The organism is Candidatus Poribacteria bacterium (assembly GCA_009839745.1).
Taxonomy (GTDB): Bacteria; Poribacteria; WGA-4E; order WGA-4E; family WGA-3G; genus WGA-3G.
On sequence record VXPE01000006.1, the window covers coordinates 1 to 51080 of the forward strand.

Below are 51080 nucleotides of genomic sequence, written 5' to 3' on the forward strand. Positions count from 1 at the left end.
CAAAAGGGTTCTCTTTATTCAAAAAATTGGGAAATTAATTATCAAACTCACGTTACTCTATCTATTTTGAGCTTTAGGATAGGTTCGTAGTAGTGCGATTTATCGCACGTTAACAACGGGCATTGTCCCGCAAGTCCACACGCGACTTGCGCAGGGTTTCCCTACTACAAACAGGATCACTTGTAATATGAAACTTGGCAAAGTAGTGGTTGACGCTCTTTGTGTGCCTACCACTTTAAGGAGACAAGCATGCCAAAAGAATTAATCGCGGTTGCCCCGCGGCAACCCGTTTTGAGAGAATATGAGGAGGGTCCCGTCCCCGCGGATAGTGTTCGGGTTCAAGTCGAATTCGGGGCACCCAAGCGCGGTACCGAGCTGACAGCCTACTACGGATACAACAACCCAAGTTTTCCTCTGAGACTTGGGAATATGTGTGTCGGAAAAATTGTTGAAATTGGCGACGACGTTGAGGGTTTCGAGATTGGAGAGCGCGTCGCGAACCATGGGCATCTCAAGGAGACACACACATGGCCTGCAGACAGGGTCCTCAAGATGCCCGAGCGAATGACGTGGAAAGAGGCGGTCTGCTACGATCCAGCGCATTTCGCTATGTCCGCGATTCGTGATGGAAAAGTGCGTGTTGGTGAACGGGTCGCTGTCTTTGGGCTGGGTGCGATTGGGTTGATGACGGTGCAAATGGCGCGGATCGCGGGGGCTGATTTCGTCGCTGCCGTGGACCCGATTGAAAGACGGCGGAAAGTCGCTGAAAAGACGGGGGCGGAACTTGTCATTGACCCGACTGCCTCTAATGTTGCGGAGGTACTCAAAGAAGCGACCGGTGGACTTGGTGTTGATGTGGCTGTAGAAACCAGCGCAATCTACGAGGCACTCGATGATGCCCTTCGCAGCGTCACTTTTGAGGGAACAATCGTCTATGCGGGACGCGCGAAAGCGTGTACGGGTGGGCTTGACCTCGGTGCTGTCGCACACGTCAATATTCCGAACATCATCTTCGCACGCGCCAACAGCGATCCGAATCGCGATCATCCGCGTTGGAATTTCAAGCGGATTATTGATACCTGTTGGAAGTGGCTTGCTGCAGGACGATTTGACTGTGAAGCTGTCGTTGATCCAGTGGTGCCGTTTGAAGATTCAGTTGAAGCCTACATAGAGATGGACAATCACCCCGAACGGAGCGTCAAATTGGGGGTCTCCTTCGGTTGAAGTTTTTTAATTCTGTAAGCTTGGGCTGCTGTGTCCGTTGTCCTTGCAGGTTTCTGGTTATGTCTCGGATGGATTTGAGGATTTTGGTGTTAAAAATTAACCAGCATTGTAGCCTGCAACACCGGCGCAGGCGGATTTGAGAAACGACGGTAAAGTTTTAACGCACGTCGTTTAACCGCAAGGAAAAATTAAAAATTGGCAATCAAGAAGATGCCGAGTACCATCATCACGGCTGCGATCAAGCGGCGTTTTGTATAGGTTTCTTTCAAGGCGTATCCACCGAGCAGAACAACGAAAATGACAGAGCACTGCCGAACCGCAGTCACGTAGCTGACCTTCTCTGTCATTAAGACGTAGAGGATGAGCGAATAAGAGATCAGCGAAAGACTCACAACAGCAAGGCTCCGCTTCCATTCCGTGCGTCCAATCTCGAGAATCTGCTGGCGCGGAAACCGAACGAGGCAGGACAACCCGTAGAAAACTTGCGAGATACTGTTCTCCATTAAATAGTAGGTCACGGCTCGCCACAAAGGAGCCTCTGTTGAGTAGCGATGAAATTCAAGCATCCCCTGTTTGTCTATGAGTGAGTACCCAATGACGCTGGCGAGGGTGGCGTAAGCCCAGAGGGCATCATGTTGGCGTAGGAAGCGAAAGAACGCTTTGAATTGTATACGTGCTTCGCGTTGTTGGTAGAGCAGTATGGAAGCCATCACACAGAGAATGCCTATCAAACCTGGCACGGAAATGCGTTCCTTCAAAAAAAGAAAGGCGAAGAGCGGTAGGAAAGCTGGGGCAGCACGCGCAATCGGATAGATGAATGAGATCTCACCAACGGTATACGCGTGCGTCAAAAACAGCTTATATAACAGATGAACAAAGGCGGAGGCAACAATATAGCCCCATACCGGTTTCGGGACTACCGGTTGCTTAATGCCAAAGGCAATAAAGGCTATGACTATGGTGTAAAATCCACACCAGAAAAAGAGGATGCGTGTATCTCTGCTGGATTTACCGTAGAAATTCCATAAAGCATGGCAAAATGCTGACAGTAGAATTAAGGCAATTGAAGTGAAAGCCATAGGAGGTAATTATGTTCAAAAAACCGAAAAAATACAAGATTTTTATTTTGTTTCGGTTTATCTTCGGTATACTTGCCCTCACGGCAACCGCACGGGTTGGGGGAAGTTCTGGATGACGGATAACGATCGCTACGGTGCCACAGAGCCCGGTATCAGATTGGAGGCGGGACAATACCTCGTCGATCAGAAGATTGTGATGTTATGTGCCGATAACTGGGGAATCGAAGTTGTCCCGAATCCCGATGAAACCCTTGCCTTTCCAGTGCATCAGCTGTTTCTCGTTAAACACGGAATTTACAACCTTGAGAACATAATCACAGAGGAGTTAGCGGCGGCGAAGGTTTACGAATTCGCCTTCTGTTTCGCACCGCTACGTCTCAAAGGGGCGACGGGTTCCCCCGGCAATCCGATCGCCATTTTTTAATTATACCTTGCGGTTCGTTCAGGCGGGTCTATGTGATGATGGGCTTTTCCGTAGACCCGCCTTCCACTTCGTTTCAGGCTACATGCGCGAACCATTTTCGCACAACACGCCCGCGCCCTGGTCAACCCTTCCTATCCCCGTATCTGCACAAATCCGTGCAAGTATCTTCTTGTTTGCCCCGTTTCGTGCAGTCAGCATACGTTTCAAACTCACTAAATCCGTAATATCTCCTGTTTTTTCACTGTTTCAAATTGGCATAGAAATTGCTATTTACTTGACAATATTAAGGCAGAGGTGTTCATTGTGGGATCCAAATTTTCCAGCAGACTTTTTTAAAAATGAACAGATTTGCGCTCCCTTTATACTTAGTGTTTATCGCAGGTATTTTAGTGGCAGGATGTACAGCACCAGCACATTTAAGGGATAGGCCACATGTCTCTACCTTAGAACTCTCGTCAGAGGAAAAAATGCAGCAAACTATAGGCAGATGGAGAGGCATACACATCTCAAAGGCTATTCAGAAATGGGGATCGCCGGGCGAAGTCAACGATGACGGAACAGGTTGGCAAACCTATATCTGGCAAATTCCTGTCCACGGTTTCTTACCCAAGCAAGAAAGCCGTATATTGGGATCCCAACGCCAACAAGGGCATCCGATCCACTCCCGCGGTATGCGGAAAGTAAGTGGAACATACATATCCACCGGTTATACCTACCAACTTACGTTTTATACACGTCCAAACGGTATAATCTCCAAAACCGACATAAAAAAGAATCATGACCTCGCAAGTGAATTTAAGTGGAAGTAGAAACGCGTCTCTCAAGAAAAATAAGGCTTCAGAAAATAAACAATGAAAATACCGACAATTTCTATCGCATCACATCGTATCACACGACTCATCATTGGTGGTAACCCCTATAGCGGCATTTCGCACCATTCTCCAGCGGCATCGAAAGCCATGGAGGATTACTATACGACGCACCAAATTATGGCAGACCTCCGGCAAGCAGAGGAGAACGGCATTAACACCGTCCTCGCTCGCGCCGATAGGCACATCATGCGGACACTCAACGAATACTGGAACGCAGGCGGCACCATTCAGTGGATCGCTCAGACACCGAAAGATACAGAATACGCCAACCTCGACGACTACCTACAGATTATTGCACGCTATAGACCGATTGCTATCTACCATCACGGCGGCACAACCGATAAATTATATTCAGAAGGACGACTCGGTTCCTTACGCGACGGACTCAAACGTATCCGCGACCTCGGTTATGCAGCCGGACTCGGCACGCACGATCCACAGGTCCTCAAGTACTGCTACACTGAAGGGTATGATGTTGACTTTTATGTTTGTGCATTGTATAATCATACGAAACACAGGGAGCTCTATCTGCCAGACGATCGCTATGCCGCGTTCGCCGCGATACAGGCAATACCGATACCGATAATCGCCATAAAGGTATTAGCCGCCGGTCGCAACGAGCCGCGTGATGCCTTTCAACTCGCGCTTGAGAATATCAAGCCCACGGACGCGATGGCGGTCGGCATGTACACGCAATTTCAACCCGATCAAATTCGCGAAAATGCATGGACTGTTGCAAAATTAGTGTCTGAACCAAAATTGTCAGGGTTCGAGGATTTACAGGATTCGAGGGAATATTCTTAGTGCTTGGTCAATTTTGCGATTGGAGAGAATTGGGTTCGTAGTAGGGCAATTCATTGCCCGTCGCGAAGCAGAATAAATTGTGCTGCTACCAGCACATCCGAGAAAGACCCAACGTAATGAGACGAATTGTAGAACCAGAAGTCATGGATACAGCGGAAGCCGCCGAAGCCTACGATGCGATGGAGCACGGTGAGGTTGACCAGGCTTTTGTAGATCGCGTTGTCGCGCTCGGTGCGAGCACTGGACATTTTCTGGATGTCGGCACCGGTCCCGCGCAGATTCCCATCCTCCTCGCCCAACATTGTCCCGATATCCACATCACCGCCATCGATCTGTCCGAAGAGATGCTAAAGATAGCGAAGCGTCACGTCGCAGATGCCGGTCTCACCGATCGGATAACCCTTGAATGCGTCGATGCCAAAACCCTACCTTACCCCGACAACACCTTTGACGGACTCATCTCCAACAGCATTGTGCATCACATCCACGACGCGATGAGCGCACTCAAAGAGATGGGGCGAGTTGCCCGCCCGCAAGGAACAGTTCTCATCCGCGATCTCATCCGTCCTGAAACACCCGCAGATGCGCAAGCCTTTGTAGACTTGTATGCCGCTGACGATACCCCTTACCAACAGAAACTCTACTACGACTCCTTCCTCGCCGCGTTCACCATCGCCGAAGTCAATGAGATGTTAGCACAGATGGGCCTGCCGAGTGCTGCTGTCGTCCAAAGCACGGATCGCCACTGGTCCATTGAGCGCAGCGTTTAGTATATCATTACCTTGCTATTTTCACTATCCTCCCTCGCGCGACCGAACTTACAGAGGCATTCAACTTTTAGTTGTCTGAATCGCTGATGACCCGGGCGACGCGGGTAACGCGGATTTGTAAATATCTGTTATCCAAAACTGATTCGGAATTAGAGTATTTTCCAAAGGGTCGAATGGCTCTGACTGAAATTCCTAAAAGGCTTGATTTAGAGTAGATTTTTTGATATGCTTATATGTGTTGAAAGTCTTTTTAGATTAATTGACAAAGGTTAACTTAACAATCAAATTACGAAGTGGATGAGATGGATTCTATAGAAAAAAAATTAAACGAGGCGCGATCTGAACTCCTTGACTTGGGTTTGCGTAATCCGCTGATTAACTACAAACTTCTCAAAGCACGAGGGATTGAAGTTATTGATGAATCTCCGCCGGATATTTATCAAATTCTTGTACAAGATAGGAAGGCGATGTCTTTCCTACCAAAGCGTGAATCTGACGAAGATGCCCTTTTTTTCTTTGAAGATGATGAGGTGGAAAATGATCCGACGCGGTATACCGATAGCAAGCTTCAAACAAACCATTTATCAACAGAGCTTCAGAGGCGTTTGTTGAATACCTATTATACGGCGCGAACGGCTATTGAAGAGCAAGGGATGACTACACTCTATCTTGCGTTGGGTATACTTGAATGGTATGAATCTGAATCAAGTGAGATACTGCACCGTGCTCCACTAATTTTGGTCCCTGTGGAGATCCATCGGACCAGTGTACGCGCCAGTTTCCGTGTTCAATACACAGAGGAAGATATTGGAACGAATCTTTCCCTTCAGGAGAAACTCAAAACCGAGTTTAGTATCCAATTACCGGATCTTCCCGAAGCGGATGGCCTTGACCAGTCCAACATTCAGAATTATTTTCAAGCCGTAAGTGAGTCGATTAATGGTTTTGATCGGTGGTCGGTTGATGCCTCTGCGATTGCACTGGGCTTTTTCTCGTTTGCTAAGTTTCTGATGTACTGCGATTTAGATGCTAAAAATTGGTCTGATAATGTCTTAACTGAACATCCTATACTGCGATCAGTCTTAGTAAATGGATTTCGAGAACCAAAACCATCCATTGACGATAGCGTCCCCAATGTTGACAAACACCTGATACCTGCTAATACATATCATGTAGTTGATGCGGACAGTTCGCAAGCATTGGCTATTCACGATGTGAGTCAAGGACGAAATCTTATTATCCAAGGTCCGCCGGGGACTGGAAAATCCCAAACCATTACCAACCTGATTGCAGAAGCTGTCGCAAAGAAAAAACACGTACTGTTTGTGGCAGAAAAGATGGCAGCTTTGGAGGTAGTCAAGCGCAACCTTGACAAGGTAGGACTTGGAGATGCTTGTCTGGAACTACATAGCCATAAGATGAGCAAAAAAGCAGTGGTTGATGAGCTAAGGCGAGTTCTTGATCTTGTTGAACCAACAAATTCTGAACAGGATGTAAAGGCCCTACTCAGTAACCGCGACGAGTTAAACAGGTACTGTGAGGCAATTAACACGCCAATTGGCGAAAGCGGGATTACTCCTTATCAGGGATATGGAGAAATTTTAGCCGTGGAACGTCGCCTTTTAGATGTGAAAACTCCAGATTTGGATTCTCATAAATTTCAACATTCGGTATCTGAATTTAAAGAAGGGTTGGAACGGACAGAAAGCTTACAGGTGCATCTTAAGCAGATGGGAGTACCAACAAAGCATCCGTTTTGGGGCAGCCTTTGCAAGCACTTTCTTCCGGCTGACAGAGAATCGCTAGAAAGGTCGGCGGTAGAAGCGAAAGAAGCAGTTATAGCACTCAAAAATTCATCTGCTCAACTTGCAGAACACCTTAAACTCAAGCCACCGGATACGTGTGAGACTGTTGAAAGTCTCATTCGTGCGGCACACCGTGCCTTAGCCGCTCCGAACTTGGCAGGGACTTCTGTGAAATCAACAGAATGGAGAACACATAGTAGCGATTTAGAAATAGGATTAAATGCAGGAGAACGGTTGAGTGAACTCCATAGCACACACGACCATATTCTTATCCCTGAAGCCTGGAAACAAAATGTTCTGGAGATTCGGCAGATATTGGCGGTTTATGGAAGTAAGAGGTGGCGCGTATTTTCGGGGAAATATCGACGTGCTCACAATGAACTTGCAGGCTTATGCTCACAACAACTGCCCAAAATTCAAGATGCGCAACTCCGTATGGTTGATGCGATTCTTGAAGGGCAACGCGAACTGCCGTATTTTGAAAAGATAGAAGGACTCGGACAAGAACTATTTGGGACGCTTTGGAAGGGGAAGGCATCAAGCTGGCCTCAACTGCGAAGGATCGTCCAATATCTTTCAGCACTCTATAAGTCGGTAGAGGATAATGAGTTGCCGGAAGCGTTGATTGTGTATCTTGCATCAAACCCAGATTTGGGGACACTTAAGTCACTGGTGACAACGGTTGAGGAACATCAGAGCAACTATCCACATCTTCTTCAGACTGTGATTAATAAGATTCAATTGGACGAAACAGTGTTTGCCAGAGGCGATAATGGGTTGAGATCACTTCCTCTCACAAAGCAAGCGCAAGTTCTGGAGCGTTGGGAACACGAATCAGAAAAACTTCAAGAGATCGTCACCTACAACCACTTGGTAGAAGTTTTAAAAGATAGCGACTTCGCTGAAATTGTAGAGGTCGCAAACGATTGGGCGGAAGCCAGTGAGTTTTTATCAGATGTACTCAAGCGGACTTGGTACAGTGCCTGCGTTGAAACAGCAATTCGGGAACGCCCAATTCTTGCAAAATTTAGTAGCGATGTCCATCAAAATATCGTCGAAAATTCAAGAAATTAGACCGTAGTTCACTTGAATATAATAAAGCCAAAGTGGCATATAAACATTGGGAACACTTGCCTCGCTCCGAAACCTCCAGTGGACAGTTGGGGCTGCTCAGGCGTGAATTTGAAAAAAAGCGGAGGCATCTGCCAATTCGCGGATTGATAAGCAAGGCAGGCAATGCGGTACAAGCAATTAAGCCCGTATTCATGATGAGTCCGCTCTCAGTAGCGAAGTTCCTACCCCCTAACAGTATTGACTTTGATTGGGTGATTTTTGACGAGGCCAGCCAAGTTAAACCTGTTGACGCTTTCGGAGCGATTATTCGGGGCGAACAAACAATTGTCGTTGGGGATAGTTGTCAACTTCCGCCAACCGATTTCTTTGATAAACACATAGGAGATAATGCCGAAAACACGGAGGAAAACCTAATTGGTGATACGGAGAGCATTTTGGGACTGTTTAGAGCCCAGAATGCGCCGGAACGCATGTTACGATGGCACTATCGCAGTCGACATGAATCACTAATTACCGTCTCTAACATCGAATTCTACGAAAATAGACTCCAACTCTTTCCAAGCCCTGATGTCGCGAAGGAAGAAGTCGGTTTGGTTTATCACCTTCTAACTGATACTGCTTATGACCGTGGTGGCAGTAGGAGCAACCCTGAAGAAGCCCGAATAGTGGCAGATAAAATTATGGAACACGCACGTTCACGTCCCAATTTGACACTCGGCGTGGCGACGTTTAGTACATCCCAAATGCAAGCAGTTCAAGATCAACTTGAACTCCTACGACGAGAAAATCCATTATACGAAAAAACATTCTTTAATGATCATCCTGAAGAACCGTTTTTTGTCAAAAATTTGGAAAACGTTCAAGGAGATGAGCGTGATGTCATTTTCATTAGCATTGGCTATGGGCACACTGCTGATGGCAAACTCACAATGAACTTCGGTCCCCTTAATCAAGATGGCGGAGAGCGACGGTTGAACGTATTGATTACGCGAGCTCGCAGACGTTGTGAAGTGTTCACCAATTTGACTGCTGATGATATTGACCTTGGTCGTACCAACGCCCGCGGCATCGTAGCACTCAAACGTTACCTCAAATATGCACAGACAGGCAAAACTGATATCGCGGTACCAACTGGCCGGGAGGCGGATTCGCCATTTGAAGTGGAGGTGGCAGATGCTCTATGTGGATGCGGCTATGAAATTGATCATCAAATCGGTTCTGCCGGTTATTTCATTGACCTTGGTATCAAAGATTCAGAACGCCCAGGACGTTATCTGTTGGGTATTGAGTGCGACGGAGCAACTTATCATAGTGCGCAATCAGCCCGAGACAGAGATCGACTAAGGCAGCAAGTACTTGAAGGACTCGGTTGGTGTATTCATCGTATCTGGAGCACCGATTGGTTTAGAGCCCCAAACAAGGAGCTCAGAAAGGTAGTTGAAGCGATCGAAGCAGCTAAGACACACATTACTTCTCCACATGTTCCTACTTCTGAAAACAGCATTCCTTATTCCAATGAAGGCGGGGAAGAACCAAAGTCAGAAGTTGAAACAACTGTCGATCCGACCCCGAAGTTAAACTCTCGGTCCGAAAAGTACAAAGTCGCTGAACCTATCATTTCAACTCATGGGCGTGATTTACATACTGTTCCATTATATACAATGGCAAAATGGGTTCAGCGAGTTGTTGAAATTGAAAGTCCGGTGCATATTGACGAAGTTACGAGGCGTATCACAAATGCTGTTGGGATAAGTCGGATCGGCAATCGCATTCGAAACACGGTTGGAATCGCTGCGCATCAGGCTGCGCGTTCTAAAAGTATTCAGATCCAGGGAAAGTTTCTCTATTGGATAGAGCAAGATCAAGTCCTCGTGCGAGACCGGAGCGGACTCCCGAATGCCTCACGAAAATTGGAACTCATCGCACCTGAAGAGTTACAGATAGCCATCAAACAAGTTGTATCGGACGCTTTGGGGATAGAGCGGGACGATTTAACCCGCGAGGCTTGCAAGTTGTTCGGCTTTAAAACCGCCAGCGGAAATATGCGACAAAAAGTTGAGAAAGTTATAGGTGAGATGATTGAACATGGGGTCTTGAAGGCAAAGGGTAATTCGCTACTACTGGATTAAGCTGTCTGGCAAAGTGGTTTGATATTTGCCCTGGAATGTGTTAATATGTGATTATTGAATTTGGAGCGAAGGATGTGAAGAAGAATGAACGATGGGTTTAGCGAAGATCGGGACTTGTCGCGAATCCCAAGTGAAGTTACGACCCGTGTGCTGAAATTAGACGTACGGCAACATGATATTCATCGGAACCTGGGAAGTATTGGAGCGGAAATAGCAGCTTTCTATCTGGATGGACTCAAAATCCTGCATGATGGAAACTTGCAAACTGCGGCAAGTCTCTTAGGACATCTCGCTAAAGAAATTGATAGTGGCTTAAAAGATCTTCTGCCAACAAAAAAGGATACTAAGAAAATATTTAAGCTACTTGATGGAAAAGGTTTTGCCCAACCAAAACAAATTGCATTAATCTTAGCGGCTCCAAACTTTAGTACTAGTAGTCGTTCAACTTTGAGTTTGAGAGTGGGGTTTCCTGAAGATGTCGGGTTTCGATGACGCTCTACCCGACCTACTTATCATAAACTCAATCTTGATGCACTACTAGGGTGGGTGAAAGCATCTATAAGGTATATTGACAAACTTCCAGGGTATGCTCTTACTTTATCAAACGTTATTAAAGCCTTGGGGAGGCATGTCTTGATAACACCCGAGGAAGTCGGGAGAATTTATTTGGAAATTCCTGAGGGTGAAATGTGGTTCTTGGGACAGACGCAAAAGAACGAGGTTGAAGAAACCATCCGGATCTTATACAAAAAGGGGCATAAGGATATTGCCAATAAAATTTGTGATCGATTCGGAAAGGCGGGTGCTGACTTCTTAAGACCTGTTTATGAGGAACATCAACATTGACAAATGTCCTGATTCAATCCATAAATTCCATCCCTAATCCGTTCAGTAGAACAACTTGAAAGAGCGATAGAAGATATGCGTCTTGAGAACACTTAGTGCCATAAGCACGAAATGTTATAGTAGATTTTGAAAATAAGTTTACACTTCTGCCCCCGGTAGGCGAGGTTTCCTAACCTCGCCGATGCAAAAAAGTGTAAAGGTAATTACGGGTTTTACTATAAATGCGAAGCATATTTTTTCGCCGAAATCGCAAGTTAAGCAGATTGTGCAGCTGATATGAATTTTAAGACGAAACACTTTCTCTTATCCGCGAAATCCACGTCATCCGTGATAATCCGAGATTTGCGGCGTACTCGCCCAAATGCGACGTGCATTCAGACAATTAACGCGTTTCGTTCGCCCATCGAATTTTCCTATCAAATCTTAATTTTTTTTACACTTCCTTTGCAAAAATGTGTTACAATGGTAACAAATCTCCAAGATACAAATCCAAAATTTTGCGCTTGCATAGGAGAAGTTGTAATGCCAAAAGTTATCTTTGTATTGTCACTGCTATTCTCACTCCTCATTATTACCAACCTCAGTATCGCCAACGTCGCAGAAGACGGACTCGTCGCTTACTGGCCCTTTGATGAAGGCAAAGGCAAAGAAGCCATAGACGTGACAGGCAACGGGCATGATGGGGAATTTCACGGTAAGCCGAAATGGGTTGAAGGAAAATTTGGCACCGGACTCGAATTTAACGGTGTAGACGATCATGTCATCGTCGCAGACGATCCCGCCTTCGCAATCGAGGAAAATATCACCCTCATGACATGGTTCAGTCCAGACGATGACCTCACCGGGCACCGCTTAATGAGTAAAAATAACTCCATCTTCGTCATCTTCGACTTCGGCGACAAAAATAGTATCGACTTTCTCGTCAAACCGAACAATACCTTCGCACAATCCACAACAACCGATTGGAAAGTGGGCGAGTGGTATCACTTCGCAGGGACGTTCGATGGAAAGACGATGAAGGTTTACATAAACGGCGAACTCGAAGGCGAAGCTGCTAACAATGTTCCAATTGCTCCGTCCGGTTTAGAACTCTGGATTGGGGGCGATGATCTCGGCAACGCCACCGACCACTTCCCGGGTAAAATTGATGAAGTCCGACTCTATGAGAAAACCTTGAGCGAAGCCGACATCCAAAAGGTCATGGAAACCCCACAGGATGTGGAAGCGCGTGGTAAACTCGCCACAACATGGGGCAAACTAAAGACAGGAATCAGATAACTCCAAAGTGAATTTACGGAGGCGCGCATGTCAACCCGTCTGGCACCGACATATTTGACCCCCGAGGAATATCTCACTTGGGAACGCAAGCAGCCCTTTAAAAACGAATACCACAATGGACAGATAGTCGCTATGTCTGGCGCGAGTCTTGCCCATAATAGCATTACGGTAGACATAACAGTCCAACTTAGCAACCAATTAATGGAAGGTGGGTGTCAACTCTTTGCCGGTGATATGCGCGTGCGGACTGCCCCAACAGTCTCCTATTACTATCCAGATGTTATCGTTGTTTGTGGTGAACCTCGTTTTGAGGATGCCACCTTTGATACGCTCCTCAATCCGATTCTTGTCGTAGAAGTGCTGTCTCCTTCAACCGCAGCGTTTGACCGCGGTGAAAAATTTGAACATTATAAGCAGATCGCATCTTTGAAAGAATATATCCTCGTCTCACAGAGCAACGTGCGTGTTGAACACTACCGGCGCCAAGGTTCCCAATGGATCCACAATACCTTTGAACATCTTGAAGATATGCTACCACTCGCTTCAATTAAATGCACGCTGCCCTTGCGTGCCATCTACAGACGCGTCATGTTCAACGCCTGATAAAATAGTATAGCATGCTTAAGACAGAATTTCACATACATCGGCACTTAAGAAGGAATCTACATGACATCCCAGCAGAAACGCCCCGTCGTTCTCATCATTCGAGACGGCTGGGGCAATAATCCGTATCCCGAATTTCAGCACGTGAACGCCGTTCATCTCGCAAAAACACCCGTAGATGACTGGCTGCGACAGAACTATCCGAACGTCCAAATCCATACCTCCGGCGAAGATGTCGGTTTACCCCCGGGTGTCATTGGCAACAGTGAAGTCGGACATCAGAACATCGGGGCAGGACGCATCGTGAATCAAGAACTCCTCCGTATCAGCACTATGATCCGTTCCGGCGAGTTTGCTCAGAATAAAGTGCTTTTGGACGCAATCGCTCATGCCAAAAAGCACGGAACACATCTCCATCTCATGGGGTTGGCAAGCGACGCTGGTGTTCACAGCTCACTTGAACATCTCTATGGTCTCCTCACACTCGCCAAGGCGAACGGACTCGAAGCTGACCAGGTTTTAATTCACAATTTCAGCGATGGACGCGACTGCCAACCAGACCTCGGTATCCAATTCTGTGAGCAGATTGAAGCGAAATTGAAGGAGATAGGCATTGGACAGATAGCTTCCGTTGTCGGGCGTTATTACGCAATGGATCGGGATGACCGGTGGGAACGGGTTGAGGTAGCATATCGTCTCCTAACCGAGGGAACTGACAACCGTGTTGCTGCCGCTGCAGATGCCTATCGGGACTATTATGACAACCCTGATGACACCAATCGTAGAGGCGATGAATTCGTCCGTCCGTCCGTAGTCCTTGGGAGCGATGGTAAACCACTTCCGCGTATCACTAATGGAGATGCTGTCATTTTCTATAACTTTCGTGGGGATCGACCCAGAGAACTCACGAAAGCCTTTTGTCTTGATGAATTCCCGTTTCAAGCAGAAGGGAAAGACGGTATCACGCGACAGATGGGATTTAAACGGAATTGCAAACCTGACGTTAAATTTGTCACAATGACCGAGTACGAACGCGGGATGCCTGTTGAAGCGGCTGTCAAAAAACCACCCAAGATGCCGAATACGCTGGGTGCTTATGTTAGCGAGATGGGACTCACGCAGTTCCGATGCGCGGAAACTGAGAAATTTCCACACGTTACCTTCTTTTTCAACGACTACCGAGATGAACCCTACAAAGGCGAAGATCGGCAGATTATCGCCTCGCCACGTGACGTAACGACCTACGATCAGAAACCGGAGATGTCCGCACCGGGTGTGACAGAAGAGATGTTGCGTCGCATCGATTCTGATACATACGATTTGATGATCCTCAACTACGCCAACGGCGACATGGTGGGGCATACCGGTTCGCTCTCAGCCGCTATCAAAGCAGTTGAGGCAGTTGATGTCGGGGTCGGAAAAATCGTTGATGCCGTGCTTAAAAAGGATGGTGCGCTCATTGTCACCGCCGACCATGGGAACTGTGAGCAGATGGTTGATCCAGAGACCGGTGGTATTCATACTGCACATACTACATACGATGTAGACCTCATCGTTGTTGATAATCAACGCAAAGGACAGCAACTCCGTGAGGGCGGACGGCTTGCCGACATTGCACCCACAACGCTCCATCTTCTCGGTTTAGATCAGCCCGCTGAGATGACAGGTGAATCACTTTTCTAATTTTCCTTGCGGTTCGGTCGCGTAATGAAATTATCTCTTAGATGGCATAATGTATCTTTGCTTTACATTTGGAGCGCAGTCCAGAGGACGATAAATTAAAAAAAGGAGATTTTGGCATGTCCCCACTGATTGACCAGCAAGTGAACGAAGATTTCAGGCTATTCGCCGGCAGCGCGAACCCGGCGTTGGCGAAAGATATCGCTGCGATTTTGGGTGTTGAACTCGGAAAAATTACAATTGAACCGTTTCCCAACCTGGAGACTCGCGTTCAGATTGAGGAAAGTATCCGAGGCACGGATATTTATGTCGTGCAGCCAACGAGTCAACCTGCCAACGAAAATCTGATGGAACTGCTCATCACGATTGACGCCATGAAACGCGCATCAGCCCGGCAGATTACCGCCATTATTCCATACTTTGGATACTCACGCCAAGATCACAAAACGACCGGGCGCGAACCGATCAGTGCGAAACTCGTCGCGAATCTCTTGACGACTGCTGGTGCCAGTCGCGTCATGGCGATTGATCTGCACGTGCCGCAGATACAAGGCTTCTTTGATATTCCTATGGATCACTTAACCGCTTTAACGACCTTGACGAATTACTTTCGCGAGAAGCAGGTTGAAAATGGTGTCATTGTTGCCCCTGATGCAGGGCGCGCTAAATTAGCAGAAAAATACGCAGATATTCTTGGACTTCCGTTAGCCATCATGCACAAGCGGCGAACCGGCGTTGATGGACAGGGCGTTAAGTTCGTCGAGCTTGTTGGAGACGTTGAAGGCAAAACCCCAATTATTACCGACGATGAAATACAAACAGGCGGGACGATTCGCCAACAAGCCATCGCCTTGGCAGAGGCGGGGGCAGAACCCGCTTATGTGTGTATCGCACACCCTATATTGGTCGGTCCGGCATTGGAACGGCTCAGTCATCCAGCGATTCGCGAAGTCGTCACCACCAATACGATCCCCGTTCCTGCTGAAAAGCAACTCGATGGGAAAGTTAAGGTGCTTTCTATCGCACCACTCCTCTCTCAAGCCATATTGAGAGTCCATCAACACCGATCGGTGAGCCAAGTTTTCCGGGATCAGCATCTCGATTTCCCTGTCTAAGGTTTATGGAGGCACGCATGTCATCTGTTTTGACGGGTGAATCCTTGGAAAGATGATTCCGATACTTTACCTCAGCCATTGCGGTTCAAGCATCGGGGGCGGTGAGAAGCAACTCGCGTATCTCGCTGAGAATATCGATCGAACGCGCTATCGTCCGCTCGTTGTTTGTCCTGATGACGGTGTTTTTGTGGAACACTTGAGGCGTGCCAATGTGCCCACAGTGATTCTTGATCTACCTCCGTGGCGTAAGGTGAAATCGTTAATAGCGAGATACGGAGCCGCAAAAAAATTGGTGCGTCTTGCCGAGACACACGGCGCACACTTAGTCCATACCTCGGATTCGTGGTTTAATCCGTATCTATGGTCGGTTAGAAAACAGTTGAAAATCCCTGTCGTTTCGCACGTCCGGAATCTCCTTACGTCTACACAGGTCCGAAAATACAGATTCGACCGGATGGACAGTATCATCGCTATCTCCGAGCAGAGTAGTGTCCCGCTGATTCAAGCAGGGATTGATGCCAAAAAGATTGATGTCGTCCATAATTGTGTCAATTTATCGGCTTTTCAACCGGCTTCTGAACCCATTCACTCGGCGAAATATGTCGTTGGTATTGTCGGTAGGATTGAACCCTTCAAACGTCAGAAAACGTTTGTTGAGATCGCCGCTCGGGTTGTTGCACACTGCAAGGAGATTAGATTTCACGTCGTCGGCGCCGCACTGGATACCGCAGAACACCGCACCTACGAGCATGAAGTCCGCCAGTTGGTAGCCAAATATGGGATACAGGCGTTCGTTCACTTCACAGGGCACCGCACCGATATGCCCAAGGCGATGCAGGAACTCGATCTACTCGTCACCCTTTCAGCGGGAAGTGTCATCGCGGAGGCGATGGCGGTAGGCAAACCTGTCATTGGCACCCCAGTTGGCAGCACGACTGAAATGATTGTTCATGGTGAAACGGGATACATTGTGCCATTAGATCCCATAGAGGAAATTGCGGACAAGATTATCGAGCTGGCTAAAGATTCAGATCGAAGCGGACGTATGGGACAGCGGGCAAGAAAATACGCTGAAGAAGCGTTCAGTGTTGAAAGGCATGTCCAAATGGTGGAGGACATTTATAAGAAATTGTTAATTACTGATTTTACGGGCAAATGATAGGTAGCAGCAGCCCGTAATGAAATGGAGGGGTTTTTGCTTGGGCGTTTCCCCTAGATCTACACAGAGGATCGTCGTTGGTTCAATTCACCTGACTGAACCGCAAGGTATAATTAAAAAACGTTTTGATGTATAATAACAGCATTACTTCCTTAGGAGGAACGGAAAAATGCTCACACATGAACAGCGTGATTTTTACGACGAGAAGGGTTACCTGGGTGTTGAAGCAGTGTTAACAGCAGAAGAGGTCGCGGATCTCCAACGCGTCACCGATGAATTCGTCGAAAAATCGAGAGAGGTTACCGAACATACCGACATCTTCGACCTGGAACCCGGACATACACAGGCGAACCCGCGTGTGCGGCGTATCAAAAATCCGGGGGTACACCACGTCGTTTACGATTACGCCTTACGGCACCCCAAGATTTTGGATATCGTAGAGCAACTCATCGGACCGGGGGTGCGGTATAATGGACATAAATTGAACATGAAGTATCCGGAGTTTGGAAGTCCGGTTGAATGGCATCAGGATTGGGCGTTCTACCCACACACCAACGACGATCTGCTCGCAGTCGGGGTCGTGATTGACGATATGACTGTAGAGAACGGCGCATTGATGATACTTCCCGGCTCCCACAAGGGACCGACGTTAGACCATCACCAGGACGGTGCCTTTATTGGTGCGGTTACTGACCCCGATTTCACACCGGAAGGTGCTGAACCTGTTGAGTTGAAGGCGGGTGGCATCACGATCCATCACGTTCGGGCACTGCACGGCTCTGCCCCGAATACTTCAGACAAACCGCGTCGCTTGATGCTTGCCCAATACTGTGCTGTAGATGCGTGGCCCCTGAAGGGCATTCCGGATTGGGAGACTTTCAATGACACGATTATCCGTGGCGAGCCGACGAATCAGCCACGTATGGTCGCTGCACCTGTGCGTATGCCGGAACCCTACGCAGAATTGAAAGGCTCCATCTACGAGGTGCAGTCCCTGCTTGATGATCCGCTTTATGCTAACAAGGGACAGTAGTTGAGACATCGGATAATTTCTGGACAAAATAGAAAATGCGAGGTTTTTACACCTCGCATTGGAATATAATAGGACTTACGCACTTCCTCGGTAGGTGCGGTTTCCCAACCGCACAGATTGCATTATTATTGATCGAATTCTCTGGTTTCGCGTAAGTCCTGTATAATTTACTTTTTGCTGACGAGGTAAAGGGTGTGTCAACTAAAGTTTAGTTAGCAACTTGCGCGCTGAAACCTACATCTGTAACCGCTTTCACGAGCGCGTCTTTCTCAACCTTGTCCTTCTCAATTTTCACCACAGCTTTATTTTCTTCCATAGAAACACTGACGACCTCAGTCACACCGGTAAGTTTTGTGAGTGCATCCTGCACTTTGCTGGTACACGCGCCTCATGTCATACCGGTCACAGCCAGCGTTACTTCTTCAATGGCTGGTGCTGCTGTTTGGGTTGGTGCCTCTTCTGCTTCTTTCTTTGCTGTGTCTGCACACGCAACCACAAATAACAGTGCTGCGAAACAGACAAATAGCATACTCACATTTAACTGACGCATACGTTTAATCCCCTTATGTGTAGGGACGATCTCTCGATCGCGCCTCTTCAACTTCAATGCTGATGGTTGAAACTTTATCCAATTAAGGCTGCAAGAGAAATAGGGTTTGCAACCTGCTTATATAGAGAAAGGGTGGGGAACCCCACCCTCCTCCGATTTAGCCTTATTGAGCGACTTCGGCACTGAAGCCGGCGCCTTGAACTGCAGAAGTGAGATCGGCAGCCTGCACTTTACCTTTCTCAACCTTCACAACAGCCGTGTTATCCGTTGAAGAAACGCTTACGACTTCAGAAACACCGGTGACTTTACTGAGTGCATCCTGCACCTTACTGGTACACGCGCCTCACGTCATCCCTGTAACGTTCAGTGTAACTTCTTCAACGGCGGCTTCCATCATGTCGCCATCCGTCTTCATGTCGTCGGATTCCATTTCAGTGCTTTCCATAGCAGCTGTAGTGGTTTCAGGCATCTCTGCTTCCTTGCTAATCAGACCACAGCCTACCATGAATACGAAAGCAATAAGACAAATAAGCGATAATCTTACGATATGCATGGTTAACCTCCTTGAATTACTTAAGTGTTATTCTAACACATATTAATTTTTTAGACAAGATTTTTTTCAAATTAATACAAATCTGTCCAAATTGCACACCAAATGCCCCAATATTTATCGTCGACGATAACCCATTTTTTGGGTTTTTCCTTTCGCCATTGGGTTACCTCCGGTGGACGTCTAAAAACGTAAAGACCTTCTGAATCCGTTGTAATTGCTTCTGAAACGCAGCAGCCCGCTCAAAGTGGAGAGTCTCCGATGCGCTATCCCGTTTTGCAACCAGACGTGTTTGCACTTTTTCATACTCCCCATCCAGCAAATCAACGATGTCTGTAATCATTTCTCCGTAGCGTTCGCGCGTAATGAGTGCCGCACAAGGGGCGTCGCACCGTTTCAGATCGTACTGAAAACAGGCACGAAATCCCAGTATCGGTGTAATTTCACCTTCGCATGTCCGAACCGGAAAGATCCGCTGTAAAACGTCAATCGCTTCATCTGTCCATCGCCGACTCGACAACGGACCGAAATATCGCGCACCATCCGGTTGGGTCTCGGACACTCTTTCAAGGCGCGGAAATGCCTCGCCGACATCTATCCGAATATACCAAGAGGCACGTCCGAATTTCATAGCCGTATTATAGGAGGGTTGATATTCTTGGATGAGTCGCGATTCTAAGAAGAGTGCTTCCTGCTCCGAACGACAAATCTGATATCGAACGTCTGTCGTCCATCGGATAAGCCGTTTAATTTTGTTTGGACGTTTTTTGACCTTATGGAGATAGGAACGGACACGCTTCCGTAGACATTTCGCCTTGCCGATATAGAGGATTTTCCCGGAAGCCCCGCGAAAAAAATAAACGCCGGGGTCCAAAGGGGCATCGGCTACCATTTCTTGCGTTAGCATCATTCAATTCACAGTGTAATACTTGCTGTTACACTCTACCATATTTTCCAAAATTATTCAAGCGGCAGGTGTATGTAGATCCTTGACACATTTTTCCCTTTCTGTTAAACTCGTGTATCAGGGGAAAAAAAATGAAACAAATATATTGGCTTGTTATCATTGGGATCTTGTGTGTAGGAGTAAATCCGCTTTCAGCAGAGTTGTTGGACGATGCAGTCGGTATCTGGCTTTTTGACGAAGGCAAAGGTGGTGTCGCAGCGGATACATCAGGCAACGGGAACGACGGCGCAATTACCGGTGCGAAGTGGGCAGAGGGTAAATTTGGTGACGCGTTAGAATTTGAACCACCGCAGGTTGTAACCGTTGAAGCCTCTGATAGTCTCAATTTCAAGAACCAGATGACGATCGCAACGTGGGTCTATATGAATAAAGGGGTCTCGGATACCGCTATCCGGAGGAACGGTTCCTATCTATTGGAAGTTCAGTCCGGAGGTGAAAGGGTACCAGGTGGTTATGTCTTCGGCATTTGGTCGGGCGGTGGGTTTACTGGGGGTGTTTGGGGAAAAACCGTCGTTGAACCCGAAAAATGGTATCACATTGTTGGGCTCTACGACGGCAGTGAAATGAAGCTTTATGTAAATGGCACGCTTGAATCTGCCGTTAAACAGGGCGGTGATGTAGACCAGGCAGGTGAACTGTTGTTCGGCACCTTTGGCGGTGAAAAGTTTATCGGCAGATTGGACGAGGTCGTCTTCTTTAACCGCGGTATCACGGAAGCTGAGATTACCGAGTTGATGAAGGGTGTGGAAGCCGTCCTGCCTGTCTCTCCAAACGGTCTGTTGACAACCACTTGGGGACGGCTCAAGGATCGCTGAAATCGTTGACAGACGTGCCTGCAAGTGTTATCGTATATGAAATGGCAAATTATAGGCGGGCATCTCGAACACATCCGTCCCTTACAACTGGAGAAAAATATTGCAATGACACGATGGCAACCAAACGCTGACCAAAAAACGCAATATGAGAACGAAGGCTACTTTATCCTTCGTAATGTTATCTCGGAAGACTTGGCAGCACAACTCCGCGGTGTCATTCGTAACGTTCTTATGCTACCCAACGCCGGCGAGTTCGCCGATTACGATCCGATGGATCCGATGGAGGACTCACCGCAAGGACGTATCGCACGCTTTCGGAAACTCGCTAACTTCTGTATCGAATCTCCGCTGATATGGCACAACATCCACGCCGGTTCGGCAGTGCTCAACATCGCACGCTATTTTCTCGGTGACGATATCATCATGAAGTATAATAGTTGCTTCCTCAAACCCGCGCGGACCGGTGCCGCAACGCCGTGGCACCAAGACAACGGACTCTGGCGCGACGGTGAAACGAAGCCTTTCAACTTCTGGATACCCCTTGAGCCCGCAACTCGGGAAAATGGATGCATGCAGTTTATCCCCGGTAGCCACAAAACCGAGATCGTCGAACACGTCTTGTATCCCGATAGCATACACGGTGAACTCCCACGCGAAACCGTTCAGGAGATGATCGAAAAGCGCGGTATACATCATATTGAATTGGATACCGGAGATGCCGTCATTTGGCACAGTAGTATGTGGCACTATAGTCCGCCGAACAAGAGCGAAAAGAGCCGTATTGCTGTCGCAGGGGTCTATACAAATCCAGAAATCGCCAAGGCGCGCAAACGCTCTTGGCATAATTACCGATGGGTGATGAAGAACGGTGGAGTCTGCACCCAATTCCCGCCGGAAATTGTCCCGGCGGAAAATGAACCCTTTGAACAACCGAAACCGTTCCCACCTGCTAAGGACGACTAACATAATGGCATCAAAGAAACCGAATATTGTCGGCTACCTATCCGATTTAGTGCCTTTCTCAGTGCTGTGTGCTGTCATTATTTTTTTATCCTTTGCTTGTGGCGATGCAGAACGAACGACCCACATTACAACAGCACCGGAAGATGCCGCTGAAAAACTCCCTATGGGTGAAGGATTAGATCTCGGAGCACTTGCCCCCGAATTCTCACTGCCAGATGGTGATGGCGAATTCCATAGTCTTTCGGAATATCGCGGACAGAAACTGGTTATTCTTTTCTACCGCACGGGGACATGAGGCGATTGTCGAACGCAACTCGGTGAGTTGCAGAAGGGTTATGAAGACATTCAAGCCGAAGGGGCCGAGCTCATCGCTATCAGTGCCGATCCGATAACGACTGTTAATTCAACGCAGCAGACGCTTCAAATCACCTATCTATTGCTTTCGGATGAAAAAACGAAGACAATAGAGGCTTATAATGTCGTTGACCCGACTGAAATCGAGGTAGCACGTCCAGCGGTCTATATTGTTAATCAAGATGGGAACATCGCGTGGAAATATCTTGATGCGAAGAGTGGTAAACGCATCGGGACTGAACCCATACTTGCACAACTAAAGAAATTTTAGGAGGCGTTTTTTGAAATGATTGATGTTTGCTATTTTGCTGATGAAGTCTCTAAAACCGATTTTGAGGAAGCCATTAAACTCGGTGTCGAAGCCGGTGCAAATACCGTCGAAATCCGAGGCGGTGTTTGGGGAAAACACGTGACCGAGATTGACGAGGACGATGTCAAACGTGTTCAGGATGTACTCAGCAATTATAATGTCCGTGTTGCGAGTGTCGGGTCGCCCTTCGGTAAATGCTCGATTGACGATCCACAGGAGTACGAACAGCATCGACAACACTTTGATCGGATGGTGACGTTGGCACACGCATTTGATACCCAAGTCATTCGAGGATTTACATTTTGGAATCCCAATCGTGGGACCAAAGGCGCGCCGCGCCCGGATATTAACGACTATATGGAACGTATCGTCGAGAAACTTTCGCGCGTTGTTCCGGTTGCAGAGAGCGCGGACGTTACGCTCTGTTTTGAGAACGAAAGTGCGTGTCTCGCCGGAACTTGCGAAGAGACGCGTGCCGTCATCAATGCCCTCGGAAATAGTCCCGCCCTCACCTCGTGCTGGGATGTCAACAACGGACTGCACTGCGGAGAGAATCCCTTGCCGGATGGGTACGCCCATATTAAAGGATTGGTGCGGCATCTCCATGTGAAACCGAACAGTGAGAAAAACCTTGATCCGATTGGCGACACAGGATTGCGCTATGAACAGGTGTTGGAGACGCTCATCGCTGACGGATTCACTGGTGCAGCAAGCATTGAACATTGGGGACAACCGGAAGATATGTTGAAGGGCGTGCGGCAACTGCGTGCCTTGGTTGATACTATGTAACTGTTTATCGCAAAGGGGAACACGATGCAATTGAAGCCGGATACGCCGCAGTTAACTTGGCAGGGAGCTGTCTCTCTACAAAAAACCGAAAATTGGGTGATGCCGTGGCGCACGCCGCACCCGATGCATGTCCTATTTCCAGAGCCGTTATTGGAACGCTCGGCAATGCCTGCAGGCGTTCGTGTCAGTTTTCGGAGCAATACGACGCGGGTTTCAGGCAATATCGTGCCACAGAATGAAAGCGGGATACTCGATCTCTGCTGTGATGGTGAAGTCGTCGCCTCGCTTGACTTGACCGAAAAAGATAACTTCGCTTTTGAGGGGTTGTCCGGTGAGGAAAAATTGATTGAATTGTGGCTGCCGCAATTCGGACAGTTTCAACTCCGCAACTTGGGGATAGATGATGGGGCAACGCTGCGTCCCTTTGCCGATGCTCGACCCCGATGGGTGACGTATGGGAGTTCTATCACGCAATGCCGGACAGCGGCATCGGCGACTCAGACATGGCCCGCGATTGTCGCACGTCAGCATGGACTAAATTTAACCTGTCTCGGTTACGGTGGACAGTGTCATCTTGATGCCATGGTGGCACGGATGATCCGAGATATGCCTGCCGATTATATCTCAATGTGTCTCGGTATTAACATCCAAGGCGCATCCAGTTTGGGACCGCGGACGTTTCGTCCCGCAATTATCGGGGCAGTCCAGATTGTCCGTGAAAAACATCCAGATATCCCACTCGTGCTGATGTCCCCTATCTATTCCCCGCCGAGGGAGGAGACGCCAAACACCGTAGGGTTTCATCTCAAGGGGATGCGTGAAGAAGTGCAAGCCGCTGCTGAGGCTCTGCAATCACAGGGCGATCGGAATATCTATTACGTTGATGGATTGCGTGTGTTTGGAGCAGATTACGAACATCTGCTCCCTGATGCCCTACATCCAGATGCCGAGGGCTACCGAGTTATGGGCAAGAATTTCAGAACTGAAGTTGCCGAGAAATTTTTCGTATAAATAAAGAAGGGCGGGAAATTGTTCCCGCCACATTCTCAAGGTGTTCATCGACAACGCAATTCACAGACTTTTGCGCTATTCCTATCTTTATTGTTAAAAAGGGATTGCCATCTATCGGGCTTTCAGATTCGCCCAAGTCGTCGCTAACTTACCTTTTGCAGAGACAGCCAACGCAGTCTCCCAGCCTTCCTCCGCAAGGAGTTGAATGTCCTCCTCTTCTAACGCCACGCCTTTTTTGGTAATAAAAACCTCATCCAATCCACCAATGAGATTTTCGCTGCCCCAGCCGCCGAACTTCAGAATAGCCGGATTATCCATGTTCGCCCCAACGTTCCGTTCTGTCTCCTTTTTGCCGTTCACATACAAAGAGATAACCCCTTTTTTGCGAACAGCCACGGTGTGATGCCAACCGTTTCCGACAATGTCGGTTTTACCATCGTCGATGTGGTTTCCGCCACCTTCAAAGATGAAGAAACCGGTATCTCTATCGATACTTGAACTCATCGCCCAGAATCCGGCACCACCGTTCCGCTTGATGACGACGTATGCATCTTTATTTTCCGAGTTCATCCAACATCCGACAGTAAAATCGTCATCTTCAAAGTTGAAGAGGTCGTTATGCTCAATAACGACATATTTCGGGCTACCATCAAATTCCAATGCTTTACCGAACTTCCCATTTATCCATTTAGGTCCGTCAAATTCCCCATCGTTTCCGTTCTCGGTGAAATCTTTAGTAACGGCTCCTTTACCTTCATCAAAGAGCCAGATACCCGCAAAGTCGTTGATGTTAATTTCGGCATAACCAAATGAGATAGCGATGAGACTGACACAGATGCTCCACAATATTGTGAATCCACAAAATTTCATGTTATCCTCCTATCTCCACAGCATTTCCTGTTGCTGCGGAAGCGTAAATTGCGTCAGTAATTTGCTGAACAACAAGGGCTTTTTCCAAACTCGTTGAGGGCTGCCGGTTCTCTCGGATAGCAGCAGCGAAATCAGACAAGGGTGTACTGTGTTCTGTTTCAGGTGTTTCATCTGTTTCTACGAGGGATGTAGACACCACACCCCCTTCTGTTGTCGTTCGATTGTGGATGACACTATCCGGTTTTTCATCCTGCATATTCAGTTTAAGGGAGCCTTCTGTGCCGATAATTTCCCAATCTGCGTGCGAATGCATCGTCATAAATTCACCACGCTCCACGCTCAGCACGATGTCGTCTTCACAACGGATAATTGCGGTATAGTGCGTTTCAGCATCGGAACCGGGAGCGATATGCGATGTGAACACCTGCGGCACCGTCCATGTTTGCGCAAATACAGTTTGGGGTTTGAGCTGCCACCCTGTAAGACCGAGTAGGTAATCGAGATCGTAGCATCCCCAGTTAACAAGGATACCGCCACCGTTGAGTGCCTTAATCAACCGCCAGGCAGGACGGGGTGTGTCAGGCTTTTTTCCTGCTCCGATAATAGCGCGACAGTAGACGGTCCGAAGTTCTCCCAGGCCGCCGCTTGTGATAAGTTGCGTCGCAAGCCGAGCGGATGCAGTGAAACGCTTTCGTGAGGAACAGCACCCTGAGATTAAGTCACCCCGTGCAGCGATGAGTTGTTCAACCTCAGCGGCGTTCATCGCGATCGGTTTCTCAATCAGGACGTGCTTCCCTCTTTCATAAGCGCGCAGGGCTACGGCGGTCCGATATTGCGTCGGAAATGCAAGAACAACCGCTTCAATTTCATCGTCGTCGAGCAAGTCAACGTCATTGCTATACATTTTGGGTGGGTTAAAACGTTCAACTGCATGTGTTCTGTTGGTTTCGATGAGGTCCGCTGCAGCAACTAACTCGATATGGGGTGCCTCTGATGCGATACTGAGGTGTCTGCTTCCGATCACACCGCACCCAATTACACCTACTTTTACGGGTTTCATAATTTTGGTGGCAAATTTTCGGCTTGCAAACTACGCCGAAAGGTTCCTTTCTGAAGGTAAAGTCTAAACGACAGGAGCGACTCCTGATCGCTGTTCACGGTTGGAATTAAGCTCGAACTTATTCGTTTATTATGGCATAGAAGCGAATTGATGTCAAGGCCTTCATTCTACCAGAGCCATTCAATTCTCCTGTAGAAGCGAACTCCGATTCCTGAACGCTCTTCTGTAGGAGCGAGCTGTGCTCGCGATGTTCTCCAAAAATCAACCCAAATTCCGAAAACTGAATGACTCTGAATCCCCGATACTTTTCAATTGACATGAATTACTGTGTCGTGATATTATAATAGACATAGAATAAAGCGTGTAGGCTTTAGTTCACGGCTCTTGAATAGTATAATACCATTTCTGATTGAAAATGCTTCAATAAACGAACTCTTTGTAGCATAGGCTGTTAGCCTGTGCAGTCTGGTGGGGTCTTTGAAGCGATCTGTCAATGCAATATAATCTTTTAGAAATGGTATAAGGTATTACCTAAAACGAAGGGCGTTGTTTACAAGCCCATCTTGAGAAGTAAGGAGGTTGGCGTTCACTCCACACCGAAAGGGCGTGGGTTCCGACGCTATGAAATCTGATGAAATCGAGAAAGCAAATATTTTCTATGTTGGTAGTCCTGCTCTTGCTTTGCACCCTGCAGTTCGCATTTGCGCAACGATCATGGGTGAAAGTAAGCGAATCCGAGTGGCAGGCGGGATTTTCGGATGTCTTTTTTGTAGACGCACAGCATGGCTGGATCGTTGGTAGCAATTCAACAATTCTCCATACTACCGATGGGGGTATGACGTGGAACAGACAACCCAGTCAACCCCTGCCATTTGACATCATGCTGAAGAAAGTCCGATTTATCGACCCACAAACCGGTTGGGTTGTTGGAGACAATGGCACAGTCTTGAAAACCACGGATGGTGGCACAACGTGGATGAAAAAGAATACAGGCACCCGCACCGCGCTCTTGGCGGTCTCCTTCGCTGATGCCAAACATGGATGGGCAAGTGGAGATGGGGGACTCATCATTAGTACGAAAAATGGGGGCACAACGTGGGCGAAGCAGGAAATCGGCACGAATAATACCATCGAGGGTATCGACTTTGTAAGCACGACAGTCGGTTGGGCAGCCGGCGGCGGTGGTACTCTTCTCCACACCAAAGATGGGGGGCAGACTTGGGAATTCCAGACCAGTGCCACAGTCAACACGCTCGATGCTATTTCCATGTTGAGTGACAAAGCAGGTTGGGCAGTCGGTGCCGGAGGTGCTGTCGTCGCAACAGTTGACGGTGCCGAGTGGGTCGTGCAAGAGAGTAAAGTCCCGCATTCTAACGGGATGCCTGAACCCGTTTGGGATGTCCATTTCGCTGATAAAAACGTCGGTATTGCTGCCGCCGAATTCGGCGTAATTCTTCGGACAACGGATGGTGGTATCACCTGGGAACCGCTTGAGCCGCGACCCGTTGCTGCTCGCCTTGAAGGTATCCACATGCTGAGTCCAACCGAAGCATGGATAGTGGGCAAAGATGCGACGATCCTGCATACAACCGATGGTGGAGACACTTGGGATGTCGTTTCCAGCACGAGCGAACTGCGTGCAGCCTATTTCCACGACGATAAACTCGGTTGGGCGGTCGGCTTGTCGGGGAGCGTTTTGCACACCAACGATGGTGGCGAAACATGGAAACCTCAAAGTAGTGGGGATGTCTTTGAACTCTTCGGAGTCGGATTTGTGGATGAGAACAAGGGGTATATCGTCGGTAGCAACGCCGCTTTAGTTGAAACACTTGATGGCGGGAAAACGTGGCATGGCGTTAGTGATCCAGGCGATGAAGGCCACGGCACTGCTCAGCGTATCCAGTTTGAAGGCATAATGAGTTGGCGGAGTGCTATGGGATCTTACGGGCTGAGTTTTGGTGCCTCAACACACGCGTGGGCAGTCGGGGAAACCGGAAGGGTTATGCACACTCCCGATGCCGGGCAAACATGGATCGGTCAAGATATGGACCCCATGATGACAGGCGCAGGCTTTAACAACCTCTATGGCGTCCACTTCATAAATGAAAGTATCGGTTGGATCGTCGGGGATGCCGGAACCATCGCAAAGACGATGGATGGTGGACTCACTTGGGCATCTATCTTGCAAGGACCGAAATTGAACGATGTCTATGCCGTCAACGAACAAACCGCTTGGATCGCCGGCGAACAAGGGGCAATCATGGCAACCACGGACGGTGGCGCAACATGGGTCGATCAGACAGTCCCAACGGATGCTAACTTGAATGCGATTCTATTCCGGGATGCCAATGAGGGATGGGCAGCCGGGGACGGTGGAACAATTCTTCACACAACTGACGGCGGTGTCACTTGGTTGATGCAGGAATCACCGACGGCAAGCCATCTGTGGGATCTCGTCCAAACACCAAGTGGTCAGGTCTGGGCAGTTGGCGATTCGACAACGATTGTCCGTTATTAAAGGCTGTTTGTGTAACATGTGGGTGGGTTCCCGTTGCCCACCCACTTTTATTAATCGTAGGGGCTGGGTTACCCAGCCCTACAGAGATGTGTTTTCGTAAATGTTCGTTGGAGGATGCAACCGCGATGAATACATTACGGTTCTGCCACTTCGTGTGTGTTGGAACCTTTCTCTTCCTTCTAATAAATCTCTCCGTTGTAGCGCAAGAACCACAGGTTTTGACATTAGAAAAAAGTATTGAGCTTGCCAAACAGAGCAATCTGACCCTTCAGACTGCTGAGCAAAATCTTAAGGCTGCCGAAGCAGAAGTTCGCGCCGCACGCGCAGGACTCTTGCCAAGAATCACAGTTAGTGGGAATTACACCTATTTTAAAGATATACAAAAATCCGTAATTCAAGCCGAGGGTGGGTTTGGATTCCCGATGCCGGGTAGGGAAATGGACGGTCCAGAACCTCCCAGTGCCGACAGCGAATCCGACTTGATTGAGTTGGAGTTCGGTGCCCATCACAACGCTCAAGGCACTGTCAGTTTGACGCAACCCATCTTCGCATGGGGACGCTATTATTACGGGTATCAAGCCGCAAAGCTCAACTATCAGGCAGTCCAACGCGACGTTGATGCCGCTTCTAATCAACTCCGCTTAGATGTCTCTGAGGCATTCTATGGCGCATTGGTCGCCCAGGAGTTTGTAAGGGTCGCCCAACAAAGTGTTTCTCTGGTTGAAGAGCAACTTACAATCGCAGAGGCCTCGCTGAATGTGGGTGCTGCGACCAATTTCGATGTCCTGCGTGCCAAGGTCCAACTCGCAAATGCCAAATCACAACTCATCCGCGCCCAGAACGGTGTTCAAACGGCTAAAAATGCCTATAAAACCGTCCTTAATATACCTCTCTCTGGGAATGTATCGGTGAAAGGCAGCCTTGAAATCCCAGAAAGCCATAAAATACCAGCGTTAAACCTTGAGACACTCATCCGAGATGCGCTTGAAAATCGTCCCGAAGTGCATCGGACACAATTTGCTGAGGATGCTGTCCGTAAACAGATTGCCGTTGCGAAAACCCGAAGTCGTCCGGATCTCGGATTCTTCACGAACTATCAAATTTCACAGAATGAAAGACTTACCGAAATGAATAGGATTTGGAGTCTCGGCTTTCAAATCAATATTCCAATTTTTGACGGCTTTGCGGCGCGCGCAGCGGTGCAACAAACCGAGAGTGCTCTAAAACAGGTTGAGTTAGGTGGAACGCAAATGAAAGTTGGTGTTGAGTTTGAAGTGCGGACTGCGTATCTGAATCTTCGTGGGGCGTCAACGATTATTGATGTTCAGCGTGAGTCTGTTGCGCAAGCGCAGGAGAGTGTTCGCATTGCGAATCTGCAATTTCAGAACGGTATTATTACCACAGTCGCCCTGACGGATACGCAGCTTGCTTTGACCCAGGCAGAAGTTAACCGCCTGCAGGCGCATCACGATTACATTGTCGGTTTAGCGAGACTCGAAAAAGCGATAGGACAAAAACTACAATAAACACAAAACTCTTAACGGTGTCGGAATGTAAATCAAGGGCATCTTGCTGATTTTTCACCTAACGCTACAGATCCCCAGTTACGTCCGGATCCACCGAAAACCATCGTAAAGCGCTTAGGGGCTGGCTAACCCAGCCCCTACAGAGCGATGCCCAGGGGACCAGAGTCTAAAAATGAAGAAAGTACTGATTGGTATACTCATAGTATTCGCGATAGCCGTGGTAATTAGCCTACCACGGTTTCTAAAACCAGAAAAACCTGAAATTCAACAGGCACAAGCTATAGTCCTGAAGCCGGTGGAAGTTACAAAAGCAGCACGTGGAGAGATTCGTTCGGAACTCGAATTGTCCGGCACTATTCAAGCCGAATCACAAATCAGCGTTTTTCCGAAAGTCGCAGGGCGGCTTGTTGCCCTAAACGTAGATGAGGGCGACAGTGTAAAAAAAGGCACATCTCTTGCGGTGGTAGAGCATGAGGAACTGCAACTCGCCGTGCAGCAAGCCGAAGCCACGCTGAAAGCCGCAGAAACGGCTCATGAACAAACAAAGCAGCTCGCCGAAGTGCGTGTAAACTCGCAGATTGCGCAGGCGAAAGCGCAGTTTCGCGCCGCAGAGATTGCGCTACAACAGGTGGTCGACCTCTCTGAAATCCGAACCGTCACGCAAATAGAGCAGGCAGAAGCCGCATTGGAATCTCTTGTTGCGAACCTTCAGAAAATCAAAAGCGGTGCGCGTGATGAAGACCGGCGACAAGCCGAGGCAGGATTGAGTCGAGCCGAGGCGAACCTTGAGAACGCTAAAAGCACTCACGAACGCATGACGCAACTCTTTGAAAATGGCGCAATTAGTCAGCAATCCGTTGAAAGTGCGAAGACACAGTTAGACGTTGCCGTCGCTCAACATAAAATCGCTTCTGAACAACTGCAACTGATCGATAACGGTGCGCGGACTGAGGATATTCAAGCCATGGCGGCACAAGTTGAGCAGGCAGAAGCCTCCTTACGACTCGCAGAGACCCAGGCAGCCACGAAGACATGGGAGAAAGACATTGAACTTGCGCGTTCCCAAGTCGAAACCGCCCGGGCTGGACTCATCTCTGCGGAGGCTTTAAAGACTGCGAAAAGTTGGGAAGCCGAGATAACATCAGCGAAAACCGCACGCACGCAAGCCGAGGTTGCGCTGAAGCTTGCTCAAAAACGTCTGAATGACGCTACGATTCGCGCCCCGATTTCCGGTGTGATCTCCAGACGCTCCTTGGATTTAGGCGGTATGGCACTTCCTGCGACACCCCTTTTTGACATCGTTAATATTGATACCGTCAAAGCAACTATTGAGGTGATTGAAGTCCAGTTAAGCCAATTGGCACTCAATCAACAAGCCTCCATAGAGATTGATGGTATAGATGCCCAGATGTCCGGTAGTATTACTTTTATTAGTCCAACGCTAACACCGGCGCGTCGGACGGCTACGGTTGAAGTCGATATTGACAATCTGGACGGCACTCTTAAACCGGGAATGTTTGCCAAGGTGACCGTCCCGATCAAAGTGCATCCTGATACGATTCTCATCTCGCGTGCTGCGCTGATTGAGGATGTGAATGCCACCACGCAGAGCGTCTTCGTCATTGAGAATGGGGTCAGTCAGCGGCGTGTTGTAGAGATAGGTCTTTTGCGTGCCGGTGAAGCTGAAGTCCTGAGTGGGCTTATCGAAGGCGAAGCGGTTGTCACTGCTGGACAACATTCTCTAAAACAGGGGGAAAGTGTTAGAGTCGTTAATCCGTAGAGGCTGCAAAAAAGGACTTGATAAATTAACGAGATAGGTGTAGCATGGTTGGATAAATAGAGTTATTTAGGGTGAAACTTACAATTATCTTTGCATCTACCCTTAACGAGGAAACGTTTATAGTGGGGAAAACCCCTCATTGCCCGTCGTAGGAAAAAAGTGTCAAAGTATTTTCTGATTCACCATAGTTTGCCGTTCTGAGTTCGAGAAAGGGGTTGCCAACGACATTCCGACAATGAAGTGTGGTTGGCGAGAAAAATGAAAGTTGAACAACTCCACGGTCCCAGAGGGACTTCCTTTCAGGTCCTTGAGTTGGAGTATCTTTTACAGGAAGATTCCCCTGAACTCTTCTTTTCGCTTGGTTTGCAAAGGGGTGGACATGTGGTTCTCACCTGTGCCCCCGCAAGGCTTGACATTATGGGAGGTATCGCTGATTACTGCGGCGCGAATGTTTTTGAGATGACGCTCAACCGCACAGCAATCGCCGCCTGCCAAGCCAGAGAAGATAGAAACCTCTGTGCTATCACACTCCGAGCAGGAGATCAATTCAAACCTAACTTTCATCTCTCGCTGGATAGTTTCTATACGAATGGGACTCTCAAAACGTATTCACAGATTCAGGAACATTTCAGTGAGGAACCCGGAGCAGAATGGACGGGATATATACTCGGGGCATTTTATGTCTTACTCAAAGAGGGTAGGATTGGGCAATTCCCGCACGGTGCCACGATAGTTATCAAAAGCGATATTCCGATCGGTGGAGGTGTCGCCTCCTCCGCAGCTATTGAAGTCGCTACATTGATGGCGATCAACCAGCTGTATGGCTTAGAATTAGATGCCATGGAAATAGCGCGCCTCGCACAAATCGTTGAAAATAGAATTGTTGGCGCGCCTTGTGGGATTATGGATCAGGTGACGGCTGCCGCTGGCACGTCAACAAAGATTCTCTCAATTCTTTGTCAACCGGACAAAATTCTCGAATTCGTTTCATGTCCATTAAACGTGAGTTTTGTCGGTATCTATACAAGAGTGCGCAGAAGCACGACCAGCACTGCTTATGTTGACACACGCACCGGGACTTTTATGGGGTTGACTATCCTCAAAGCAGCGTTTTCATCAGAGGCCGCGGAAGGTAGCATCGCTCGAAAGCTATCCGAGGCGTTAGCAGATAACTACCTATGCAACCTTTCTGTCCAGGATTTTCGTGAGCAGTGTGAGCACCTGTTGCCTGAACAGATGCAGGGCGCGGAGTTTCTTGACAAATACGGTGAAACCGTTGATACCGCTACACAGGTGAATCCAGAGACATCGTATGCGGTTAGGAGTCGAGTCCAACACGCAATTTACGAGAACGCACGTGTGAGGCAATTTATTGCTGCTATAAAAAACGCGGATACAGATTCCGATCGTATCCAAGACTACCTCAGCGAAGCAGGGAATCTCATGTACGAATCCAATGCCAGTTACCGTGATCTGGCAGGATTGGGTTCCCGTGAAGTTGATGGACTTGTGAACATCGCTCGGAAGATTGGAGAACAGGGCGGTATCTACGGTGCCAAGATTACCGGTGGCGGTGGCGGCGGGACTGTTGCCTTGCTATGCCACGGTAACGTGGAAAATTCGCTCACCCAAATTCTCGCTGCTTACAAATTAGCGTGGGGAATTGATGGCGAGCTTATCCGAGGAAACGCCGCTGGCGCGTTTGAATTTGGCCATATTCTCTGGGAGTTGAAGGAACTCGAACCGCCTACACATTTTTAACTATGGAAAACTTAGATAAACAGGACCAACGCCGTGCGTCCGGTGTTACATGGCGCGCTATCCTCATCGCTATCTTCTTAATTCCCCCGAACGTCTTTTGGGTCATTGAAGTTGAGTGTGTCTGGCATTCTGGGCATCCAACGACCATTTCGCTCTTCTGGAATGTTGTCCTCAACATCTTTTTCCTAATCTTGATAAATCTTTTCCTGAAGCGTGTCGCCCCGCGATCCGCGCTAACGCAGGGCGAGATGATTACCATTTACGCCATGCTCTCTATCGCCTCCGGTTTGGCAGGGCATGATACCCTAGCACTGACAATTCCCGCACTCCCCCACGCATTCTGGTTCGCAACCATTGAGAATGATTGGGCGGATATGTTTCATACTTACATTCCACAACATCTCGTTGTCGCCGACAGAGAGCTTATCCGGGGATTTTACGAAGGCAACACGCCCTTCTATAATGCTAAAATCGGTGGGGCATGGATAATGCCGACTCTGTGGTGGACCTCGCTTATTGTCGCACTCGGCACCATCATGATTTGTGTAAATGTGCTGATTCGCAAACAGTGGACAGAACATGAAAAATTGGCGTATCCAATTATCCAACTCCCGATGGCAATTACAGAAAGAGGTGGAGCCGCGCAGCTTTTCCGAAGTCGTATCCTATGGTATGGGTTTATCATCGCCGCAGTAATAAATGTCTGGCACGGTTTGGCTCACTTTTTTCCCGTCTTACCCGACTTCAGTGTGCGTCATAACGCCCGGAATTGGGGCAGAGTCTTCACTGAAAAACCGTGGAACGCTGTCGGTAATATCCCCGTGCCGCTCTACCCGTTTGTAATCGGATTAGGGTTCCTTTTGCCACTGGATCTTTCGTTTTCTATGTGGTTCTTCTACCTGTTTGAGAAAGCACAGCGGGTTTTCGGCAGCGCACTCGCAATCCCAGCCCCTTTCCCGTATGGGAGTGAACAATCCATTGGCGGTTGGATGGCGATCTTTGTTATCGCGATGCTCGTAACGCGGAGGCACATTGTGAACGTCGTGCGAACCATCTTCGGTATGCCCGGCGGGATTGACGACTCACAAGAGCCGATCCGTTATCGGACGGCACTCCTGCTCATTATCATCTCAAGCCTCTTTATCATCTGGTTCTGTCTGAAAGCGGGAATGACCCTCCCAATTATTCTCCCGTTCTTTGCCTTCTTTTCTGCCATTTCGATTGCTATTACGCGCGTCCGTGCGGAGCTCGGTCCTCCCGCACATGAGATGGCGGGGATGTGTAATGCACAACAGTTTTTAGTCAATATTCTCGGAACACGCCGCATCGGACCCAATAACCTGACGGTTTTTCCCTACTTTTGGTTTTTTAGTGGACGTGGATACCGCGAACACATTATGCCCCATCAGCTTGAAGCGTTTAAAATGGCGGAACGGGCGAATATGAACACGAAACGCTTGGTCCTTGCCATGGTTATTGCTGTTGTTCTTGGATCCCTCGCATCATTTTGGGCGACACTCAGTGAACTCTATCGTCTCGGGGGTGCCGTCACAGGCGCGGGCGGTGGCATTGGACCGTCAGTGGGGCATATCGGTCAATTCGGCTGGCTTGCCGGGCTATTCGCTTTCCCGCGCGAACCCGACATCCCCGCAATGTCCTTCATGGCAGGTGGAATGGGACTCACCTTCTTCCTCATGGTGATGCGGATGCGGTTCATCTGGTGGCCCCTTCATCCCGCAGGTTATCCTATCTCTATGACCGGGGGAGTCGGCTATTTTTGGAGTTGTCTCGTTATCAGCAGTTTTCTCAAATGGATGGCACTCCGGTTTGGTGGACCCGGCACTTATCGAACGATGGTCTTCTTCTTTTTCGGAGTCATTCTCGGTGAGTACTGTGTTGGCGCATTCTGGAGCGTCTTGAGTGTTATTATTCGTGAACCTATCTACGACTTCGCACCGGGTTAACGTATTGTAGCATAAACTTTTAGTTTGTGCCTCTGAACGTATCCCTGTGTATGGAAACCTCTCATTAATTTAAGTTATGACAACAAGCCGATCTATTTATCTTCTTATACTCATACTGAGCCTCGGCCCCCCCGCAGTTGCGAGAGCAGCAGACGAAGGCGCGCATGCCGCCGAATTTCTCAGCCACGGCGTAGGTGCGCGTGCCTTGGGAATGGGTGGCGCATTCGTTGCCGTCGCCGATGACGCAACCGCGACTTACTGGAATCCCGCCGGGTTGACCAAAGTGAAGAAACACAGTTTCTCGGCGATGTATTCCGATACCTTTAGCACTGGAGATGGGGGGTGGCTCACCAGAGGCTTAGTCACCTACAACTTCGTCAACTACGTCTACCAAATCGAGGATATCGGCAGCATCGGATTGAGTTGGATCCGGCTCGGCGTTGACGATATACCGCGCACGACTTTCATTGATGTTAACAATAACGGGTTCCTCGGCGATTTTCAGGATAAAAATGGCAACGGCATCAAAGAGGACGGCGAACCTTATATCGACAAACCCGAAGTTGCCGAGTATTTCAGCAATACCGATAACGCCCTGCTTATCTCTTATGCCCGTCAAGTCCACCCCATGGCGGCTGTCGGTGGCAACCTCAAACTCCTCAACCAATCCATTTTTCAGAACAGTGGAACCGGTTTCGGTATTGACATCGGTCTGATTGCGGAACCTTACAAGGGGTTACGGGTCGGGGCAATGTTGTTAGATGCAACGGGTACCCAAGTCCGTTGGGATACTGCCGACACACCGACATTCACTCGCACGCGCCGACTCCGATTCGGCACGGCTTACCACTTTGCCGTTCCACGTCTCGGTAAAGGGGCAATTGGCGCGGATTTTGAAACCGACCAAGCCGATCTGGAGGTAGGGGGTGCTGGCGGCGGGATGCTTCTACGCGTCGGTGCGGAATACTGGCTCTTCAATACCCTCGCACTCCGGGGCGGCTGGAATGGACATGGACTCTCTGCAGGGGCTGGCCTCCGATTGGGGATAAATGCCATGTCGTTTTTCGTCAACTACGCCTTCAATACCCACACCCTCGGCGGCTCACAGCGCATCTCCGTCTCCGGGGAATTCTAACTAAACTCTCATTCCTTTTTCGTCTTTGCCCATATTGTCGTAAGTAACTGCGGTTGCGGCGAAACCGGCAACGCATACGCCGGATCGAACCAATCTCCCAGACTATTCCAGACCGTCTGATCCGTCAGCTGCGTAGCAAGTCCCTCCATTACTGAAATTTTGAAAATATGCACCTGTTTGAACTCTCTATCTGGACGCTCGTACAGGAGTTCATCACCTGCTGGAGACCATATTGGGTGGGTCACGGGCGATCCTGCTTCGCCAATTAGTTGATGAAGTCCCGTTCCATCTCGATTTACAATGTAGGCAGTTTCCCTACCAACATTCTCGGGGTTGGGTTCAACGCGCGTCCACGCAAATGCGAGTTTATTACCATCAGGAGACCATGCCGGATGACGCAGCCAGGCTGGCGCATCGGGCGGAAAAAAGAATTTTGAGCGACTCGTCCGAACATTGAGAATTGTAATGTATCGAGGATGCTTCAACCTGCGGTTAATAAAGGCGATTTCCTTTCCATCAGGAGACCAAACGGGCATGATACCAATTACAACACGATCCTCCTTTTTTCCATCTATTGGTGCAATATAAAGGGAGGGCACATCGAGTTTTGAGCGGACGTAGGCAATCTGTTTTCCGTCAGGCGACCATGTCGGTGCTATTCTCTCTTGGGATTTTGCAAAAACACGTCTTACATCTGAACCATCGACATTCATCAGATATAGATCGAAACTGAAAGACCCTCTATCTCGGTCTGAACAAAAAAGAATATGTTCGCCGGTAGGTGAGAAGACGGGCTGCACATCATCTGCGGGATGATTGGTGAGATTGACGACCCCTTGCCCATCAGTATTCATGAGGTAGATGTCTCGATTCTCAAGCAACTCCCGGTTTCCCGAGAAGACGATTTTAGCAGTGGCAGGTATCGCTTTTCCCAATACTGGGGCCCCGATTAAGCAGAATATGAGTGCACTCAGCAGATAACAGAAAAAGGTGGTTTGAACTCTCATCTGACATCGCTCCAAACGTTGTATATCAAGGATCTATGAGTGTAAGTACTTTAGCACCCACTCATAGATCCTCCTAAGAGTACCTTAGTGTTTTACGCAGCTACCAACCATATGGCAGTGGTAACCTGGAGGACATGGTTGCCCTTTATCACAAGGGAACGCCTCAACATCTGGTGTTACCATGATCGCTTGCGCGAGCAGGGCACCACCTGTTGCCACACCGAGCGTCAATGGTGACTTAACGCCGACACGGCCCTCTTCGGATTTGAGGAAGTCACTAATTTTACTGCGAATGTTGTTTTTCATCTATGGGTTTTCTCCTTTCTGCTGGTGCTTCTCTTCCGGCAAGATTGATTTCCCAACACTTATTGGGAGACCCATTTCCAGGGCGAATACTATCACTACGGGAGTGAAGCCTTCTCCCTGGATATGCTTTCTAATGGCTTTTCAAAAGGTTCATCATCCTTGTTGGTTATTTGAAAGGTGCCTATTCAATTTGTGAACTGTAATTACTGGCATGGCGTTCCACTCGCCCGCAAGAGTTGATTCGCTTGGAATTTGTGATTATCGACGAAATAGGCAATATTCTCCTTCGTCGCAAACCAAAGTGCAACCAATGCTTGCACTAACGGGAGGAGTAAACATTATTTGAGTCAGAAAGAAACTCCCAATTCCTACAGTTAACACCAGCGGGGCCTTGATACCAGTTTTGCCTTCCTCAGATTGCAAAAATGTATGAATTCTACGACGTAGATTTTTCTTCATTGGGTTCACCTCCTTTCTCTCATCGGTAATTCTTATCAGCACTTTCATTTCCAGAATGAACAACATCCATAAGGGAACAGATCTTCTAAAAATGCTTAAAAACAAATACAATCTCAGCATCTCTAACATTTTGACTAATATCACTGCTAATGTGTTTTCAAGGTGATTAAATCTAAAACATTATTTTCTTTTCACTTCCGACCACGTTGTAGTTAGCAATCGGGATTGGGGTGAAACAGGCAAGGCAAACGCTGGATCAAACCAACTTCCGAGGTGATGTCCTGTTCCAATGTGGGTCAGTTGTATCGTTTCATTACTCTCTAAATCTATTTTGAATATTTGCGTATCATCACCATCATCAGCGTGAATGTAGAGAAGCGCATTTCCCACTGGAGACCAGGCGGGTTCACCGGCTGACGAGCCTTGTGGAGCAACAATTTGTTGAACTTCTGTTCCATCACGGTTCATAATATAGATTGTTTCCACCTCAAACCCTTCGGGCCGCCAGGCAAACGCGATCTTTTCACCATTTGGAGACCACACAGGACTTCGAACCCACATCGGAACTTTAGGGAAGGGGAGGAATGTTTGTTTTCTCGATCGGACCTTGAGCAAACTAATACGTCTGGGTTCGTCAAATGCTCCACTGAGAAAGGTTATCTCTGCGCCATCAGGCGACCAGTCGGACAAACTGCCAATAGCCACTTCTTTCTCTTCTCTTCCATCCATTGTTGCGATATACACAAACCATTCACCCCGTTCAATCTTGGTATAAGCAATGTGTCTTCCATCAAATGACCAAACTGGATGTCTTCTATCCGCTGATTTTTCAAACACGCTTCGGACGTTTTTACCATCTGGATCCATCAAATACAAATCCCAACTCCCCAGAAAGCGGTCTCGATCTGATGCAAAAAGAATCTGTTCACCTGTCGGTGACCATATCGGTGCGACATCATCCGCCTTATTGCGACTTATATTCACCTGTTGTGTTCCATCCGGATTCATCAAGTAGATTTCTCGGTTGCCATCCCTACCCGAAGCAAACACAATTTTCGCGGTGATCGGTGCTTTTGCCAGTGCTGGGTAAAAGTCGGGGCATAATAATACAACACTTAATATACAATAGATATAGAGAGGCTTATGTCTCATAAGATGTCCCTCCGAAAGTGGAGGTAAAAGTAGTCCGGTTCTGAACCCAGTTTTCTATTCCTATAGCTTATATCTTCTTCTCCTCAACTACAGAAGTAAATAATTGGGCATTGAAATGCTGAGGGCATCTCGGAAAAAGAACCGGCATGCCCTCAACAAATGCTAACGCCTTACGGACTTACACAACTACCGCTTGGATGACACTTCCAAGGCCGATTTGGACAATCTCCGTGTTCGCGGCAAGGTATTGCATCAGCTTCTGGTGTTCCTACGATAGCCTGTGCGAGTAGCACGCTACCAACCGCTGCACCAAGCGTCAGAGAGGATTTTATCCCAACCTTGCCTTCCTCGGATTGGACAAACTCGCGGATTTTACCGCGGAGATTCTTTTTCATATCGGTTTTTCTCCTTTCTGCCGGTGCTTCCACGCCGGCGAGATTGACTTCCCAACTCCGGTCAGGAACCCAAAATTAGGACTTATGCCCATTCCTAAAGTATTTTCAAGGTGATTCAATCTAAAACCTATTCCCGTTTCAGTTCTCCCCATATTGTGGTTAGCAACTGTGGTTGCGGTGAAACTGGCAACGCAAACGCCGGGTCAAACCAGTCTCCACCAAAATTCCTTGGACCAATATGCGTCAACTGCGTCCGAATACCGTTATTCACATCAACTTTGAAGATCTGCCTAAAACCCTTAATTTCCTGCGTATAAAGGACTTGTTCTCCATTTGGTGATAACGCAGGATCCGATGCCTCCTGACCGGCTTCATCAACGAGTTGTTTGAGCCCAGTGCCGTCGCGATTGACGATGAAGATCGCCTGCTTGTCCTTCCATGCATTGTGCAGATCCCTATCCAAAATGGCGGGCAACGGTTGCTTGTTCCCAGCAAGAGAGAGTTTATCACCAGTAGCCGACCAAGACGGCCCGGTTTGCCAAGGTAGTGCTTTCTTGGGTAGAAGGCGTTCGTGCTTTCGTATCCGGATGTTGAATAATATGATCCAGGTTCCCGCTGGGTCCGATGCCTTGCATGCAATTTCTGTTCCATCCGGCGACCATGCTGGATAGGAAAACTTCCCGATGAATTCGGGTTCTTGTTCGCCTAAGGGCACAATGTATATACCACTTGTGCCACCTCCACTCTGATCCCATTGCCTGTAAGCAATCTGTTTCCCATCGGGTGACCACGTCGGCGATGTCCTCCAACCTACTATTTTTCTTTTAAAGACGCGTTGGACGTTGGATCCATCCGGATCCATCAGATACAGATCTCGAGTACCCCTGGGACGTAAATCCCCGCGATTCGAGACGAAGAGAATCTGTTTACCTGTTGGAGACCAGACCGCGTGCAGATCGTTTGCAGGATGGTCTGTAAGTCTGACTTGTTCAGAGCCATCCGGGTTCATGATATAGATTTCACCGTTGCCATCCCGTGCGGAGGTAAACAAGATTTTAGGGGTTGCCGGTACTTTCGCGAGAACCGAGAAAACGTTTACATTCAGAATCAGTAAATTGAATGCGAAAAGGGTTAACAATTTTATCATTCTCATATGATTTCCCTTCTGTAGTATCACAGTAAAAAGCATAGGAAACAACAGAACGCTCTATCTTTGAGATAACTCGTTGCGATATTCTTCCCCAAGCGGTCTGTGAAAGATCCCGTGTTGTTGCGTCGCAATATAAAGCCTATCATTGCTGATAACGAGAGAGAGCACTTTATCAGGCACACTCGGAGAGATTTGCTTCCAGTGTCCACGGGTATCCAAGCGATAAAGCCCCGTATCACCTGCACCATAAACCGTGGTGCCGTCCACAGCGAACCTATCGATGGTGATACGCATTCCCGTTCCATCGGTGAGCACGCGCCAGGATTCTCCGTTCTCTGAACTTAAAACACCGGTGTCAGTGGCGACGTAAACCGTTGAACCCACAAAGAATATCTCGTTGAAATGCGAAAAGCGGAGTGGAAGATTCGACGTAATGTCTCTCCAACTGTTTCCTGCATCCTGTGATTGAAACAGATGACCCGCTCGCTTCCCTACGTAGACGGTTTTCCCCGAAACCGCTAACTTGAATCCTGTATCAAGTTTATCACCAAGATTCTCACTTGTGTCTAATAATCCAGTATTTATCCATTCTGAATCACCGAGTCTCCATCTGAACAGTTCTCGTTTGTATTCAACGTAGAATGTTCCGTTACCGACTGCAAACCCACCGGCTCTCGCCAAGGTTTCCGGGGCAGATAACATAGACTCGACGGATTGGGTTTTGTTATCAAAAACAGGTATTTCAGGCACTGGACTGAGTAGACTGTTAATAGTAGATAAAGTGAGAATACGTAAATTATCTGTCTCAGGGACAATTACATAAAAACTCCTGTCTGCGACCGTTAACTTTGAATCAAAAGGAAAGTTGATGCAAGCGTCTTCCTTTCCTATGAGTTCAAATGTGTGTTCATGGATGTCAACAGGGACGTTTTCCCACGATTCACCGCTGTTGGTTGATTGAACAACATCCTTGCCAGTATGCACATATAATTTGTTGTCAAACGCTACTAAATCTCGTATTCCAGTCCCTACTATCCCATTCATAAATGGGTGCCACGATTCACCACTATCAGTTGTCCGATGAATACCAAATGCATCAACTTTGTAATATATATTCTCGTTTACCGCTACAGCTTGAAAGTTGTTCAATATAAACGGACTTGCGTCAAACCCAAGGTTTATCCAAGTTTGCCCACCATCTCTTGATCGAAATAGTTCAAAGTCTTGTATCAAAAGGGATTGCCCTACAGCCAAAATCTTCATGCCTGTTGATGGCTTCAAAAAAGATGATTTACTTATAGGTGTTATCTCTGTCCATGACTTTCCTAAGTCGTTTGATCGGAAAGCCATACTTCTTAAATTTAAGTCGTTGACATCTACTGTTCGCTCAACATCTTTTAACAGGGCGGAAAGATCAGGACCCGTTCCGACATAGAGGTTGTTTTCCATGGCTGCCAAAGAATGAACAGCACCTGATACATCCATCGGCAATTGCCTCCACCCACCTGAATCGAGATGATAGAGGCCCTCATTGGTGCCAACAAATACCGTGTCCTTGATCGCAGCCACCGCGGAAATGTGTTTGTTTGCCAGTCCATTGTTAAAAGGGTGCCACTGTGCCCCGGCATTTGTAGATCGGAAAACACCCTTATCTTGAAGTGCGAGATACATCACAATGTCTACGTGTGGGTTACTGCTCTGTGTCGCATCGGTTATTATCAGACCAATAGCATCTCCTTTTGGACGGTGTCCAAGCCCTTTCCACGTTTCACCGCTGTCAACCGAAGCAAACAATTCATCACTGGAAACAATATAGAGCGTACTATCATACTCTGCCATAGGCATCCGGAACGCTCCAGTCGGCACACTTGTATTAATAAGTGTCCACATAGTTGCGTCCGGTGATAATCTGTAGATACCTGTTGATGTGGCAGCATAGAGTATCTTTTCGGATGCAGCAAAGATACCAGAAACATGACCCCCTTGTGGTCCCCCTGCCTGCGTCCATTGGGAGGTAGAGGATCTGAACGAGTTGTTCTGTGTATTCGGTGCTGAGACATTCTCATCAGTCCGCAAACCAGCTCCCATATTCTCGTTTGTGTTAACATTCCTACCAGCCTGCGTTCGCACCGCCGGTTTTGAATCCATAGCAAGGGTAATCGGCGTATCAATAATTTCAATCGTAGGTTCGGATAGTGCTTCAAAACTATACGGCTTTTGAAAACGGAGAAGATATTGATTGCTGATACCCAGCATCAACAGGAATACCAATACTGTCGCTGTTCCAAAAGCCATCCACGGGAGCAAAGGTTTCCCAGTCGGAGCCGGTGTCGGTGTCATCTCAGCGACTTGCCGCATGATGTTTTGGGTTAAACCCGTGGGTATATAAACACCACCGAGAATTTCCTGAACCAGGAGATCTTCTTCCTGTTCTAAACGCTTTCTCGCACGCTGAAGTCGACTCGTAACTGTGTGCACGGACACACCCAAAAATTTGCCTATTTCTTTGGACTTCATTCCACCGAGATAGTAGAGCGTTATCACCGTGCGTTCACTCTCTGGCAGCTTCTCCAGGAGTGTTTTTACAAGATCATGGCGACGCTCCGTCGCGTCTGCCTCTCGCTGCGCTAATACGTGGTGGTTGTAAGAGGCGTGTTCGATTTCTTCCATTGGGATGGATGCCAATGATTGTATTTTAGATTTGCTCCGTTGAATCCAATTAAGGCAGAGGTGGTTTGCGATAACATACAGCCATCCGGCAAACTGACTTGGCTCCTTTAGGGTCGAAAGGTTTTTATACGCGCTTAGAAAGGTGTCTTGTGTAAGTTCTTCAGCGTAGTGAAAATCGCCAATCTTTCGCCACACGAGGGCGTGAATCCCCTTCTGATACTTTTCAACTAAAGTGTTGAACGCCGTATCATCACCTTCTAAAATTCTGCTGATTAATTGAACATCATTTTCTTCTTTCATAAAATTATCCTAACAAAACGTGCGTTTGATAAAATATCTTGAATCTTGTAGGGAATCAACGATTCAGGGAAGGGTAAAATTTACCTTATAAATAGAGCTGTCTAGGGATTCACGACTCTACCTGGGGAATACTCAAACAAAAATACCAACGAAAACTATAGTCATTATATACATTTTATCAGTTTTGTCATATTAAAGACACAATTTTAATCTAATACCATCAGACTCCCATCGGCACCTCGTTTCCCGTTTTCCGCCGATACTTTCAAGTTCCTCACTAATTTTCATCGTTAATTCCCGATTTTCCGGTCTCAATGGATCGGGACGTTTTGCCGGAATTTGGGAGAACGTTCCATCGGGTTCAGTGAATAACCGCTCACAGATCTGAATCGGTGTCCCCGCTAATAGGCGTTCGACGATCTGACCGGCAAGTCCACTATTCGCATTGATGACAATCCGTTTTCTGGACAACCGCTGCAAATCTACAAAAGAACGAAGGTGCGTGAGGTATGCCTCCAGAAACTGTGCGGACTGGAGGGACCCACGATAGGGCATCTTTCGCTTCTCAAATAGAATTTCACTCTCAATGGCATCGCGGAGATCGTAGAGACCAGTGTCTGATGAAATTGGGGTCGCATGCTGACCGACCAGTTTCATACCGTTATATACAGCAGGATTGTGAGATGCCGAAATGATAATCCCTCCGTTTGTCTGGTAGTGTGCCACTGCGAAATAAAGCATATCGGTCGAAATTCGACCCAGATTGAGGATATCAACGCCTGAATCTATGAGTCCTTCTACCACCTTCTGCCACAGTTGCGGGGAACTCTCGCGAACATCGTAACCTACAGCGACGGTTTCCGGTCGAAAATGAACCGCAAAGGCGCGTGCAATTCGATAAAAGTCGTTCGGCGCAAAGTCCACGCCGAAAATGCCCCGGATATCATACGCCCGGAAAATATCACGGTTCATTGGAAAACTCCGTTCTGAAAATGCTGTCGTGCATAGGCGAGCCGCTCCGGAGCCCCAAGGTCAATCCAATTTACATGTTCCATATGCTATGAGTAAGTAATCTGTCCCATTCTTTTCCAGAATAGGACAGACAAAATCAACAAATACCTTTTCTAATTAGCCACAAGTAGAATGCCATACCAAGGTGCCTCCACCGGCATCTTTCAAAAAGAAATGGCAAAGTTCACCCTCGGCCTGGTTGCAATCCGCATGACTCCAGCATTCAAAACCAGCATCGGCGTGCGGAGTGAGAATCATTTGTGCTAATAACAAGCTGCTACTTACTATGCTCAAGGTCAGTGGCGACTTGATACCCACTTTACCATTCTCAGATTGTAGAAAAGTGTGAATTTTATCACGTAGGTTTTTCTTCATTCGAGTTCACCTCCTTTCTCTTATCGATAATACTTATCAGGATTTTCATTTCCAGAATAAACAACTTCCATAACGGTGAATGACCATCCAAACTATAGCACCCAACCGGAAAGTTTTTCTAAAATGTGATATGCCCTCTCTTTGTCCCCATCGCATATTTCGGTTAGAAGCGTCTCAGCCTGCAGGCGTGAATGAGAGTTGAGTAGCTCTTTAGCAAGTCCGACCTCAATACTTTCTGCGGAATGGTGTGGATGCTGAAGTGCTTGAGATCGCACACTTCCATGGTTGCTATCATAATGATAGCAGAACAGATTGGGGAGAGAACTGTAAGTGGACATCGCCTGCGTCTCGAGTTGCTGCTGCGTTAATGAGTGAACAAGATTAGCAAATTGCGTTGAAATGGCATCAGCAGAAAAACTTTCCGCCAATTTCCGTCCATCCTTAGAAAGCCGATCCATTTCTGAAGGGTCTGCCAATAATTGATTTAAGTTCTCAAGAACGTGTTTCAAGTATTCGCTGTCCGTGATTCCTCTTTTTGAATCTATAAAGGCACAGGCGTTCCCAAACTCGGGTATAGCAGCACTCGTCCCTATGAGTGTGGGGACTCCGCAAGCCAAACTCTGAGACAGTAGTGAACTCGAACTTTGTAAACTCGCATGAAAAAAGCAGATATCCATGGCGTTGAATAGCATCGGGAGCAAATGTGGATCTGTCCCGAATTGTTCGGTTTCTGTATAAAAAACAAGATTACTGGGTAGATTATTTACATACACATCTGGTAATTTAGGTGCGAACACAACAAAGAAAAGCTCTGGACACAACTGAGCGATGAATTTCCCAACACGATAATTGACTTCAAACGCTTCTCCAGCGATGATGCCAACAACAGGTTTTTGGAAAACCTCTTGCGTGTCAAAAATGGCACTTATACATCGTTTTCCTATCGTCTTTTCCTGATATGCCTGAAACCTTTCCAAATCAACCGGATCAGGGATAACACGAAAATCAATATCAGATGACAATATTTCTTGAAACCGATGTATCACCCAAGGGGCATCAACTACGATGGCATCAAAGGGACGCTTCGCTCCGTATACAGCCAAAACGAAATTTATAAAGGCATCTTCATCTCTAACCCCACTATTGGCACGCACAATAGTCGGAACGTTATTCCAAGAAAAGAAAGGTATAACTTCGTTCGCCTCTATAGATAAAACCCCAAAATCGACAGGAACGAACGCTATTGTTACATCATAGGTGGCGTTTATATAATAGGTTCGCGCGCGTTTAAGATCCGTTTCTATTGCCATAAAGTGAAAAACTTCATCATCGCGATAGGATTCATCCCATTGATCCTTCGGAATTCCGACGGTAACCTCCATATTCTGTGAAAGGGATTCTAAAAGCAGATAGGTACTTCCATCCTTGGACTGTGAAGCCGGTCCCTGATTTAGGAACGTCACGAGGCGTGATTTTTGGTCCTCATCCGGGACGCGACGCGCTATGTTTGACACAAGTAGATTTGATTCCGAAAAATATTTTAGGCACTCAAATGCTTCAAATATTTCTGCCTCAGTGTGTTGTGCTTTTAGGTGGCTGATGATTTCTTTCCGGCTCCTTGAATCGCACAATTCCAACACGTTCCAGACAACGAGATCAACACATACCAGTTCATTTCGATCTAAGTCAACGACGTAGTTCCGATCGTCAACCTGAAACTTCTCTATTTCATGAAGTGTTACAGGAAAATCTATCATAAGTATCAACCTTTCATCAACGTCTATAAAGATGTTGCTTGCGTAAATCCATTGACACGATTGAGAATATCAGCGACCGAGTGTCTGTCTTTCACGATGTGCATAAGGACCACCTCCACTTCATGAACCGTATGACGCTCCAGTAACGTTAAAGCCAATGCCGCCTTCCAATCTTGATGATAACTGCTGTGCATCAGTGGTTCCTGGTTATGTTGCTCAGTGACGTTTGTCAAAATGGATTGGCACTGCAACTGGTCGTCTAAGAAACCGTAGGAAGGCACAAACGAAGTTTTGAAACGCGTTCGTGAAGAAAACTGCTTTTTTCTTTTTAGGCTTTCGTAGAGCAGGACGAGTTTCTTTGCAGTTGTGTCCCATTTAAATTCCAATGACCGCTCGCGAGCCTGTTTACTGAGTTCCATTCGATGGACATCGTCATTCAAAAGTTCCTGAATCGCTTTTGAAAGCACTTCGGGTTCAACATACCCGGCGAAACTGCCAATGTCCTGATTGAAAGTCTGACATGCCACAACACGACCCGCGTCTCCGACAACTTCTGGCAAACCCGCGAAGTTTGTTACGACGGGTGGCACGCCACACGCCATCGTTTCGAGAACAGCATTGCCAAATGCCTCCTCTCCAACGATAGAAGGGAAGCAATGGACATCGAAAGTATTTAAATACAATGGGAGCATCTCTCTCGGCGGCTGCTCACCGATATAGATTAAATTCGGCGGTAACTTCTGGAGCTGATACGCATGTAAAGTCGGGGCAACCACAAAAAACAGGACCTCAGGAAGCATTTTGGCTATTTTGATAAAGATGCCCGCGCCTTTCTCAGGTTGGAAACGTCCAAAAAAACCGACGATCTTCTGATTTCTTATCTCTGGTCGATTGAGCATCTCTGCCACTTGAGAGCGAGCCTGTGCTTTATCCATCGGACGGAAAAGGTCCGAATCAACACCGTTGGGAATGACATGAAAACAGTCGGTGTCAAGAACATGTTGTGCATAGAAATCTTTGATAGAGCGAGTTGGCGTTATGAAAGCGTCATGTTCGTTCATCGCAGCATAAGTCCATAGGATAGAATTAATCATTGACCCGTTGTGTCCACGGGGTGAGCCAAGCCGGCTTATCACGGGAACTCCTGATGAAAACAGATGCAGTGGCATCTGTTCCACCATGTCCAACGGGATCATCGGTATGAAAATCCCATCAATCTGGTTTTGCTGAAGTTGAAATAAAAAGTTGTGTCTTGAGGTGCCTCCCGAAAGGGTGTAAACCCCGTCTGAAATGACCTCCGATTTTGCGGCATGAAAAAAAAGATCCGCATATCTCGACAACGCGCTCAGAATTTCTTTAGAGGCGAGACGGTATCCACTCCTAACGTATGTTTTATCTGAGGTCCATGTTTCAATAGGGCCTGCCACGAAGATTCTGAGACGATTTTTCTTTTCGAGCGTTTCTTGACCTGTGTTTCCAAAAAGAAGCCCCATTTCCTCAAAGTTATGTAGTTGCTCAAAGGCTTGATAAATCCGTTCCGGTTCATACTTTTCAGATAGAGCTTCAAGAATCTCACCGGGTGTTGATTCCGGACACAGCTGCAATATCTCCCAAATAAGATCGTCAGCTTCTAATACTTGTCCTACGTCTAAATCAACGATGAAAAGCCGATCTTGACGCGTAAACGGATGCAAACGATGCGTCGGTTTTGGAGATTGAAATGAGTGTTGTGTTGAAGTCATAATGTGTCATCCACATAAATTTTTAATCTGCTGCCTGTTTAAGTTTACCCCAAAGCATTGTCTGTTTTTCTCCACTCGGTGATACTAAGTGAAATCCCTCCGGCACCCATACAGGAGATAGATAGAATCTCGCACCCTTTACAAGCGGCGTTCCAACGCCATTAGTATCTCTGACGTTTATGATATGAATGTCAGCAGAAGGTTCCCACCGCTTTCCGACATCTGAGATACTATACGCAATCCAGTCGCCATTCGGAGACCAAGCAGGACGAGAAATTTGTGGGACCGGTGCCCGTTTCTCCCCTACCGGTGGCACTTGCGTCAATTTTCGGAGGTCTTCTGCATCTATATCAAGGATTGAAAGGGTGAGAGGAACCCGTGGTGTAGTCTTTTCCAAGAGAGGTCGCGGGACACCGTCTACTGGCCCAAGGGCAAAGAACTGAAGTTCCCATGTTCCAAAGGCAATCTGTTTGCCGTCAGGAGACCACGTGAATCCTGCAGTCCACGCTATAGGGACAAGACCCCTCAACCTTGGAGGTATCAGAAGCTTCAATCCTCTCCCCTCGGAAGTCATTATGTAGAGATCGAACCTCTGATCGAGTTGAGAAAAGAAAACGATCCATCTACCATCGGGGGACCAGGCAGGACTCCCGTTTTTACCGATTTTCGTCAATCGTCTTATCTTTTCACCGGTGGCATCCATTTTGTAAATATCCGAACTCCCTCCACGATCAGAGACAAAAGCAATCCACCTGCCATCAGGAGACCACGTAGGACGTGAGTCGATGCCGGGGTCGTGTGTCAACCGCTGATGTTCCCTCGTCTTGGTATCCATAATATAAATCTCAGGATTTCCATCTCGGTTGGAGACATACCCTAAAAACCTGCCATCCGGCGACCATGTGGGGTCAAAGTCATCGGCTGGGTGGTCTGTCAAGTTGCCAAGGTACTTACCATTGGTGTCCATGATATGGATGTCAAAGTTATCTGTTTGGTTAGAAACATAGGCTATCAACTCGGCCCCAGCAGCGTCTTCCCAACCGTCTATGAGTAGCAGTCCGACGCTTATGAATAGGGTGGTTCCTAAGACTGACAGCAGCCTACTTTTTATAGAAAAGGGGAATCCCTTCACCTTTGTCCATCTCATGATGCCCTCCTTAGTAAAATTATTGAAAAGGTCGGTTCCACTGATAAAAAACAGCGGAACCGACGAAATGCGAAATTCGTGCCTTTAGTGACCAACGCACTGAGAGTGCTTTATGGTTACCACACACTGGCAGCCGGCAGACCATTCCTTTGTCTCTCCATGTAAACAGATTTCTCCGGGGCTGCAATCGCCATTGTCGTCACATTCCATATGTGCCTGACCATCGGCGGGGAACATTGCTTGTGCTAACAACAAACTCCCACCTGCGATACCTACTGCGAGGGGTGCTTTGACCCCTACACGACCTTCTTCGGATGCGAGGAAGTCACGGAATTTATCGCGAAGGTTACTTTTCATGTCGGTTTATCTCCTTTCTACCGGTGCTTCTGTTCCGGCAAGATTGATTTCCCAACACTTATTGGGAGACCCATTTCCAAGACGAATGAATTCGCTACGGAAGTAAAGCCCTTCCCTTGGAAATGCTTGAAAACAAACATAACTTCAGCAGGTCTGAAATCTTTGAATAACATCTCTGTCAAAGTGCTTTCAAGGTGATTAAATATAGAACACTATTCCTTTTTCACTTCCCCCCATGTTGTGGTTAGCAACGGCGGTTGTGGCGAAACAGGCAACGCATACGCCGGGTCAAACCAATCCCCCAGATAGTTCTGTCCAATATGTGTCAGTTGTTCTACCTGCTTATCGTCTACTCCAATTCTAAAAACTTGGCGGTCTTCGTGAATATAAAGCAGGGCATCCCCCTGTGGCGACCAAACCGGGTCGGCTGCCTG

The 51080-nt window shown here is 47.8% G+C and carries 44 protein-coding genes and 1 pseudogene; 27 read left to right on the top strand and 18 right to left on the bottom strand.

The features are described from left to right. Window positions 1–249 precede the first annotated feature (249 nt). Entirely contained in the window at window positions 250–1224 is a 975-nt protein-coding gene (locus tag F4X88_01235) for a zinc-binding alcohol dehydrogenase (protein ID MYA54894.1), read from the top strand. A gap of 188 nt (window positions 1225–1412) precedes the next feature. On the opposite strand, the gene F4X88_01240 is transcribed toward F4X88_01235, so the two are convergent. Continuing rightward, window positions 1413–2303 (bottom strand): EamA family transporter, encoded by an 891-nt coding sequence (locus F4X88_01240; GenBank protein MYA54895.1) that lies wholly within the window; start codon window positions 2301–2303, stop codon window positions 1413–1415. Between the two features lie 91 nt (window positions 2304–2394). Here F4X88_01240 and F4X88_01245 point away from each other — a divergent pair. The 14 genes and pseudogenes from F4X88_01245 (at window position 2395) to F4X88_01310 (ending at window position 17895) form a co-directional block, all read left to right on the top strand. Next, window positions 2395–2727, top strand: a pseudogene (locus tag F4X88_01245) (cyclase family protein). Between the two features lie 467 nt (window positions 2728–3194). Beyond that, window positions 3195–3536, top strand: coding sequence for a hypothetical protein (locus F4X88_01250; protein ID MYA54896.1), 342 nt, complete (start codon window positions 3195–3197; stop codon window positions 3534–3536). Window positions 3537–3578: 42 nt separating this feature from the next. After that, window positions 3579–4403 carry a hypothetical protein gene (locus F4X88_01255; protein ID MYA54897.1) on the top strand — a complete coding sequence of 275 codons (825 nt, stop codon included), beginning with the start codon at window positions 3579–3581 and terminating at the stop codon, window positions 4401–4403. 116 nt (window positions 4404–4519) lie between these two features. Then, on the top strand, window positions 4520–5173 hold the full coding sequence (locus F4X88_01260; GenBank protein MYA54898.1) for a methyltransferase domain-containing protein: 654 nt from the start codon (window positions 4520–4522) through the stop codon (window positions 5171–5173). A gap of 302 nt (window positions 5174–5475) precedes the next feature. After that, entirely contained in the window at window positions 5476–8052 is a 2577-nt protein-coding gene (locus tag F4X88_01265; protein ID MYA54899.1) for a DUF4011 domain-containing protein, read from the top strand. A gap of 32 nt (window positions 8053–8084) precedes the next feature. Further along, window positions 8085–10181, top strand: coding sequence for a DUF3320 domain-containing protein (locus F4X88_01270; GenBank protein MYA54900.1), 2097 nt, complete (start codon window positions 8085–8087; stop codon window positions 10179–10181). 84 nt (window positions 10182–10265) lie between these two features. Further along, a complete protein-coding gene (locus F4X88_01275; GenBank protein MYA54901.1) occupies window positions 10266–10673 on the top strand; it encodes a hypothetical protein in 408 nt (135 codons plus the stop codon). A gap of 141 nt (window positions 10674–10814) precedes the next feature. Continuing rightward, window positions 10815–11027, top strand: coding sequence for a hypothetical protein (locus tag F4X88_01280; protein ID MYA54902.1), 213 nt, complete (start codon window positions 10815–10817; stop codon window positions 11025–11027). Between the two features lie 276 nt (window positions 11028–11303). Further along, a complete protein-coding gene (locus F4X88_01285; protein ID MYA54903.1) occupies window positions 11304–12305 on the top strand; it encodes a LamG domain-containing protein in 1002 nt (333 codons plus the stop codon). A gap of 27 nt (window positions 12306–12332) precedes the next feature. After that, window positions 12333–12908, top strand: coding sequence for a Uma2 family endonuclease (locus tag F4X88_01290; GenBank protein MYA54904.1), 576 nt, complete (start codon window positions 12333–12335; stop codon window positions 12906–12908). A 63-nt stretch (window positions 12909–12971) separates the two neighbouring features. Further along, window positions 12972–14591 carry a 2,3-bisphosphoglycerate-independent phosphoglycerate mutase gene (locus F4X88_01295; GenBank protein MYA54905.1) on the top strand — a complete coding sequence of 540 codons (1620 nt, stop codon included), beginning with the start codon at window positions 12972–12974 and terminating at the stop codon, window positions 14589–14591. A gap of 116 nt (window positions 14592–14707) precedes the next feature. Next, on the top strand, window positions 14708–15703 hold the full coding sequence (locus tag F4X88_01300; GenBank protein MYA54906.1) for a ribose-phosphate pyrophosphokinase: 996 nt from the start codon (window positions 14708–14710) through the stop codon (window positions 15701–15703). A 52-nt stretch (window positions 15704–15755) separates the two neighbouring features. Further along, window positions 15756–16862, top strand: coding sequence for a glycosyltransferase family 4 protein (locus F4X88_01305; protein ID MYA54907.1), 1107 nt, complete (start codon window positions 15756–15758; stop codon window positions 16860–16862). A 169-nt stretch (window positions 16863–17031) separates the two neighbouring features. Then, complete coding sequence (locus F4X88_01310) at window positions 17032–17895, top strand: phytanoyl-CoA dioxygenase family protein (GenBank protein ID MYA54908.1); 864 nt, start codon at window positions 17032–17034, stop codon at window positions 17893–17895. Window positions 17896–18103: 208 nt separating this feature from the next. Here F4X88_01310 and F4X88_01315 read toward each other — a convergent pair whose 3' ends face one another. From F4X88_01315 to F4X88_01325, 3 genes are all read right to left on the bottom strand, one after another. Further along, window positions 18104–18265 carry a hypothetical protein gene (locus F4X88_01315; protein MYA54909.1) on the bottom strand — a complete coding sequence of 54 codons (162 nt, stop codon included), beginning with the start codon at window positions 18263–18265 and terminating at the stop codon, window positions 18104–18106. Window positions 18266–18788: 523 nt separating this feature from the next. Next, window positions 18789–18998, bottom strand: a complete 210-nt coding sequence (locus F4X88_01320) for a hypothetical protein (GenBank protein MYA54910.1) — start codon at window positions 18996–18998, stop codon at window positions 18789–18791. A 163-nt stretch (window positions 18999–19161) separates the two neighbouring features. Further along, entirely contained in the window at window positions 19162–19905 is a 744-nt protein-coding gene (locus F4X88_01325) for a hypothetical protein (GenBank protein MYA54911.1), read from the bottom strand. A gap of 128 nt (window positions 19906–20033) precedes the next feature. On the opposite strand from F4X88_01325, the gene F4X88_01330 reads away from it, so the two are divergent. The 6 genes from F4X88_01330 to F4X88_01355 all read left to right on the top strand — a co-directional run bounded on the left by F4X88_01330 (window position 20034) and on the right by F4X88_01355 (window position 24204). Further along, entirely contained in the window at window positions 20034–20777 is a 744-nt protein-coding gene (locus tag F4X88_01330) for a LamG domain-containing protein (GenBank protein ID MYA54912.1), read from the top strand. A 36-nt stretch (window positions 20778–20813) separates the two neighbouring features. Next, on the top strand, window positions 20814–21740 hold the full coding sequence (locus F4X88_01335; GenBank protein ID MYA54913.1) for a phytanoyl-CoA dioxygenase family protein: 927 nt from the start codon (window positions 20814–20816) through the stop codon (window positions 21738–21740). Between the two features lie 163 nt (window positions 21741–21903). After that, window positions 21904–22035, top strand: a complete 132-nt coding sequence (locus tag F4X88_01340) for a redoxin domain-containing protein (protein ID MYA54914.1) — start codon at window positions 21904–21906, stop codon at window positions 22033–22035. Window positions 22036–22062: 27 nt separating this feature from the next. After that, window positions 22063–22365 (top strand): peroxiredoxin family protein, encoded by a 303-nt coding sequence (locus F4X88_01345; protein MYA54915.1) that lies wholly within the window; start codon window positions 22063–22065, stop codon window positions 22363–22365. A gap of 15 nt (window positions 22366–22380) precedes the next feature. Next, window positions 22381–23193: a sugar phosphate isomerase/epimerase gene (locus F4X88_01350; GenBank protein ID MYA54916.1), complete on the top strand. Its 813-nt coding sequence runs from the start codon at window positions 22381–22383 to the stop codon at window positions 23191–23193. Between the two features lie 24 nt (window positions 23194–23217). Beyond that, window positions 23218–24204: a GDSL family lipase gene (locus tag F4X88_01355; GenBank protein MYA54917.1), complete on the top strand. Its 987-nt coding sequence runs from the start codon at window positions 23218–23220 to the stop codon at window positions 24202–24204. Between the two features lie 111 nt (window positions 24205–24315). Here F4X88_01355 and F4X88_01360 read toward each other — a convergent pair whose 3' ends face one another. Next, on the bottom strand, window positions 24316–25074 hold the full coding sequence (locus F4X88_01360) for a LamG domain-containing protein (protein ID MYA54918.1): 759 nt from the start codon (window positions 25072–25074) through the stop codon (window positions 24316–24318). A gap of 1 nt (window position 25075) precedes the next feature. After that, window positions 25076–26134, bottom strand: a complete 1059-nt coding sequence (locus F4X88_01365; GenBank protein MYA54919.1) for a Gfo/Idh/MocA family oxidoreductase — start codon at window positions 26132–26134, stop codon at window positions 25076–25078. A 631-nt stretch (window positions 26135–26765) separates the two neighbouring features. Here F4X88_01365 and F4X88_01370 point away from each other — a divergent pair. The 6 genes from F4X88_01370 to F4X88_01395 all read left to right on the top strand — a co-directional run bounded on the left by F4X88_01370 (window position 26766) and on the right by F4X88_01395 (window position 36818). Continuing rightward, entirely contained in the window at window positions 26766–28652 is a 1887-nt protein-coding gene (locus tag F4X88_01370) for a hypothetical protein (protein ID MYA54920.1), read from the top strand. Window positions 28653–28738: 86 nt separating this feature from the next. Then, complete coding sequence (locus tag F4X88_01375; protein MYA54921.1) at window positions 28739–30178, top strand: TolC family protein; 1440 nt, start codon at window positions 28739–28741, stop codon at window positions 30176–30178. 172 nt (window positions 30179–30350) lie between these two features. Beyond that, window positions 30351–31958, top strand: a complete 1608-nt coding sequence (locus tag F4X88_01380; GenBank protein ID MYA54922.1) for an efflux RND transporter periplasmic adaptor subunit — start codon at window positions 30351–30353, stop codon at window positions 31956–31958. A gap of 258 nt (window positions 31959–32216) precedes the next feature. Then, window positions 32217–33719 (top strand): hypothetical protein, encoded by a 1503-nt coding sequence (locus tag F4X88_01385; protein MYA54923.1) that lies wholly within the window; start codon window positions 32217–32219, stop codon window positions 33717–33719. A 2-nt stretch (window positions 33720–33721) separates the two neighbouring features. Beyond that, on the top strand, window positions 33722–35683 hold the full coding sequence (locus F4X88_01390; protein MYA54924.1) for a hypothetical protein: 1962 nt from the start codon (window positions 33722–33724) through the stop codon (window positions 35681–35683). A gap of 76 nt (window positions 35684–35759) precedes the next feature. Next, on the top strand, window positions 35760–36818 hold the full coding sequence (locus tag F4X88_01395; GenBank protein MYA54925.1) for a PorV/PorQ family protein: 1059 nt from the start codon (window positions 35760–35762) through the stop codon (window positions 36816–36818). Between the two features lie 8 nt (window positions 36819–36826). Here F4X88_01395 and F4X88_01400 read toward each other — a convergent pair whose 3' ends face one another. From F4X88_01400 to F4X88_01455, 12 genes are all read right to left on the bottom strand, one after another. Further along, window positions 36827–37825, bottom strand: a complete 999-nt coding sequence (locus F4X88_01400) for a hypothetical protein (protein MYA54926.1) — start codon at window positions 37823–37825, stop codon at window positions 36827–36829. A gap of 84 nt (window positions 37826–37909) precedes the next feature. Next, window positions 37910–38131 (bottom strand): hypothetical protein, encoded by a 222-nt coding sequence (locus tag F4X88_01405; protein ID MYA54927.1) that lies wholly within the window; start codon window positions 38129–38131, stop codon window positions 37910–37912. Window positions 38132–38770: 639 nt separating this feature from the next. Continuing rightward, on the bottom strand, window positions 38771–39742 hold the full coding sequence (locus tag F4X88_01410; protein MYA54928.1) for a hypothetical protein: 972 nt from the start codon (window positions 39740–39742) through the stop codon (window positions 38771–38773). A gap of 170 nt (window positions 39743–39912) precedes the next feature. After that, the gene (locus F4X88_01415) at window positions 39913–40137 is read right to left on the bottom strand and encodes a hypothetical protein (GenBank protein MYA54929.1); all 225 of its coding nucleotides are present in this window, start codon (window positions 40135–40137) and stop codon (window positions 39913–39915) included. Between the two features lie 127 nt (window positions 40138–40264). Next, complete coding sequence (locus F4X88_01420) at window positions 40265–41335, bottom strand: hypothetical protein (GenBank protein MYA54930.1); 1071 nt, start codon at window positions 41333–41335, stop codon at window positions 40265–40267. A gap of 9 nt (window positions 41336–41344) precedes the next feature. Continuing rightward, a complete protein-coding gene (locus tag F4X88_01425; protein ID MYA54931.1) occupies window positions 41345–44257 on the bottom strand; it encodes a sigma-70 family RNA polymerase sigma factor in 2913 nt (970 codons plus the stop codon). A gap of 192 nt (window positions 44258–44449) precedes the next feature. Beyond that, entirely contained in the window at window positions 44450–45229 is a 780-nt protein-coding gene (locus tag F4X88_01430) for a hypothetical protein (GenBank protein ID MYA54932.1), read from the bottom strand. A gap of 156 nt (window positions 45230–45385) precedes the next feature. Continuing rightward, the gene (locus F4X88_01435) at window positions 45386–45643 is read right to left on the bottom strand and encodes a hypothetical protein (GenBank protein ID MYA54933.1); all 258 of its coding nucleotides are present in this window, start codon (window positions 45641–45643) and stop codon (window positions 45386–45388) included. 92 nt (window positions 45644–45735) lie between these two features. After that, window positions 45736–47400 (bottom strand): glycosyltransferase, encoded by a 1665-nt coding sequence (locus F4X88_01440; protein MYA54934.1) that lies wholly within the window; start codon window positions 47398–47400, stop codon window positions 45736–45738. Between the two features lie 23 nt (window positions 47401–47423). Beyond that, a complete protein-coding gene (locus F4X88_01445; GenBank protein ID MYA54935.1) occupies window positions 47424–49142 on the bottom strand; it encodes a glycosyltransferase in 1719 nt (572 codons plus the stop codon). 22 nt (window positions 49143–49164) lie between these two features. Next, on the bottom strand, window positions 49165–50289 hold the full coding sequence (locus tag F4X88_01450) for a hypothetical protein (GenBank protein ID MYA54936.1): 1125 nt from the start codon (window positions 50287–50289) through the stop codon (window positions 49165–49167). 84 nt (window positions 50290–50373) lie between these two features. Continuing rightward, a complete protein-coding gene (locus F4X88_01455) occupies window positions 50374–50646 on the bottom strand; it encodes a hypothetical protein (protein ID MYA54937.1) in 273 nt (90 codons plus the stop codon). Window positions 50647–51080 lie beyond the last annotated feature (434 nt).

Bases quoted from the DNA above. Each gene is read 5' to 3' on its own strand.
- F4X88_01410 (MYA54928.1), bottom strand. From the start codon at position 39,742: ATGAGACATAAGCCTCTCTATATCTATTGTATATTAAGTGTTGTATTA.
- F4X88_01320 (MYA54910.1), bottom strand. From the start codon at position 18,998: ATGCATATCGTAAGATTATCGCTTATTTGTCTTATTGCTTTCGTATTC.
- F4X88_01275 (MYA54901.1), top strand. From the start codon at position 10,266: ATGAACGATGGGTTTAGCGAAGATCGGGACTTGTCGCGAATCCCAAGT.
- F4X88_01265 (MYA54899.1), top strand. From the start codon at position 5,476: ATGGATTCTATAGAAAAAAAATTAAACGAGGCGCGATCTGAACTCCTT.
- F4X88_01255 (MYA54897.1), top strand. From the start codon at position 3,579: ATGAAAATACCGACAATTTCTATCGCATCACATCGTATCACACGACTC.
- F4X88_01450 (MYA54936.1), bottom strand. From the start codon at position 50,289: ATGAGATGGACAAAGGTGAAGGGATTCCCCTTTTCTATAAAAAGTAGG.
- F4X88_01430 (MYA54932.1), bottom strand. From the start codon at position 45,229: ATGAACCGTGATATTTTCCGGGCGTATGATATCCGGGGCATTTTCGGC.
- F4X88_01455 (MYA54937.1), bottom strand. From the start codon at position 50,646: ATGAAAAGTAACCTTCGCGATAAATTCCGTGACTTCCTCGCATCCGAA.
- F4X88_01310 (MYA54908.1), top strand. From the start codon at position 17,032: ATGCTCACACATGAACAGCGTGATTTTTACGACGAGAAGGGTTACCTG.
- F4X88_01340 (MYA54914.1), top strand. From the start codon at position 21,904: ATGGGTGAAGGATTAGATCTCGGAGCACTTGCCCCCGAATTCTCACTG.
- F4X88_01335 (MYA54913.1), top strand. From the start codon at position 20,814: ATGAAATGGCAAATTATAGGCGGGCATCTCGAACACATCCGTCCCTTA.
- F4X88_01355 (MYA54917.1), top strand. From the start codon at position 23,218: ATGCAATTGAAGCCGGATACGCCGCAGTTAACTTGGCAGGGAGCTGTC.
- F4X88_01435 (MYA54933.1), bottom strand. From the start codon at position 45,643: ATGAAGAAAAACCTACGTGATAAAATTCACACTTTTCTACAATCTGAG.
- F4X88_01400 (MYA54926.1), bottom strand. From the start codon at position 37,825: ATGAGAGTTCAAACCACCTTTTTCTGTTATCTGCTGAGTGCACTCATA.
- F4X88_01440 (MYA54934.1), bottom strand. From the start codon at position 47,400: ATGATAGATTTTCCTGTAACACTTCATGAAATAGAGAAGTTTCAGGTT.
- F4X88_01330 (MYA54912.1), top strand. From the start codon at position 20,034: ATGAAACAAATATATTGGCTTGTTATCATTGGGATCTTGTGTGTAGGA.
- F4X88_01250 (MYA54896.1), top strand. From the start codon at position 3,195: ATGCAGCAAACTATAGGCAGATGGAGAGGCATACACATCTCAAAGGCT.
- F4X88_01385 (MYA54923.1), top strand. From the start codon at position 32,217: ATGAAAGTTGAACAACTCCACGGTCCCAGAGGGACTTCCTTTCAGGTC.
- F4X88_01300 (MYA54906.1), top strand. From the start codon at position 14,708: ATGTCCCCACTGATTGACCAGCAAGTGAACGAAGATTTCAGGCTATTC.
- F4X88_01445 (MYA54935.1), bottom strand. From the start codon at position 49,142: ATGACTTCAACACAACACTCATTTCAATCTCCAAAACCGACGCATCGT.
- F4X88_01325 (MYA54911.1), bottom strand. From the start codon at position 19,905: ATGATGCTAACGCAAGAAATGGTAGCCGATGCCCCTTTGGACCCCGGC.
- F4X88_01350 (MYA54916.1), top strand. From the start codon at position 22,381: ATGATTGATGTTTGCTATTTTGCTGATGAAGTCTCTAAAACCGATTTT.
- F4X88_01375 (MYA54921.1), top strand. From the start codon at position 28,739: ATGTGTTTTCGTAAATGTTCGTTGGAGGATGCAACCGCGATGAATACA.
- F4X88_01365 (MYA54919.1), bottom strand. From the start codon at position 26,134: ATGAAACCCGTAAAAGTAGGTGTAATTGGGTGCGGTGTGATCGGAAGC.
- F4X88_01370 (MYA54920.1), top strand. From the start codon at position 26,766: ATGAAATCGAGAAAGCAAATATTTTCTATGTTGGTAGTCCTGCTCTTG.
- F4X88_01390 (MYA54924.1), top strand. From the start codon at position 33,722: ATGGAAAACTTAGATAAACAGGACCAACGCCGTGCGTCCGGTGTTACA.
- F4X88_01235 (MYA54894.1), top strand. From the start codon at position 250: ATGCCAAAAGAATTAATCGCGGTTGCCCCGCGGCAACCCGTTTTGAGA.
- F4X88_01290 (MYA54904.1), top strand. From the start codon at position 12,333: ATGTCAACCCGTCTGGCACCGACATATTTGACCCCCGAGGAATATCTC.
- F4X88_01305 (MYA54907.1), top strand. From the start codon at position 15,756: ATGATTCCGATACTTTACCTCAGCCATTGCGGTTCAAGCATCGGGGGC.
- F4X88_01405 (MYA54927.1), bottom strand. From the start codon at position 38,131: ATGAAAAACAACATTCGCAGTAAAATTAGTGACTTCCTCAAATCCGAA.
- F4X88_01260 (MYA54898.1), top strand. From the start codon at position 4,520: ATGAGACGAATTGTAGAACCAGAAGTCATGGATACAGCGGAAGCCGCC.
- F4X88_01395 (MYA54925.1), top strand. From the start codon at position 35,760: ATGACAACAAGCCGATCTATTTATCTTCTTATACTCATACTGAGCCTC.
- F4X88_01295 (MYA54905.1), top strand. From the start codon at position 12,972: ATGACATCCCAGCAGAAACGCCCCGTCGTTCTCATCATTCGAGACGGC.
- F4X88_01415 (MYA54929.1), bottom strand. From the start codon at position 40,137: ATGAAAAAGAATCTCCGCGGTAAAATCCGCGAGTTTGTCCAATCCGAG.
- F4X88_01285 (MYA54903.1), top strand. From the start codon at position 11,304: ATGAATTTTAAGACGAAACACTTTCTCTTATCCGCGAAATCCACGTCA.
- F4X88_01425 (MYA54931.1), bottom strand. From the start codon at position 44,257: ATGAAAGAAGAAAATGATGTTCAATTAATCAGCAGAATTTTAGAAGGT.
- F4X88_01360 (MYA54918.1), bottom strand. From the start codon at position 25,074: ATGAAATTTTGTGGATTCACAATATTGTGGAGCATCTGTGTCAGTCTC.
- F4X88_01380 (MYA54922.1), top strand. From the start codon at position 30,351: ATGAAGAAAGTACTGATTGGTATACTCATAGTATTCGCGATAGCCGTG.
- F4X88_01240 (MYA54895.1), bottom strand. From the start codon at position 2,303: ATGGCTTTCACTTCAATTGCCTTAATTCTACTGTCAGCATTTTGCCAT.